We start from the raw sequence: 54,898 nt of genomic DNA on the forward strand, positions 1-54,898 counted from the left end.
GATCGGCTCGATCTGTCGAATGTTCAGCGCAGACGAATGCCGGAACTACCTCCGTCATGCAGGCTATGCGCCTACGTAAAGGTCCGCCGCTTTAGCACACCAGATGCCGCGGGGCAGCCGGCGACACCATCTGGGCCAGAGACAACAAGTAGAACAGCCACATCGCGAGCCGAGGCCACCGCTCCGTAGAGTGGCTCGCCTGCGTCACGCCGCGCCCGGATCAGCGCCCCAGCAGTCGCGCCAAGGCGAGCGGCAATGGCCAGCGGTTCATCGCGTAGACATGCAGCCACGGGGCCCCGTAGGCGATCAGCCGACGGGCATGTTCGACGGTGGCGACGGCGGACAGGTAAGGCATCAGCTCCGGCGTTTCCTCGCCTTTCGCGAACAGGCGGTCCAGCCAATCGGGCACGCCTGTCCCGTTCGCCACCGCAAAGGAGCGCACCCGCGTCCACCCTTCCAGCGGCATCACGCCGGGCACGATCGGCGCGTCGATGCCGTGGCGTCCGCAGGTCTCCAGGAACCTGCCATAAGCCGCGGGATCGAGGACGAACTGGCAGATCGCCGCCTTCGCCCCCGCGTCCAGCTTTTCTTTGAGATGCTCGATATCTCCGTCAAGCGTCTCGGCCTCGGGGTGCTTTTCGGGATAGGCGGCAACGGTGATTTCGAAATCGTGACGTGCGGCGAGCGCGGCCACGAGATCAGAAGCATGATCAAAACCCGCAGGTAGCGGCTCGGGCGCGTGTCTCGGTCGGTCGCCGCGGAGCGCGAGGATCCGCGTGATCCCCGCGCCCCACAAAGCGTCGGCGGCGCCCAGCGCCTCGTCCTTCGAGAGCCCGAGCGCGGTCAGATGCGCGGTCACCGGCCGGCCGCTGCGCCGGGCAACCTCGACGGCGGTGTCATGCGTGCCGGCGCGCGTGCTGCCGCCCGCGCCCATGGTGACCGAAAAGCCGGCCTCCGCAACAGGCGAAAGCCGGTCGACCGTGGTCCAGAGCGCCTCGCGAAGCTCCGCGCTGCGGGGCGGGAAAAGCTCGAAGCCCAGCGGAACGGCACCTTGCGAGACGAACAGGCGCTGCAGGAGCGCGTCCGTGGGTTCGTCGACGATCCGCGCACCCATTTCGCCGGCTCCCGGTCGATCAGCGCACATCGTCGCGGGCCTTGGCGCGGGCGCGTTCGCGTTCGCTCGGATGCGCCGAGGGGCGGAACGGGACGTCGACGACCTCGGCCTCGACCGGCTGGCCCGACGTTTCGGTATAGGCCTCGGGCAGCTCCACCTTCAGACGCGTGCCGGGCGCCGTCAGCTCATATGGGACGAAGCCCAATGCGATGTTGTGCCCCAGTTCGGGCGACCACCAGGGCGACGTCACATAGCCCACGCGCCCCTTGCCCGGCGCGGAGATCAACCAGAAATCCGGCGCGTAATCGGTGATCGGCGCCCCGCCCATGGCAAGCCCCACCATCTTGAGCTTGAACGGGTATCGTCCGGCTTCGATCTCGGCCCGGGCCCGTTCGAGAGCGGCGCGCCCAATATAGTCCGCCGCTTTCTCGCGCGGGACCTGATAGGCGAGATTCAGCTGGAAGGGAGAGGTCTCGGCATCCATGTCCTGCCCCCAGGACAGGATGCCCGCGGCGATCCGGCGGTGATGCGCAGGCGCGATCACCCGCAACCCGTAGCGCGCCCCGTGGCCACGCACGGCATACCAGACCGCCTCGGCATTCAGCGACGCGTCGCGGACGAAGATCTCATAGCCTTTCTCTCCGGAAAAGCCGGTCTGGCTGACCAGGACGGAACACCCGGCGATCTCGGTGTCGATCAGCCCGTAATAAGGCAGATCGTGGATCGCCTGTCCGAAGAGATCCGTCATGAAATCCTCGGAGAGCGGCCCCTGGATCTGCAACGGGGCGACGTCCAGTTCGTCGATCGCCACATCGTATCCCAGACCGACATTGACCCCCTGAAGCCAGAGCATCAGATCGCTATCGGACGCCGAGAACCAGAACTCGTCCTCGGCCAGCCGCAGGAGGACGGGGTCGTTGACGATGCCGCCCTGCGCGTTGCAGACGATGACGTAGCGGCCGCGCATCGGCGCGATCCTGATGACATCGCGGGTGACGACGCGGTTGACGAAGGCCTCGGCATCGGCGCCGCGCACACGGATCTGGCGCTCCACAGCGACGTCCCAGAGGGTCACACGGTTCACCAGCGCATCATATTCGGCCATTGCGCCGCCATCCTCGGGCCGGACGAAGCCGCGCGGATGGTACATGCGGTTGTAGACGGTGGCGCGCCAGCACCCGGCTTCGATCGACAGATGCCAGAACGGAGATTTCCGCACCCGGGTCGAGATCAGCATCTGCACCGGGGTCGGGCCGGATTGTCGGAGGTTGCGAGGCACAAGACGGTCGGACTGATCGACTTGAGGAACGTTGGGATGCGTTCGGTCTCGGGTCATCATCACGGAGCCTCCTCTTCGACTCAGTGACAGCTTGAAGACCGCGCAACCCTGGCGCAACCGAGGGTGTCCGGTCGGCGCTCATGGCCGATGCTGAAGGTATCACGGTTTCATGGAGGGTTGCGGAATAGAGAACTCTAGCGGCTCGAGTTGGCGCCTTTCGCGGCCGACGGAGGAGAGATGACGCCGCTGCACGCCGCGCCTGGGGGGCGGACTTCCCCTTTCCTGTCCTGCGCTCTTCGGCTTGGCGCAAGGTGGGCGGCCAGGCCCTCGACTGCCAGGCGGCCTCTGAGGCCGCAGCGAAGGCCGATGGGGCGGAGACGGGCGAGCAGTTCCAGCCCCCTATCCTGTTTCAGGCGCAGTCAAAATCCAAGATCGACCCCGACAGGCCGACGCCCGACCGCGTCGCGCTGTTCCTGACAGACGACAAGCGCATCCACCGCGACGAGATCACCATTCGCGTGACGGGACCCGCCGAGTTGGACCAGATCGACGACATCTCCGCCCCTCCTGGCCCGCGCGCTACGTCATCACGGTGCAGAAGCCGCGAGAGCGCTGGGACTGTCCCTTCACCTTCGATGCTCTTGCCAAGAGACTTGCCGAAATCTCGCCTGATCGTTCGTCGCCCCATGCGCGTTGACGTTTGACAACCCACGCTTGTCTTTGCGGGCTTCGGTGATGACGACCGAGATCCCCCACAAGCCCGTGATCAGCGGCGCAAGTGCGCTCCACATGCCAGGAAAATGGTCATAGCCACCGCCATCAAGCATTGCTTCGCGTACAGGGAAGATCAGGTAGTGGGTGGGTTCCCCAACGCGCTGTCCCAGAAGCACCGAAAGCGCATCGAAGAGCCCTTCGGATGGGCCAAGACCATCGCCGGCATGGCGCAGACCGTCTACCGCGGCCTCGAACGCGTCCGCTCCCGCTTCATCCTGGCGATGGCCGCCAGCAACCCCGCCCGGCTGCCACGGCTTCTCGCCGGGTAATGGCGACGAGGCAGAGCGGGCGGCTCGGACCACAGCGCAATGAGATCGAGCGCACCACCCAGACATCTGACGGACCGGAAAGCCGTCCCGCGAAGCCGACTTCTTCAGCAGCCTGTTAATTATACCCAAGGACGCCGAAGACTACACGGGTATCACGATCCAACGCAGGCCGATCCTAAGCCTCGCGAGACGCCCCAACCGAAGTCACACCATTCAGGCGAGAAGGCCCCTTTGGGTTCCGCCCGCCCACGCTTTAACCGAAGTAGAGGACAGGGCGCTGCGGCGGCTCTGGTACGATGCGCCGTCCTGGCAGCCCGGCCTGGCAGAACGGGGGATGCGCGCAATGCTTCGACTCCATGTCCGAACCTGCCACCATCGCCAGCCGATGCCACGCTGAAGAGCTATCCGTTGTTCGGAAGACCATGACATCGTCCAGGCCGAACGCAGGAGGCCCCTCGAATGTCGCGATAGCACGCAATACTCGTGGTCCGCTCGGGCCGTCGATATCGACGGACAGCGCCTTCGTACGAACGTTGAACGAAGCGGCTCCGTCCCACAGCAGCCCGAGGACGTCAGACTTGTCCAGCAACCGCAAGTCGACGCGGCCATTCCCTAACCCAAAGACCTGATCGTCCTGCACCAGTTTGCCGTCCGCCTCGAACTTCGTGATTATGGCATCTGAAGCGGTATCCGTGCGAAGAAACGCGAACAGGTCCGCCCCTGCCCCGCCGGTCATGCTATCAGCCCCCCCGCCGGAGGCGAGGATGCAGCCGACGCTTGGACACGGCCATGGCGGTCTCGGCACATGCCCGAGACTAGGTTCATCGCCGATGGCGGCCGCTGGCGAAGCGCAGCCAGCTTTCGAGATCCGAAGACGCGCTGGATCACTCCGGACGAGACGGTCGCGGCATCGACGGCCTGGCATGCGTGCGCGGCTTGATCGATCTCAAATTCAACCGTCAGAGAGCCCGTTACCCTTTGGGACGGCACGTCTGGTTCTGACCTTTGTGGGACCGTCGTCGAGGGATCCGGGCCAGTCCGGCTGGATGGGAGTTTATAAATGGTGCTGAAGCTGACTTGTTTGGCCTGCGGCCAGGGCAACCGGCTGCCGGAGAACCGCCTGAACGAAGGCCCGAAATGCGCCACCTGCGGGGCGCGTCTGATCTCCGACGGACCCGTGGAGGTGTCGCTCGACGTTCTGAAAAAGGCCGAGAGAACAGATGATCTGCCGCTCGTGGTCGATTTCTGGGCGGCTTGGTGCGGCCCGTGCCGCATGATGGCTCCGGAATTCGCCAAGGCGGCGAAGCAGCTCAAGGGGCGGGCCCGTTTCGTCAAACTCGACACCGAAGCCTATCCGGAATCGGGGAGCCGCTACGGCATCCGGGGCATCCCTCTGCTGGTAGCGTTTCGTCGAGGCCGCGAAATCGGACGCCGCGCCGGGGCCATGCCTTCAAGCGATATTATCGGTTGGCTCGGCGAAGACGCCAAGGTCTAGGAATGTGAAGGCCCGCCATGAGCAACGACCCCTACGACATCCTCGGCGTTTCGAAAGACGCCTCTCAGGACGAGATCAAAAAGGCCTATCGTCGGCTTGCCAAGTCGCTGCACCCGGACCTTCACCCCGACGACCCTGGAAAGCAGGCTGAATTCCAAGCGGTCTCTGCGGCCTACGATCTGCTGCGCGACGCGGAGAAGAGGCGGCGCTTCGATGCCGGTGAGATCGACGCGTCCGGGCAAGAACGGCCACAGCCGCATTATTACCACCACTACGCCAGCGAGAATGAGGGGCGGCGCTATGACGGCGGTCCGCGCTACGAGGGATTTTCCGGTGGGTTCGGTCGCGGCACCGAAGACATGTCCGACCTGTATTCGGAGCTCTTCGGGCGGCGCGCACGCGGCGGTGGCACGACCCACCAAGAGTTCCACCGCAGAGGCCCCGATCTGCGGTACCATCTCTCGGTCGATTTTCTCGACGCCGTCCGGGGCGCGAAGCGTACCGTCACCATGCCGGATGGCCGCTCCATCGAACTGACCGTCCCGGCCGGGGTCTCGGATGGCCAGGTTCTCCGGCTGCGCGGCAAGGGCGGGCCCGGAAATGGGGACGGGCCGCCGGGCGACGCGTTCGTGACGATCGCCGTCAAGCCGCATCCTGTCTTCAGTCGCGACGGGGACAATATCGAGATGGAGTTGCCCATCACGGTCGACGAGGCGGTGCTGGGCCACAAGGTCGATGTGCCGACAGTTTCCGGCCCCGTTTCCATGACGATCCCGGAGGGGGCGTCCTCGGGTCAGCGCTTGCGGCTCAAGGGAAAGGGCGTGCAGCGCCGCAACGGGTCCGGCGATCAGATGGTGCGGTTGAAGATCGTCCTGCCCAAGAAGATCGACGACGAAATGCGACGTCTTGCGGAGCGCTGGCGCAAGGCGTCGGATTTTGACCCACGTGCGGATCTCAGGAGGATGACATGAGCATTGACGAACGGGGCGTGGTGGCCCGCGTCGAGCGGGTCACACTGCGCGAATTGCGGTTCTGGGTCCGCGAGGGCTGGGTCCGTCCGGCCCATGCCAGTACGGGTCCGGTCTTCGACGAGATCGACATCGCGCGCGTGCGCCTGCTGTGCGATTTGCGAAAGGAGATGGCGGTTCCGAACGACGCGGTGCCAGTCGTGCTGACCCTCATCGACCATCTGCACAGGGTGCGGCGCGATCTGCGTCACCTCACCGAGGCGCTGGAGGAGCAGCCAGCGGAGATACGCGAGACCATGATCGCGAGCGTCCGCCGTCGGGCATCGGAAGGCGACACCATGCAGGAAGATGTCGGCACAGGTGCGGGCGCACAACAAAGCGGTTCGCCCTGACGCAGGACCCCGAGGCACGACGCAGAGCGTCAGCAGAGTCCTCCGCTGAATGACGCGTTGCCGGCCACGTCTTGCGCAGGGTGCGACGCGCGGCACCGTCCGGTTCCAAGAAAGTGGCAAGCCCTCATTGCCGCCAATCGGCGATGCCGGCTCACCTGTCCGCCAGCTTCGGAAACGCCGCGCGAGGTTAGCGTCCCGCCTCTGAAGGCTGGCTTCCTCCTAGAAAGAGGCGCCCAAGCCGCTCGGAGGGGCCAGAAATGCCCCCGAAGAAGCACAAGCCCGAAACGATCGCGACCAGGCTTCGGCAGGTCGCCATGTTGGTGTCGCACGCCCACTCAGCGGCCGAGATCCCCCGCTCGATCGCCCAGCCGCATGCGGTCCCGGTCCCGGTCGGGCAGGACCGACCTCTTGCCGCCTCCGCAGCGCCAGACATCGATGGAGAGGTTACCGTAGTCTCCACCACCTCGGTCAGCCTGACGAGATCGTCGCGTTGCCGTACCGCACGTTGTGCCCTCTACATGGCGACCACCGCATATCTCGTGCGGAGCGAATACATGATCCGGTTTGCGTTGTAGGGAGCGGACAGGTCGCTCGGAACCCGACGCGAGTGGTAAAAGATGCCCTCTTTCACGAACGTGTACGGGGCAGCTTTGATCTCCGGCATGATCTCCACCTCCAGCTCTCTGTAGAGAAATATGATTAGGATCAGTATCTTTAATCAGGAAAGTGGTGCCCGGGGCCCAAATCGTACCACCGGCAAGAGGCTTTTCAATTGGTCTGTCGATCCGCGCGCCCTGTTTCAGGATCGCTCAACCTGCAACCTAGCCGATTGAAAACTTTTACCTGCGCGCTTGGCAGATCGTTTCGACCCGTCTCACGCCGGAGCGTTCAAGCACGTCGCTCCTGCTACCCCAGCGATACCCAAGACGAAGTCACCCCTCTGCGGACTGGTCAGACCTAGTTTCTCTTCGTCTCGACCGATGCTCCCTGCGTGAGGCGGAAGATCAGGCGGATTTGGGTTCATTCAGAGAAGATGAGGTCTGGGCAGCGCTCGGGCTGCCCAGACCATGCCTGCGATCAGGCGATCAGATCGAAACGGTCCGCTTCCATGACCTTGGTCCAGGCGGCCACGAAGTCGCGAACGAACTTCTCGCCGTTGTCGTCCTGGGCATAGACCTCCGCATAGGCGCGCAGGATGGAGTTGGAGCCGAAGACGAGGTCCGCGCTCGTCGCCGTCCACTTCACCGCGCCGGTCTTGCGGTCGCGGATTTCGTAGATGTCGTCCGCGGCGGGCACCCATTCATAGGCCATGTCGGTCAGGTTGACGAAGAAGTCGTTCGTCAACCGGCCTTCCCGGTCGGTGAAGACGCCGTGCTTGTTGCCACCGTAATTGGCGCCCAGCACCCGCATGCCGCCGACGAGAACCGTCATTTCCGCGGCGGTCAGCCCCAGAAGCTGCGCCTTGTCGAGCATCAGCTCTTCGGGCGCGACGGCGTATTTCTCCTTCTGGAAGTTGCGGAACCCGCAAGCGAGCGGCTCCAGCACCGAGAAGCTGTCGGCATCCGTCATCTCGTCGGTGGCATCACCCCGGCCCGGTGCGAAGGGCACCTCGACGTCATGGCCCGCCGCCTCGATCGCCTTTTCGAGGCCGACATTGCCGGCCAGAACGATCACATCGGCGATCGACGCGCCAGTCTCCGCCGCGATCGGCTCCAGGATGCCAAGCACCTTGGCCAGACGCTCCGGCTCGTTGCCGACCCAGTCCTTCTGTGGCGCCAGACGGATGCGCGCGCCATTGGCACCGCCCCGCTTGTCGGAGCCGCGGAAGGTCCGCGCGCTGTCCCAGGCGGTCGCGATCATCTCAGCGGCGGTGAGGCCGCTGTCGGCGATCTTCGACTTGACCGCGGCAACGTCGTAGCCGGTCGGACCGGCCGGGATCGGATCCTGCCAGATCAGGTCTTCCGCAGGCACGTCGGGGCCGTAGTAATTGGCCTTCGGACCCATGTCGCGGTGGGTCAGCTTGAACCAGGCGCGCCCGAAGCAATCCGCGAAATACTCCGGATCGGCGCGGAATTTCTGGCAGATCTCGTTGTAGATCGGATCGACCTTCATCGCCATGTCGGCGTCCGTCATCATCGGCATGCGGCGCACGGACGGGTCGGTCGGGTCGACCGGCATCTCGTCCTCGGGCATCCCAATAGGCTTCCACTGATTGGCGCCTGCGGGGGATTTGGTCAGTTCCCACTCATAGCCGAAGAGATAGTCGAAATAGCCCATGTCCCACTGGGTCGGGTGCTTCGTCCAGGCGCCCTCGATGCCGGAGGTGAAGGCGTTCGTGGCCTTGCCCTCCATACCGGGGTTGGCCCAGCCGAACCCCTGGGCGTGCACCGGGCAGCCCTCGGGCTCGGCGCCGATATGCGCGTGGTCGCCGCCGCCATGCGCCTTCCCGACGGTGTGGCCGCCGCAGGTCAGAGCCGCGGTTTCCTCGTCGTTCATCGCCATCCGCGCAAAGGTCTCACGGACATGCAGCGCGGTGCGGGCCGGGTCGGGGTTGCCGTTCACGCCTTCGGGGTTGACATAGATGAGGCCCATGTGGACCGCGGCGAGCGGGTTGAAGAGCGTGGAGGTATCGTCGAGGTCGCCATAGCGGTTCTCCGACGGGGCGAGCCATTCGTTCTCGGCGCCCCAGTTCACGTCCGTCTCCGGCCCCCAGATGTCCTCGCGCCCGAAGCCGAACCCGAAGGTTTTCAGCCCCATCGACTCATAGGCCATGTTGCCTGCCAGGATGATGAGGTCCGCCCAGGAGAGCGCGTTGCCGTATTTCTTCTTCACGGGCCACAGAAGCCGCCGCGCCTTGTCCAGGCTCGCGTTGTCCGGCCAGGAATTGAGAGGGGCGAAGCGGATGTTGCCGGAGCCCGCGCCGCCGCGGCCGTCGCCCATCCGGTAGGAGCCCGCCGAGTGCCACGCGAGGCGAATCATCAAGCCGCCGTAATGGCCCCAGTCCGCCGGCCACCACTCCTGGCTGTCGGTCAGGAGCGCTTTCACGTCCTCCTTCACGGCGTCGAAATCGAGCGCCTTGACCGCCTCGCGGTGGTCGTAGTCGGGATCCATCGGGTTGGTGCGGGCGCCGTGCTGGTGCAGGATGTCGAGGTTCAGCGTCCGCGGCCACCACTTGGTGACGCTGTTGCCGATCTCGGTGTTCCCACCATGCATGACGGGGCAGCCGACTGGGGTGACGTTGTTGCCGTCCATGGGTCTCTCCCTTGATGTAAAGCGTCGTCGGGCGCACGGCCCAACCTAGAATTGTTCTAACAAGCCGACTTCATTATCTCCAATTGGATGTCCTGAAGACTGTGATAAGCAAGCCTTATGAACGGCATTACCCTGAAACAGCTCCGCTACTTCGAAACCCTGGCCCGGCATCAGCATTTCGGACGTGCGGCAGAGGCCTGTGCGATATCCCAACCGGCCTTGTCGATGCAGATCAAGCAATTGGAGGAGATGTTCCATGCCCCCCTCGTGGAACGGGGCGCTCGGCACATACGGCTGACCTCTCTGGGAGAGCGATTGCTGCGCAAGGCGCGGGAGATCCTGCTCGCGGTCGAGGAACTCGACGATCTCGCCCGGGTCGGGCGCGGGCCGTTGGCGGGGCGGCTCCGGCTTGGGGTGATCCCGACCGTCGCGCCGTATCTCCTGCCCGCGATCATCTCCGCCCTGTCATCCCGATTCCCCGACCTCGACCTCGAATTGCGAGAGGCCGTGACCCGCTCGCTCATCCACGATCTGCAGGAAGGCCGGCTCGATATTGCCGTGGTCGCCTTGCCCGTGTCGGAGCCGACACTGACGGAGTTTGCCCTGTTCGAGGAGGATTTCGTTCTGGTCCGCCCGGCTGATGACGCAGGCAAACCGATCCCGACCCCACGGACACTGCAGACGATGAAACTCCTCCTGCTCGAAGAGGGGCACTGTTTTCGCGACCAGGCCCTGACGTTTTGCCAAATCTCCGAAAGCCGCCCGCGTCAGCTGATGGAAGGCAACTCGCTATCCACCCTCGTGCAGATGGTCGGGGCCGGCATAGGTCTGACGCTGATCCCCGAGATGGCCGTCGAGCTGGAAACGCGCTCGGCGAAGGTCGCGATCGACCGGTTCCCCGCGCCACGGCCCTCCCGCAAGATCGGCATGATCTGGCGGACAAGCAACCCGCTGTCGGACCAGCTTATGCAGATCGGGGCAATCATACGTGCGGTCGGCAGACCCGAGGCTGGGATCGTGAAAGTCAGAGACGCCAAGCCATCCCGGCCGTCTGGTTTGACCCCGCTGATAAGCTGAGAAGCCGCGCCGACAGGGAGGCGTGGCCGAAAGAAATCCTTCAGTGACACCGCCGTCGGTACGGACCTGACGACGAAGGGGCCATTCGGAATGGCGCGATGGCGGCCGCCCTCAATGGCGTAACGTGGTTCTGGCCGGCGCTCTGGACTTCGAAGCGAGTGAGAATTTCGAGATCACTGTCGAGGTCTCGGACGGCGCTCTGACCGCGCTGCAGACATTCACCATCGAAGTCGAGGACGTGAACGAGGCGCCCCCCAAGGCGGGCCTGCTGACCTTCTCGTGAGGGCCCTGACGCGGCTGCCCCTCGGAGACCTTCAAGGGCCTCTGGGGGGCTCTCAGCGGGCCTCCGAGGGGGCGAACCGCAGGGCAGCCGTGAGGGCGTCCCGAGCAATTCGCAGCTTGGCCTCGTCGCCGCCATAGACCCTGTTGCCCAAGCTGCCTTGAGCATGGCCAAGGATGCGGTTGGCCGTGGTGTCGTCCACCCGTGCCTCGGATAGCCAATCCTTCATGTTGTGCCGCAGCGAGTGGTTCACGTGACGGCGGTTCTTCGTGATCGTGCGAAGGTGCTTCATCAGCGCGGCTGAGGCCGCATCTCCGCCCCTCTGGGAGGCATACTTGGGGAACAAGGCGGGACTAGCCCCGGCCAGCTTCACGGCCTCCCTAGCAGCGCTCAGAGCGTCCCCAATGAGGGGCACGGAACGGATGGAGACCTTCGTCTTCACCCGGCGGTCTTCATGCCATTGGACGCGGATGTGTGGCACATCAGCCACAAGGTCCACATCCTGCACCCGCAGGCCTGCCACCTCAGAGACCCGGCAGCCGGTGCCCTCCAAGAGCCGCCAGATGTGGCCGAGGGCAGGGTCTCTTGCGCTGGTCTGCAGCCGCTTCCGCATCGCCAGTATCACCGACGCCGGGAGCGGGTCGCGCTTGCTGCTGTCCGTTTCCGGCCGAGCGTCAGCCCCCGCAATCTCCAGGTTCTCGAAAGGGTTGGAGACCTTGCCCTGTAGATCGAACTCGGTGATGGCGACGGCGATCATGGTGCGGACCATCGTCAACTCCCGCGCGACCGACGAGGGGAGGCGAAGAGACCCATCGGCCTTCGGTGTCGCCAGCATCGCGTCCCGGAGCTTGCGGGCGTGTTCGCGGCGCAGATCAATGAGCGCCAAGTCTTCCAGCTTGCCGAGGGTCTTCTCAATGCAGGCTGAGACCCGCTTCAGCCGGTCATAGTTGTTGCCCTTCTCGACGCCCCGCAGACGCTCCTGAAGGTAGATGTTCCGGGCGTCACGAAGGGTGACCTCGGGCTCCTTGGCCTTAGGCGCCATCACCGCCTTGACCAGCATCGGGTCGGCCGCCTGCTGCTGCAGGCTCTCGGCCAGCACCTCCCGCCGGTCGTCCTCCCCATCCGGCCCCTCGAAGCCCCGCACCTCGGCTTGCATCTGATCGGCCTCGACCACGGACGCCCGCCACCGCTCCAGCGGCGACATCCGCTCGCGCCCCCTGGCCTGCCGCACCACCTTTTCGAAGGCTGCCAGCATCCGCTCCCGTTCGGTGACCAGAGCATGCCCCTCACGCGCCTTCATGGGCACCTGAAAGAACTCCTCTCCAAGCAGCGGCTGCACGTCCTTCGGGAAGCGTCTGCGGAAGCGCAGCCGCCCGCCACCCAGCTTGTCGATATACTTCAGCTTCATCGTCACAGTCATAGCCCATGTGTCCCCGATGTGACCCGAGAAGTGTCCCATCGGCGACTGCAAGTGGCTCAAACTGTTGGAGATAAACATCTTCCCGCCAAGGAAGTGGTGCCCGGGGGCGGAATCGAACCACCGACACGAGGATTTTCAATCCACTGCTCTACCCCTGAGCTACCCAGGCACGGGTGCGGCGGACGAAACTCCGTCGCGGGGTGGGGGCGAAATAAGACAGCCGGCGGGGACTGTCCAGACCCGAAATCGTCATCCGTCGTCTGTGTCGCGATCTCGCGACGGCTCGGCCTCTTCCGCGTCCTCCGGGGCGTCGGACGGGATCGCATATCCTCCGGTCAGCCAGCGCCCGAGATCGATATCGGCGCAGCGGCGCGAGCAGAATGGGCGGTAGGCCGGGTCGGCGGCTTTCTCGCAGACGGGACAGCTCACAGGAGCTCCTCCAAAGGGATGCGTTCGCGCCGGCGGGTCAGTTCGAAATGCCCCAAGGGGGTCCAGCCGATCAGCGAGGTCTCCACGGGATCGTCGCGGAAGGCCGCCCGCAGAGCGGCCTCGAATCCACGGCGGTCCTTCTTGGGCATCGGGGCCAGATCCAGCACGATCTGGCCGCCCAGGCCCCGGAGGCGCAGTTGGCGCGGCAACTCCTTCACCATTGCGAGATTGGCCCGCAACCCGCCGGCGCCCGTCTCGGGCGTGTTGACGTCGACGGCGACAAGGGCACGGGTCGGCTCGATCCAGACCGTCACGGGGCCGAGCGTGACCCGGGGCGAGCGAAGCGCGTCGAGATGGTCGAGGACGATGCCCCAGTCCTCGACCACCGGCGCTTTTGGCCACTCGCGCCAAGCCTGCATCTGCGCGTCGGGCCCGTCGAGCAGATGCTCGGGGCCAGATCCACGATCCTGCAGGACGGATTGGGCGACGGCCCAGGTTTCGTCGATATCGGCCTCGATATCGTCCGGGTCGGCCAGGGCGGCGGCGCTGCGCAGGATCAGGCCAATGCGGCCACGGGTCTCGGGCAGGCGGTCATGGGCGATCTCAAGCAGCCGCTCCCGCGTGTCCTCATCCTTGACCGAGCGGGCGACGTTCACCCCTGGAGCGTCCGGGGTCACGATGCAGAGCTGCGACTTGAACAGAACGCGGTCTGTCACCGGCACGGCCTTGCCCGGCTCGGCATGGCCGCTGACCTGGACCAGGATTTCCTGACCCGGCTTCAGGCCCTTAGCGTTGCGGTGCCAGCCCGACAGCCCGTCGGGCAGCTTAACGAACATGCCCCCCTGCCCCTTCACCGGACGGTCGCAGACGGCGCGATAGACGGCGCCGGGCCGCGGGCCGTCGCCCTTGGGGTCGATCAGCAGGTCGTGCAGACGCCCGTCGCGCAGCCACGCCGCCGCGGGGCGGCCGTCATGCAGGCCCAGGACGATCTGATCCGTGCTCATTTCCAGATCTCCAATCCGGCCTGTTGCAGCAGTGTGGCAGTCTCGTGCAGGGGCAGACCGACGATGCCGGAATGGCTGCCCTCGATCCAAGCCACGAAGGCCGCGGCCGGGCCCTGGATCGCGTAGGCGCCGGCCTTGCCCTTCCAGTCGCCGGTGGCGAGATAGCCCGCGATCTCCCGCTCGGACAGACGCTTGAGCCGGACCGAGGAAACGGAGGTGCGGTGCCAGGCCGCGCTCCCCCGGCGGACGGCGATGCAGGTGATTACCTTGTGGCGGCGCCCCGACAGAAGGCGCAGGAACGCGGCGGCTTCCTCGGGATCGGCGGCCTTTCCCAGAATGCGGCGCCCCACGGCGACGGTGGTGTCGGCGCAGAGCACGATGTCCTCGGAATCCGCTTCGACCGCGGCCAGCTTCGCCGCCGTGATCCGCTCGCAATAGCGACGCGGCAACTCGCCCGGAAGCGGCGTTTCGTCGATCTCGGGAGGGCGCACGGCGTCCGGAGTGAGGCCGAGCTGCGCGAGCAGCTCCGACCGGCGCGGCGAGCCGGATCCGAGAATCAACATGAGCGTGCCCCCCGAGGCGGGCGGTTACTTGAAGCGGTAGTTGATGCGGCCCTTGGTCAGATCGTAGGGCGTCATCTCCACCTGCACCTTGTCGCCGGCGAGGACGCGGATGCGATTCTTGCGCATCTTGCCTGCCGTATGCGCGATGATCTCATGGCCGTTCTCGAGCTCGACCCGGAATGTCGCATTCGGCAGGAGTTCCTTCACGACGCCGGGAAATTCGAGAAGTTCTTCCTTGGCCATGGTCTCTCCTGGATAGGCGCCGCAATGCGCGGCGGATGCGCGTAGATGGGCGCAAAAAGCGAGAGTTTCAAGGCCGAATCCGCCGCACCGCGGCAGCGGCCTCGGCGCGATGGGCATGACCGCGCACCGCACCGGAGTTGCGCAGGCGGGCGACCGCCCCGGGATCGACCTTCGCGCGGACCCAGCCAGGCGCGTCCCAGGCGCCTTCGACGACCACGCCCGTGGCCGGGAAACCCAGATCCGGCGGCGCGTAAAGCGCCGCGCGACCGTGATTCTCATCGACGGCCGGGGACCAGGGGCACGCGCCGACGGTCGGCGCATGGACGGCGACGCATTGCCCTTCCAAAGCACGCGCCATGGCGCCGACGCGCACACGCGCCCAGCCCGACGCCGCATCGGTGCAGGAGGGCACCAGCAGCAGATCGACGCCCGCAGTGATCAGCGCCTCGCCCAGCGCGGCGAACTCCGCGTCGTAGCAGATTAGGACGCCCACGGTGAACGGCCCCAGACGGAACGTGCGCAACGGGTCGCCCGGACGCAGATCCCAGTCGCGCTCGAACAGCGTCATGATCTGCTTGTCCTGGTAGCCCAGCGTCCCCTGCGGCCCGTGCAGCCAGGCCCGGTTGACCGGGCGCGGCCCGCCCGCGTCCCAGGGGCCCGAGGGGGCGAGGATATGGCAGGCGTGACGGCGCGCCAGATCGGCCCAGACCTCCTGCGCGGCGGGGCCGTGGCGGGCAGCGGCATGGAGGCTCGCCTCCAGGTCGGCGGCCGTAGCGGCGCCGTCGAGATGGGCGAGCTCCATCGCGCCGTATTCCGGGAAGACGAGCAGGTCGGCCCGCGCGTCCTCGACCCAGGCGGCGGCCTTCGCGGCCCAGGCGTCGAAGGACGTCACCGGGTCCATGGGATAGGCGGCAGCGGCGACCCTCATGGCTGGCGCTCGGCGCGCCGCGTCACGACCGGCGGCGGGGTCCGCGACGCGACCGCCCCGGTCACAGGTCGCGGCCCCAGAATTGCAGCGGCTTCTCCGTCTCGTCCGGCGCGCCCAGGTCGCGCCAGGAGAACCGCGCGATCCTCCCCGGCAGGGGCGCATAGCCGCGCCCGCGCCAAAACAGGTCGTGGCTGCGGGCCGCTTCGGGACGGGCGGGATGGTCGCGCGGACGGATCACGGAACAGAACACCGCCCGCCCCCGCCCGAGCCTGCGCGCCTCCGCTTCCCTGGCGTCGAAGAAGCGATGCCCGAGGCCGCGGCCCCGATAGGCCGGGAGCAGGACCGATTCGGCCAAGTAGTAGATCCCGGTCAGATCCTCCCCCGCGAAAGCGGCGGCGAAGTCTTCGGCATGGTGCTCCATCGGCGCAGCCGTCGCCGCGCCGATCATCTCGTCCCCGTCGAAGGCGCCGACGACGAGGGCCCCGGGGGCCTGGTAGGCGCGCAGGTAGTTCCGTTCATAGGCCATGTCGCCATCGTAGAGATAGGGCCAGTCGCGGAACACCGCGACCCGAAGGGCGGCCAGGGCGTCGAGATAGGGCGCGATCTCGTCGCCCCTGAGAAGAGCAATCGCCGGGGTGCGCATGCCGGCAGCCTTAGCCGCTTCACACGCGCCGAGAAAGCGTCTCGTTCGCGAACCCGGCCGTCAGGAGAATATCGCCTTTGTCTGTCGGCGCATATCGGCTATCGTTTCGCCCAAACCGGTGTGTAAAGGGTCGTCCATGAAAGCCTGTCTTACCGCCGCGATCGCCCTTAGCCTGTCCGTCCTTCCCGCGAGCGCGGCGACCTTGTTCGAGCAACTTACGGGCCCCGGAGCGAGCTCCGTCGTCAATCAGGAATTCGCTGACCTTCCGACCTATTCCTCCTATATCGTGGACGACGTCACCTTCGCGACCGACGTCGTGATCCAGAGCATGACCTCCTTCTTCTCTAGCGAGGCGCCGGAGAGCAGCGGGATGGCCGTGCTGAATATCTTCGATGGCGACACTCTGACGGCCGCCGACGATCCCTCCGGTGGCGGCGATTTCGGTATCTCATCGACTCCCGTGACATATGCCGTCAGGACGGACGCGAACGCGACCGATGTCACGGCCTCTGGCCTCTCCATTGCCCTGTCGGCGGGCACCTACTGGATCGGCCTGACGCCCATCGAAGAGTATGGCACCTTCGGTCAGATCTTCCTCAGGGACGCGGGTGCCAACGGAAACGGCACCCCCGCGGCCTTTCGGAACCCAGGGGGCGGTTTCGGCGGAGGAACGGATTGGACGACCCCGTCGGCCATCGGACAAAGACTCGGCAACGCCGCCTTCCGGATCGAGGGAACCGCGGTGATGTCGGCCATCCCGCTTCCGTCTTCCTTGCTGCTTCTGGCGTCGGGCGTGATTGGTGCAGGCGTCTATGGACGTCGGCGCGGCCGCAAGGCCCGCCTCAGCTAGGGAACCGGGCGCGCAGCCGCTCGCGTATCTGATCCCGTGTCGCCCTATAGCTCGCCAGCTTCGCCTCCCGCGTCTCGCCCAGGCCCGTGGGGTCCATGATCGGCCAGTATTCGACGTCGATATGGGCGTGACGGGCCAGTTCCTGCGCCATCCGCTGCGATGCGGGCGAGAGCGCGACGATCAGGTCGAAGCCCTCCAGGTCGTCGCCCCATTCCTGCATCTCCTGGAAGGACCGGGTGCGGTGGCGCGACAACTCCACCCCGATCTCCTCGCAGACGGCGATGGTGAAGCCATCGATCTCCAGGTCGTTCTTCACCCCTGCGGACTGAACATAAATCTCATGCCCGTGCATCTGCTTCATCAGCCCCTCGGCCATGGGCGAGCGCACGGCATTGTGGTCGCAGCAAAACAGCACCGACTGCGGGAGACGGGCCAAGCCCTCAGCCCCCGAAATGCAGCACGCAGATCAGCGTGAAGAGGCGCCGGGCGGTGTCCACGTCGATCTCGGCCTTCCCCTCCAGCCGTTCTTGCAGGATACGGGCCCCCTCGTTGTGGATACCGCGGCGCGCCATGTCGATCGCCTCGATCTGGGACGGGGGCAGCTTTTTGACGGCGTCGAAATAGGCCGCGCAGATCTGCCAGTAATCCTTCACCACCTGGCGGAAGGGGCCGAGCGACAGGTGGAACGCGCCGGCCGGTCCCGCCTCGGTCGAAATCTCGAAGACGAGGCGGCGTTCGCGAATCGCGAGGTGCAGATCGTAGGGCCCCTCGGGCGCGCCCTCGGCCAGAAGCGCGAAGGAATTGTCCTCGAGGAGATCGAAAATGGCGACGGCGCGCTCCTGTTCGATCTCGGGGGTAGGCGTGGGCAGGCCGCGGTCGTCGATCTGAATGTTGGCGATGCGGGAGGTCATGGGCGGCCTTCGAGACTGCGGAGAGGGTCCGAAAGATGTGGCACGCGCAGGCCCTGGCCGCAACGCCGGCGGATCCGACCGCCGGAACGCAGGGCGGCGAACTGAAAGTCCCGACACCCGTCGGCGGGCGCGGAGACGCGCGCCCCACCGCTCACGGCCGGTTGAGCCGATCCAGCCGGGCTTGGACGGAGAGGCCATGGGCCTCCAGGCTCTCAGACCCGGCCAGGGTGACGGCTGCGGGACCGATGGCGCGCAGGCTCTCGGGCGTCATCCGAGCCAGGGTCGTGCGCTTGAGGAAGTCCATCACCGACAGGCCCGACGAAAAGCGGGCGGACCGCGCCGTGGGCAGCACGTGATTGGGGCCGCCGATATAGTCGCCGATGGCCTCGGGCGTCCACTGCCCCAGGAAGATGGCGCCGGCATGGGTGATCCGCTCCGCCAGAGCATCGGGCTCGGCCACGGCCAGTTCCAAGTGCTCCGGCGCGATGCGATTCGACAGCGTGGCGGCCTCGGTCAGATCGCGCACGGTGACGACCGCGCCGAAATCGCGCCAGGAGGCGCCGGCGATGGCACGGCGCTCCAGCGTCTCCAGCCGCGCGTCGACGGCGGCGGCCACGGCCCGGCCGAAGACGGCATCGTCGGTGATCAGGATCGACTGGGCGCTCTCGTCGTGCTCGGCCTGGCTCAGCAGATCGACGGCGATCCAGTCGGGGTCGTTCTCGGCATCGGCGATGACCAGGATCTCGGACGGACCCGCGATCATGTCGATCCCCACGCGACCGAAGACCCGCCGCTTGGCGGCCGCGACATAAGCGTTGCCGGGGCCGGTGATCTTGTCGACCGAGGCGATCGTCTCGGTCCCGTAGGCCATCGCGGCCACGGCCTGAGCGCCGCCGATCCGATAGACCTCGTCCACGCCCGACAGCTGCGCGGCCAGAAGAACCAGCGGGTTCAGCACCCCATCCGGCGCGGGGACGCACATCACCAGCCGCCGGACCCCCGCGACCCGCGCGGGCACCGCGTTCATCAGCACGCTGGACGGGTAGCTGGCGAGCCCGCCGGGGACGTAAAGCCCCGCCGCGTCCACCGCCCCCCAGCGCCACCCCAAGGTCGCGCCCGCCTCGTCGGTCCATCGCGCGTCCTCGGGCATCTGGCGGGCGTGGTAGGCCCGGATGCGGTCGGCGGCCAGGGTCAGCGCGTCGCGCTCGGCCTCCGGCACGCGCGCCACGGCCTCTTCGATCTCGTCCTCCGTCACCCGCATGCGGTCGGGGGTCAGTTCAAGCCGGTCGAACCGGGCGGTCAGCTCGGTCACCGCTGCGTCCCCGCGGGCGCGGACATCGGCGATGATCGCGGCGACGGCCTCGTCGACATCGGGCGCGTCCTCCCGCTTCATCGTCAGCAGGGCCTGGAAACGGGTCTCGAAATCGGCGTCGGTCGTGGCGAGGAACTGCGGCATCGGAAGCGCTCCGGATCTTGGGTCGGCGCTGCCTACCCTGCAGGCAGAGGGGGAACCAGCCCCCTAACGAGACAGCCGTCGCGTCATCAGCACGTCGTCCTCGGAACGCTCGCCCAGCCGCACCGCATCCTCCCGCCGGGCGATTTCGGCGAAGTCGTGGCGCCGGTAGAAGGCGCGCGCGCGCCCGTTGGACGCCGCCACCCAGAGATCGAGCCAGATCACGCCCGCCTCTTTCGCGCGCGCGGCGAGCGCTTCCATCAGCGTATTCGCGGCCTCGGTCCCGCGCCGCCCCTCGGTCACGAAGAACGGCCCGATATCGGCGCGGTGGCGCAGCCGGTCGAGTTGCCAGAGATGCAGGCCGGAAAAGCCGATCAGCCCGTCATCGAACAGGCCGTGGAGATGGCCGCGCGACACGCTCTCGACTGCTTGCGCCTGTGTCATCTCGCCCACTTCGCGGGGCGAGAGCAGAAAGGCCGCAGGATGCGTGCGCGTGCCCTCGGCCATCAGAGCATGCCACGCGGCGGCATCCTCGGCCCCTAGCGGCCGGACGATCATGTGCCGTGATCGGGGGCGCGGCCCGAAACCGCCGCATGCGGCCGCGTGACGTCGTGCAGCGTCACGTCCAGACAGTCGCAATGCGCCTCGACGACACCATCGCCCGCGAAGGTCAGGCGCAGAACGCCCGCCACCTCCCCCTCTTTCCCGGAGGGCACCCACTCCATCATGAGCAGCGACAGGATCGTGTCGGCATCCCCCGGCACGACTCCCTGGCCGCGCACGCCCGCCACGTCCGAGACGGTGAGCAGGCTCCGCACCCGCTCGGGCGTGGCCACGCCATTTTCCCAGCGGAACCGGTTCAGCAGCAGCGCAAGCTGCCGCGACCGCGCGACATAGCGCATGTCGGACCCGGGCAGCACCGCGTCCTGGCACAGCGCCGAGACGACCTGGAGATCCTCGGCATCCGTCGCCCAGAGCCGCATCGGCCGTCCCGCCGCATCGTGAAATCGGGCATCGGTCATTCTTCGGGCTTTCCTTCGTCTCTGCGATCGTCCTGGCCCTGCGATGTGTCCTCCGGCTTTTCTTCGGCCGCGCGGGCCCGAGCCTGGGCCTTGCGACGGCCCATATTGGCCTTCAGCGCCGCCTTGAGGCGGTCTTCGCGGGTTTTGGGAGCGGAGCGTGTCATCCCTCCCGGAAATAGCCTCGCCGCCCGAGCGGGTCCAGCCGGGCCGCCACATCTAAGGGGGTTGCGCCCTCTGGCAGATGGAGCTAATCGGCGCCCCGTGTTCCGGCGGTCACCGAATGCGGTCGACCATTGGATCTTTGGACCGGGAAACCGGGACGAGACGGTTGCTGTGGTAGCTCAGTGGTAGAGCACACCCTTGGTAAGGGTGAGGTCGAGAGTTCAATCCTCTCTCACAGCACCATCTCCCGGCCCCGAACCCGGATCTTAGGGCAGCATTTTCTGCAAGAGACGCGCCTGAGGCGAACGTCTCGAAGTCAGCTTCACGAATCGCTGAACGCAGCCTGAAAGACGCAGCCGTCTCCGGGCATCACCGGCGGTCTGGTGCACATCGTCCGGGCGACGTTCCAGGCGGCCAGGACCTTGGGCACATAAGCCCGTGTCTCGCTATAGGGTGGAACCCCGGCATAGCGGCGTACCGCGCCCTCCCCGGCGTTATAGCCCGCGAGCGCCAGGACCGGGTCGTTGCCGAACTCGCCCATGAGCCAGTCGAGATAGGCGACGCCCCCGCGGATATTCTGAACCGGGTCGTTGGCGTTGGTCACACCGAACCGCGCGGCCGTGGCCGGGATAAGCTGCATCAGCCCCTGGGCACCGGCATGGCTCAGCGCGTCGGCGCGGCCCGCCGACTCGACCGAAATCAGCGCCAGGACGAGAGCGGGCGAGACCCGCGTACCGACCGAGTGGCGCAGGATCGTGTCGCCATGGGCTTTGGCAATGCTTTGCAGATGGCGCAGCGACGGCGCCGAGATGCCACTGCCGCGCGGTGGGCGGGCGGCCAGACGCGCCGCCTGAAGAAAACGCCCGTTGCGAACGCCGATATCCGGGGAAACGGCCGTCCAGAACCAGTCCTGATGGGTGCTGTGAGGCGCTTTGCCGGCGCGAGTCTGATCGGTGGCGGCGGCGGCGAGCGCCACATCCGCGGTCTGAGCCCGGGGCGACCGCGGGGCAGCGACGGGTGCCGCGGGCCGGTCGGGACGGTCGGCGCGGGTGATCTGCACGTCGATTCGCCGGGTAGCGCCGGCGCTGGGCGGCTTGACGCGCTTGAACGTGAACTCCCCGGCCAGGGCCGGCGCGACCGGCGGAGCCGCCGCGAGCAGGCAGGCCAACAGGAACGGCCCGAAGGTCTTGCTGAAAGGCATCATCTGTCCACCCGATTTTTCCTTCCTTCTTGTCACGGGGGCCGGGCGGCTGTCAGCCTGGACTCCGATCTAGGCATCGCCGGTGTGACATTCCCGGCCCTGCGCGCGACTCAGCCACCCGCGCAGCTCCGCAGAGCGCCGCCCTGCCCGGCATTGTTTCGAAAAATCCGTTAATTCTCCGTAAAATGCCGATTGTCCCCAATTCGCGCCAAATTGGACAAGATTTTGCCTCATTCGACCGTCAGGAAGATGTCATCGGGCAGCGCGGCCCTGGCAGACGGTCCGCCGCAGCGATCAACAACACGCACCGAGACACTCGGGCAAGGAACGGTGACGATCGAGCAGTCCCCACATGTCCGTTGGCAGGCGGACGTGGCAAAAAAGAGGGAAGGCGTCACTCGAACTCCTATGATCCTTTGGATCGAGGGACGAAGGGCCGTGCTGGCAGGCACGGCCCTTTTCGTTGCGAATACGCCCGTTGCCCCGCTGTGCCACATCTCCCGTGCAGGACTCACCTTTTCGGTCGCGGCACAGGTCGCCGCACAGATTGTCGCAAAGAACGTGAACAGTTCCCTTGAAAGTCCGCGTCCGCGTCGCATTCCCGCCGCGATTAACCTTAACAACGGGGTCATCGAAAGGGTCAGCAGCCCGACGATGTGAAACCGAGTTCCAATCTAAGGACCGAACCTATGCTGAAAGCTATCAAGACCTTCGCGAACGACGAATCCGGTGCCGTGACGGTCGACTGGGTCGTGCTGACCGCCGCCCTGGTGGGCCTGGGCCTGGCCGTCATGGCCGTCATCTCCAGCGGCCTGGAGAACCTGTCGGGCGACATCAACAACGTCCTCCAGTCCGACATCGTCACCAACGGCTTCCGCTGATACGGCGAAGTTGATCCGTCCGGGCATGAGCCCGGGGCGGCAATGACGGGGCGCCTCGCGAATCGCGGGGCGCCCCTTCGCGTTAACGGGATCGTCACCGATTCTCCCCTAGAACGCATCGCCTTGTGTCAGGGCCCCGGCTGCGCGGGCTTCATGGTCTCTCCCCTACGGGTCCACGAAACCGCCGCATTCAGCCGCCAAACGCGAAACGATGGCGCCGCGCCACCGCGGCCCGAGCAGAACTAGGGATATGTCACGATGCGATTGATTTTCGGCCTCGCCCTGCTTGTCGGCCTCGCGCTGGCCGGCTTCGCGGTTCACACCGCTCAGTCACGGTTCCAGCAATACCAAAGCGCGCTCGCCGCAACGAAGGAATCGATCATCGAGACGAAGTCCGTCTTCGTCGTGCGCCAGCCGCTCAAATACGGTGACGAGCTGCGACCGATGCATGTCGTCGAAGTCGAGTGGCCCGCGAGCCACATGCCAACCGGCACTTTCGCATCGATGGAGGAGATCTTCCCGGCCGATGGAGGCCCGCGCACCGTGCTCCGTCGGATCGAGCGGAACGAGCCGCTCCTGGCCTCCAAGGTGACCGAGCCGGGCCAGGAGGCGGGGCTGGCCGCAACGCTGACGCCAGGCATGCGGGCCTTCACGCTCAGCGTGGACGTCAACTCGGGCGTGTCGGGCTTTCTGCGACCGGGCGACCGCGTCGATATCTACTGGACCGGCGGCGGCGGCGGCGGCAGCGACGGTGGCGTCACCAAGCTGATCGAGGCCAATGTCCAACTGATCGCCATCGACCAGCAGACGGACGAGCAGCGCAACGACCCCACCATCGCCCGCAACGTCACCATCGAGGCCCTGCCTCCGGTCGTCGCCAAGCTGGTCCAGGCCCAGGCGACCGGCCGCCTGACCCTGACCCTCGTCGGCGTCCAGGACGAGAGCGAGTCGCAGCCCGCCGAGGCCACCCTGCGCGAGGTGCTGGGCGCCGGAGAGCAAGTCGCCAACAAGGTCTGCACCACCCGCCAGCGCCGCGGCGCCGAGGTGGTCCTGGTCCCGATCCCCTGCCCCGACGAGGGCTGAGCCCGCAACGCCCCCACCCACCAGATCCGAAATCGAAGGGCGCCCCGCCGATCCGGCCGGGGCGCCCTTGCGTCTTTGCTATGCGCGCAGGGACTGGCGGCGCCATATCCAGAAGCCGAACCCCGGCAGATTGTGACCGGAATGCGTCCAGCTGTGACCGGGACGCACCCCAACACAGTCAAAAATACCTTAATCGTTGCAATGAAAGGCACAGACGGCATGCTGGCGAGCGATGCGGACGCCAAGAGCCGCACCCGAAAGCAGTGATCCTAGAGAGGCAGGACACATGATAGTCAGAACCACCATCCGGGCAGTCATGCTCGGCGCAATGCTTGCGGGCGCGCCGATCGCGACCGCAGCCCTGGCCGACACCCTCAGGATAGCGGAAGGCCGCGCGCAATCCTCCCTGAAGGTTTCGATCAACCGCGCGATCGTGTTGGAATCGGAGGTCCCCTTTGCGGAGCTCTCCGTCGCCAACCCGCTCATTGCCGATATCGCGACCCTGTCGGAGCGCACCGTCTACGTGCTGGGCAAGGCCCCCGGACGCACGACGCTGACCCTGCTGGGCCCCGATGGCCGGCTGATCACCAATGTCGACGTGCAGGTCACGCCCGACGTGGCCGAGTTCAAGGAGCGCTTGCAGGAACTGCTCCCCGACGAGCGGATCGAAGTCCGCACCGCCAATGACGGCCTCGTGCTGTCGGGCACGGTGTCGTCGAGCCAGAAGCTGGACCAGGCCCTGGAGATCGCGAACCGCTATGCCCCCGAGGCCGTGCTCAACCTGATGAACGTGGGCGGCATCCAGCAGGTGCAGCTCAAGGTTCGCTTCGCGGAGATGTCGCGTAACCTCTCCAAGCAGATCGGCGCGCAGCTGGGGATCACCGGCGGCGATGACGGCGACAACTTCACCGGCAACACCGGCCAGATCGCGGGCTCCACGGGCTCGCTGCAGCTGAATTTCGGCAGCAACTCCCTGAACTTCAACGTGCTCTTGCAGGCGTTGGAAGAGAAAGGCGTCGTCCGGACCCTGTCGGAGCCGAATCTGACCGCCCTCTCGGGCCAGTCGGCCAACTTCCTGGCGGGCGGGGAATTCCCGATCCCCTCGATCGACCAGGAGGGCAATGTCGGCGTCGATTTCAAGCCGTTCGGCGTCAACCTGACCTTCACGCCCACCGTCGTGGACGACGACATCATCAACCTTCAGCTCGCCTCCGAGGTGTCGTCGGTCGACTTCGACAATGCCGTCTCGATCTCTGGCGGCCTGGTGCCGGGCACTTCCTCGCGCCGCGCCCAGACCACGGTCGAGCTGCGCGACGGGCAGTCCTTCGCCATCGCGGGCATCTTGCAGGACGACTTCCAGGACAACATCGACCAGGTGCCCTTCCTGGGTGAGCTGCCGGTTCTGGGCGCGCTGTTCCGCTCCGCCAGCTATCGCCGGCAGCAGACCGAACTGGTCATCATCGTGACCGCCCATCTGGTGACGCCCACCCGCGGCGAGGCCCTGGCCCTGCCCACCGACCGGATCCGCCCGCCCACCGAGAACGAGCTGTTCCTCTACGGCCGGGTTGCCGGCACCCCGTCCGACGGCGCCCGCGCCTCGACCCGCGGCGACGCGGCGGCGCAGGACTTCTCGGGCAGCTACGGCTACGTCCTGGAGTGATTGAGATGAAGATGCATAACAAATCCCGCCGCTTCGTGCTGACCGGGCTGGGGCTCTCGGCCTTGGGCGCCTGCACGGGAACGCGCTTCAACGACGTGGCCGGCGCCTCGGTCGATGAGGGGGGCTTCGGCAGCGCGACCATGCGCAACATGGTCGCCATGTCCTCGGGCGACGCCGTCAACGTGCTCGGCAGCCGCTTCGCCGACTCGGTGCCGACGACGATCAACTTCGAGTTCAACTCCGCACAGCTCGGCCCCGAGGCGCGTCGTATCCTCGACCAGCAGGCCGACTTCATGCGCCAGTTCCCCGAGGTTCGTTTCTCGGTCTACGGGCACACGGACGCGGTCGGCTCGAACGCCTATAACCAAGGGCTGGGCCGGCGGCGCGCGGAAGCGGCGGTGCAATACCTCAGCCAGCGCGGCGTCTCGCGCTCGCGGCTCGATGCGCTGGTCAGCTTCGGCGAAACGCGCCTGCTGGTTTCGACGCAAGGACGCGAGCGCGCCAACCGCAGGACCGTGACCGAGGTCGCCGGTTTCGTGAAAGGCAACGATCTCGTCCTCGACGGCAAATACGCCCAGATCGTCTATCGGAGCTACGTGGCCTCCGCTGGCGACACCGCGAGCTGAGACCGCCCCTTACTCAAACGTGAACGCGCCCCGCAGGCCCAGGCCTGCGGGGCGCTTCATTTTGGGGCGGCCGCGAAACCATCACGGGATCAGACGGATTTTACCCTCTGTCTTTCCGGTAATTTCACCTCTTGCGTCCAAATATCGCCGGAATTCGGCGTCATCCGAAGATTAACGGAAGGCATCCGCCATGTTGGCGTGATGACCCGGAAAGCGCCTCCCTGATTCTGCGGGGCGGATGGAAGGAAACGGTGAAAACATGGCAAGCAACCTAGCCCACCTGCCAGAACCCGAACCGCTGCGCGCGATCACGATTTCGAGGGACGTGCAGGATTTCGATCTGTTGATCGAGGATATGGAAGCAGAACTCGGCGAAGGCTGGGGGGATCTGAGCTTTGTCGAGGCACAGGACTTCCTGCGCCAGGACGAGGCCCGGGAACTGGAATTCGTGGTCATCGCCGCGAACGAGGTCGACGAGGAACGGCTCAGCCAGGTGATGGACGTCATCCGGGACGCCAAGCGCGCCGGCCTCGCGGTGATCCTCGTCGCCGAGGGAATCAGCCCCGTCTCGATGCACGAGCTTCTGCGCTCCGGCGCGGACGACTTCGCACCCTACCCCTTGCCCGAGCAGGCCCTGGCCGAGGCCATCGCGCGGATCCGCGCGCCCGGCCGCGGCGATGTGGGCGACGTGCTCAAGCGCGCGGGCGCGGACATGGTCGAATCGAAGGCGCTCCCCTCGCCCGGCGCCCATGTCGGCACCGGCGCCGCCACGCTGACCGCGGTGCCCGCGGCCACGACCGGCGGCGGCGGCTTTGTCAGCACGCCCGGCGAGGGCGCGCTTTTCGCGCTGCAATCGACCTCGGGCGGCAACGGGGCCACGACAATCGCCGTGAACCTAGCCTGGGAATGGGCCAACATCTCCAAGCACGAGGCGCCGAAGGTCTGCCTCATCGACCTTGGGCTGCAATTCGGCTCGGTCGCGACCTATCTCGACCTGCCGCGCAAGGCCACGATCTACGACGTGCTGACAGATGTAGGCTCGATGGACGAGCAAGGCTTCAAGCAGGCGCTGCTGCCCTTCAAGGACAAGCTGCACGTCTTCACGGCCCCGCAGGAGGTGCTCCCCCTCGACGTGGTCGGCCCGGAGGAAATCGCCACCCTTCTCAGATTCGCGCGACAGGCCTTCGACGTCGTCATCGTCGACATGCCCAACGCGCTGACCCCCTGGACCGAAGAGGTGCTGACCAGCGCGGACCTGTTCTTCCTCGTCTGCGAGCTGGAGATGCGGTCGGCGCAGAACACGCTTCGCTTCCAGCGGCTGCTGCAATCCGAGGGGATCGCGATGGACCGGCTTGGCTACCTGCTCAACCGCGGCCCGGGCAAGCTGGACATGGGCGGGCGGGCGCGCATCGACAAGTTCGCCTCCAGTCTGGACGTCAAGTTCAACGCGATCCTGCCCGATGGCGGCAAGCAGGTCACCGAGGTCAACGACCAGGCCGAGCCGCTGCGCGAACTGGCCGCCTCCAATGCGCTGACCAAAGAGATAGCGAAGCTCGCCAAGGAGCTGCACGCCGCCCGCCAGGCGATCGAGGGCGGCCGCGAAGTGAAGAAGAAAAAGTCGATCTTCGGCCTGTCATTCGGCTGACCTCAGGAGTTTGACGATGTTCTCGCGTTACAAGAAGCCCCAGATCCAAGGCGCCAAGCCCATCGGCGCCATCCCCGACGCCCCTACCCCCGAAGCGGCCGCCACGGCGCCCGCTGCGAAACAGACCGCATCCACGCGAAAGCCCACCCCAGCCGCGATCCCCGTCCCGGCCGACAAGGACATCAAGCGACGCGAGCGGATCGAGGAACTCAAGACCGAGATGCATCACAGGTTGCTCGACAACCTGAACCTCGCCGCGGTCGAAAAGGCCGATCCGAATGCGCTGCGCTCCGAGATCGTGTCGATCACGACCGAGGAACTGGCGGAAATGGGCGTGGTGCTGGGCCGCGAAGACCGTCAGACCCTCAACGAGGAACTGTTCGACGAGGTCACGGGCCTCGGGCCGCTGGAGCCGCTCCTGAAGGATGACAGCGTCAACGACATCCTCGTGAACGGCCCGCACAACATCTACATCGAACGCAACGGAAAGCTGCAGAAGTCCGACATCCGCTTCAAGGACGAACGGCATCTGCTGCGCATCATCGACAAGATCGTCTCGGCCGTTGGCCGACGCGTCGATGAATCCAACCCTTACGTGGACGCCCGCCTCAAAGACGGCTCCCGCTTCAACGCGATGGTCCCGCCGGTCGCGGTCGACGGGTCGCTGGTCTCGATCCGGAAGTTCAAGAAGGAAAAGCTGGGCGTCGACGACCTCGTCCGCTTCGGCGCCTTTACCGAAGAAATGGCGACCTATCTCCAGGCCGCTGGCGCCTGCCGTCTCAACATCATCGTCTCGGGCGGAACCGGCTCCGGTAAGACGACCACGCTCAACGCGCTTTCCTCCTTCATCGGCCACAGCGAACGTGTGCTGACCATCGAGGACACGGCGGAACTTCAGCTGCAACAGGACCATGTCGGCCGGATGGAGAGCCGCCCGCCCAACGTGGAGGGCAAGGGCGCCGTCACCCAGCGCGACTGTCTGAGGAACGCACTGCGAATGCGCCCCGACCGCATCATCGTCGGCGAGACGCGCGGCGAGGAGGTCATCGACATGCTGCAGGCCATGAACACGGGCCATGACGGGTCGATGACGACGATCCACGCCAACTCCGCCCGCGACGCGGTCTCGCGCCTTGAGAACATGATCGCGATGGCGGGGATCGAGATGCCGATCAAGGCCGTGCGCGCACAGATCGCCAGCGCCGTGAACCTGATCGTGCAGGCGTCACGCCTGCAGGACGGCTCCCGCCGGATGGTCTCGATCTCCGAGGTGACGGGGATGGAGGGCGAGGTGATCACCATGCAGGAGATCTTCCGCTACGAGCGGCTGGGCCTCGAGCCCGACGGCACCATCATCGGCCGCTTCACCGCCACCGGCATCCGCAGCCACTATGCCGACCGCTTCAAGGCCTGGGGCTACGACCTGCCCAGCTCAATCTACGAACCCGCCGGAGGCCGCTGAGTCATGGAACTGTCTATTGAGCCGCTGATCTACCTGGCGATCTTCGGAAGCATCTATCTGATTATCGGCGCGATCTACATGCTGGTGTTCGGCAAGTCGATCAAGCTGAACAACCGCGTCAATCGCCGCCTCGAGCTGATGGAAAAGGGCGCGACCCGCGACGAGGTGATGGCGCAGCTCCGCAAGGAGATGAGCCAGCACGAGAGCGCGAAGAACATCCCGCTCTATTCCCTCCTGGCCGAGAAGGCGCAGAAGGCGAACCTGGCCTTCACGCCCGGCATGCTGATCGGTGTGATGGTTCTGATCTGTTTCGTGGCTTTCGGCCTGCTTACCCTCCTCACCGATTCCGCGTTCCCGATCCGTCTGTTGGTCTCGGTCGCCTTCGGCGTGGGCGGCGTCTACTTCTGGGTCAACAAACAGGCCAAGAAGCGCCTCGACATGCTGGAAGAGCAGCTGCCCGACGCGATCGAACTGATCGTGCGGTCGCTCCGGGTCGGTCACCCCCTCTCCTCGGCGATCGGCATCGTCGCCAAGGAGGTCGCGGATCCGATGGGCTCCGAGATGGGCTTTATCGCCGACGAGGCCGCCTATGGCCGCGACATCCCCGAGGCGCTGCGCGCCCTGGCGGAGCGGACCGAATTGCAGGATCTTCGCTTCCTCGCGGTGGCCGTCGCCATCCAGCAGAAGTCCGGCGGAAACCTGGCCGAGATCCTCGAAGGGCTGAGCCGCGTCGTCCGCGCCCGCTTCAAACTCTTCCGCAAGGTCAAGGCGATCACGGCCGAGGCGCGCTGGTCGGGCATGTTCCTGTCGGCCTTCCCGATCCTGGCCCTGGTCGGCATCAACGTCATGAAGCCCGACTACTACACTGACGTAAAAGACACGGCCTACTTCATTCCCGCCGCCGCAGTTGTCTGCGTGTTCCTGATCGTGAACATCTTCTTCATGCGCGCCATGGTCAACATCAAGGTCTGAGGAGCGAGCCCAATGGACTACATGCAGATCTTCGACTCTGTGGTCGCCGGCCTCCTGGGCCCCGACGGGATGATCTACATCGCGGGGATCGCCGGGATCCTGTTGATCTTGCTGGCCCTTCCCATGGTCATGGTCAAGAAGGTCGAGCCCCTCGACCGGATCGCGCAGGAGCGCAAGGCCTCCACCATGGAGCTTCTGGGCGAGGAGACCCTCAACCGCCACGGGCAGCGCAACGAGCATCTGGCCAAATACGCCAAGTATCTCGACCCCGAGGACGAAGAGGAGATGTCCAAGACGCGCCTGATGCTGACGCGCGCGGGCTATGGCCACAAGGACGCGGTGCGCACGCTGACGGCATCGCAATTCCTGCTGGGCCTGGGCCTGCTGACGCTGGGCGCGATCTATACCTTCGTGCTGACCAGCGGCCACAGCCCGTTCAACATCTTCCTCTACACGGTTCTGCCCGGCGCGCTGGGCTACCTGGCTCCGAAATACTGGCTTCAGAAGCGGGTCGAAAAGCGCAAGCAGGAGATCCAGGACGGCTTCCCCGACGCCCTGGACCTGCTCCTGGTCTGCGTCGAGGCGGGGCAGTCGCTGGACCAATCGATCATCCGCATGGCGACCGAGATCGAGCCTTCCTACCCCGCGCTTTCCAGCGAGTTCATCTTGGTCGCGCAGGAGATGAAGGCCGGCAAGGACAAGGGCGACGTGCTGCGCAGCATGGCCGAGCGGTGCGACCTGTCCGACATCACCTCCTTTGTCACCGTGCTGATCCAGTCGGCCAGCTTCGGCACCTCGATCGCCGACGCGCTCCGGGTCTATGCCGACGAGATGCGCGACAAGCGCGTCATGCGCGCCGAGGAAAAGGCCAACGTCCTGCCCACCAAGCTGACCGTCGGAACGATGATGTTCTGTGTGCCGCCGCTGCTGATCATCCTGATCGGCCCCTCGATCCATGGCATCGCCAAGACGCTGGGCGGCGGCGGTGGAGTCGGGTTCTGATGCGCGCCTTGGGCCCTCTCGCGCTGGTGGCGCTGGCAGTGGGCTGCACCCCCACGGATACCTCCGTGGGCCGCGGCGCCGCCGACCTGCCGCTGGTCGCGCCGGGTGTGGCCCTGGGCGAGACTGGAGTCGACCCCCTGATCGTGGGCGACCGCCTGCTAGCCGCCGGAGAGGCGGAACTGGCGCTGGATGCGTATCTGCGCGCCGCCGCCCAGCGCGGCATGACCCAGGGCGTCTTGCTCTCGCTCGCATCCGCCAATATCGAACTCGGCCGGCTCGGCCAGGCCGAAAAGCTGTTGCGCGACGTGCTCGAGGACGACCCTGACAACGCCGGCGCCCTGAACAATCTCGGCGTCGTCCTCTTGGAACAGGGCGAGTATGGCGAGGCGCATCGGGTCTTGCGTGCGGCCTTCGCGCTACAGCCGACTCCTGAAATTAGGGACAATCTGCGAGTTGCCGGGACAAAACTGGCCTCCAGGACATACCCTGACGCGCAGAATGATAACGCCTTCAAGCTGACCGAGCGCGGGAACGGGGTGGTCACCCTGTCCGCGCCCAGGCCGTAATAAGAATGCGAAGGCATCGAGCAGAGAAGGACGCATGACATGCGCCACCGCCTAGCCGTGGCCCTCCTGTGCGGGGGCACTCTCGTCTTGTCCGGATGCAACAGCATGAGCGACGCCGACGTCGCCCGGGCCGTCGCCGACGCCGAGGCCGCCGAGGCCGACAGCATCCGCGAAATCATGCTGACCGTGGCCGAGCCGCGGGAAGCCATCGAGTATTTCAACCGCCGCATCGCGGTCGAGCCCGACCTGATCGAGCCCAAGCGCGGCCTCGCCCGCAGCTTGGCGCGCGGCGGCCGCGCGTCCGAGGCCGTGATCGCCTGGCGCAAGGTGATCGATCACCCCGAGGCCAGCCATGAAGACCACGTCATGCTGGCCGACGCCCTGATCCGCACCTCGGACTGGGCCGAGGCGAAGGCCGTGCTCGACAGCGTGCCCCCCACCCACGAGACCTTCGACCGCTACCGGCTGGAGGCCATGGTGGCCGATGCCAACCAGCAATGGGACCGCGCCGACAGCTTTTACGAGACCGCGGTCGATCTAACGGCCAAGCCCGCGGGCGTGCTCAACAACTGGGGCTTCTCCAAGCTGACCCGTGGCGACACCCGCGCGGCCGAACGGCTGTTCATCGAAGCGATCACCTATAACGAGGATCTCTTCACCGCGAAGAACAATCTCGTTCTCGCTCGGGCCAAGACCCGCAACTACGCCCTGCCCATCGTGCCCATGACCCAGGAGGAGCGCGCGCAACTTCTGCACACGGCCGGGCTCGCGGCGGTCAAGCAGGGGGACACCGATATCGGCCGCACCCTTTTGCAGGACGCCATCGACACCCATCCCCGCCATTTCGAGCCCGCCGCCCGCGCGCTCGAAGCGCTGGGCTGACCGACCAGGAGACGCCATGTTCGCCGAGCTCGCCATCACCCCGCTTCAGGCCCTCGTCTTCGGGATCCTGACCCTGCCCGTGACGGTCTGGGTCATCTATACCGACGTCACCGAGATGAAGATCAAGAACCTGGCGGTGCTGGCGATGCTGGCGGTCTTCGCGGTGGCGGGCCTCTTTCTGATGCCGCTTGCGGAGTATGGCTGGCGCTGGACGCATTTCGGCATCGTGCTGGTCGTGGGCTACCTGCTCTCGGCCACGCTGGGCTTCGGCGCGGGCGACATGAAATACATGGCCGCCGTCGCGCCCTTCGTGCCTGTGGGCGACGCGATGCCGCTGGCGATGCTGTTCGTCGCCTTCTCGATCCTTCTGCTGGTTCTGTTCTTCGGCGCGCGCCGCTCCAATGCCCTGCGGGCGGGGGCGCCGGACTGGATCTGGCTGAACGATCAGGCCCACGGCAAGGCCCACAAGCTCAAGACCCCGTTCGGCGTGGCCCTGGCCCCGACGGTCAGCACCTATTTCTTCCTCGGCGCCATCGCCTGATCTCAACCGGAGGATGCTCCCATGAACATGCAGGTCGATCCCGCCGCCGTCGACACCGGCGTCCCGGCCCCCAAGCAGCCCCGCAGCCTGCAGGAGACCGGGCTGAGCGGTGTGACGCTGCGCGACGTGCTGCTCAAGACGATGTTCCGCAAATCGGTCGAGACCGTGCGCGAGGTGGCCGCCGCGATCCGCCTGACGACCGGTCTCACCCAGCAGTTGATCGACCAGGCCCGAGAGGCGGGCCTGCTGCAAGCGACCGGCACGCTCCATGCCGGCTCCTCGGGCGAGATGGGCTTTCAGCTGACCGACCAGGGCAAGGCCCGTGCCCTCGATGCGCTGGCCCAATCCGAGTATTACGGGGCGATGCCCGTGCCGCTGGCCGAGTATTCCAAGCAGGTCAAGCTTCAGTCCGTGAAGAACGTCGCGCTGACCCGCGCGCTCCTGTCCAACTCGATGGGCCATCTGATCCTGCCCGAAGGCCTGCTGGATCAACTTGGACCCGCCGTCGGGTCCGGCCGGTCGGTGCTGCTCTACGGCCCGCCGGGCAACGGCAAGTCGTCCATCGCCGAAGGCATCCGCGCCGCCCTGGGAGACACGATCTGGATCCCACACGCCATCGAGTATTCGGGCCAGATCATCACCGTCTTCGACCCGATCGTGCACACGCCCGTCGTCGAGGAGGACGATCCCAACGCCCTGCGCAAAGTCAACCGCCGCATCGACGAGCGCTACATGCTCTGCAAGCGGCCCACGGTGATGACCGGCGGCGAGCTCACGCTCGACATGCTAGACCTGAAATACAACGTGACGGCCAAGACCTATCAGGCGTCGCTCCAACTCAAATCCTCCGGTGGCGTCTTCATCGTCGACGACCTCGGCCGTCAGGTCGAACCGCCGCAGAAGATCATCAACCGCTGGATCGTTCCGATGGAAATGGGCTACGACATCCTCGCCCTGCAATCGGGCGAGAAGTTCGAGGTGCCGTTCGACACGCTCGTCGTCTTCTCCACCAACTTCCACCCCAACAAGATCTTCGACCAGGCAGCGCTCCGCCGGATCTTCTTCAAGGTGCTGATCGACGGGCCGTCCCAGTCGCAATTCCTCCAGATCTTCGCGATGGTGGCTAAAAAGAAGAAGTTCGAGCTCGACGAGGCCTCCCTCGTCCACCTGCTCAAGAACAAGTATCCCGAGATCGACAACGTCTACGCCAATTTCCACGGCCAGTTCCTGATCGACCAGATGATCGCGGCCTGCGACTTCGAGGGGCTGCCCTATCGCATGACGCCCGAGCTGGTGGACCGCGCCTGGGCCAACCTCTTTGTCGCCGAAAGCGACATCGCCCACTGACACAAGGGCGCGCCGGCAAGGCGCGGCCCCTCCGAAGAGCGGAAGACCCCGGATCGTGCCCGCCTCCACCGCCCGCGCGCGGCGTCCGCGCCTCCCGACAAGGCTGATATGGCCCGCGGCAGGTTGCGCGGCGGCCCTCATCGCGGCCATTTTCTGGTTTCAGACTGCGGCGACCGACCACCCTTTCTCCGGCGCGACAGACCCGGCGGCGGCTCCGCCCGCCGCGCCGGAGTCCCTGCGGGCCAGTTTCGACGCGCTCTGCGCCGAAACCGCCTGCGACGCGGACGCGCTGACCCGTCTGGTCCAGAGCACCGCAGCCGCGATGACGCCGGACGAACTCGACGCGGCTCTGGCGGCGCAGGACGCGCTTATCGAGAGACTATCCCGAAGGCAGGCTGCCGCAACTCGCGACCCATCCGCCCTGCTTTCGCTGCAACTGGCGGCCGAAACGCAGATCGCCGAGACCTATCGTGCCGCCCGCTTCGCCCGTCAGCCTGGGGCCTGAGCCCGCTCTCAGATCGACGCGCCAGCACCTTCAGTCGCCCCGAGGCGCGACGCATCGACGGCTTGACCTTTCCCATCTCATGGAAACCGCCCCACAGGCACCTGGGATAGAAATTTCACGAATCTCGCCCGCGGCAGGCCACAGAGCCGCCCCTTTTCGGGATCACGAAGAGGTCAGGGACCTTCCCATGACCCGCAACACGAGAGTTCGAGAACCATGTTGATCAAAAACTTCCTCAAAGACGAATCCGGCGCCGTCACGGTCGACTGGGTTGTCCTCACCGCCGCTCTGGTCGGCCTGGGCCTCGCCGTGATGGCGGTGATTTCGTCCGGCCTTGAGAACCTGTCCGGCGACATTGAGACCCAGATGTCCGATGGCTCTATCATTCGCACCGCCTTCGTTGGCAGCATTGCCGACGCGCGCGACGCGGCCTGTACGGGTATCGTCTACTGCGACGACACGCTTTCCGCCGCCGCGCTTGCGGATCTCGGCTCGACCGACATGGCCGCCATCGCCAATGTCGACTATGGCTCGCAGTACCTGACCGACAGCGGCCTGACCTTCGGTGGCGCCGATGGCACGACCCTGGGCACCGCCGGGACCGACACCGATGGCAATCCGACCTTCACAGCGGCCGACCAGACCACCATCGACGAGTATAACGCCGTCGTCGCGGCGTCCGACGCTCAGAATGCTCTGATCGACGCCGAGAAGGCCGCGCGCGCCAACTGATCCGCGCCGCACCTGGATTTCGAGAGGGCGCCTCCCGGGCGCCCTTTCTGCATCCGCTCCCAGGCTCTACCTCAGGGCTCATGAACCTGCCCGCGCCCCTCGCCGATTTCTTCGCCCGCCGTCATTGGACCCTGCACCCCCATCAGCAGGAGATGCTGGCGCGCAAGGACCTGCCCGCCCTCCTGCTCATCGCGCCCACAGGGGGCGGCAAGACGCTGGCGGGCTTCCTGCCGACCCTGGCCGAGATCGCCGAGCATGGCCATGAGGGCCTGCACACCCTCTACGTCTCCCCGCTCAAGGCATTGGCCAACGACATCCGCCGCAACCTCGCCACGCCGATCAAGGAAGCGGGATTGCCGATCCGGGTCGAGGACCGGACCGGCGACACCTCCCAGACGCGGCGCAAGCGGCAACGCGCGGACCCGCCGCACATCCTGCTGACGACGCCCGAATCGCTGGCGCTGATGATCTCCTACCCGGATGCGGCCCGCACCTTCGCCGGGCTGAAGCGGATCATCGTCGACGAGATCCACGCGCTCGCCGACAACAAACGCGGCGACCAGCTGATGCTCTGTCTCAGCCGTCTGCAGACGCTCGCCCCGGGCCTGCGCCGCGTCGGGCTGTCAGCCACGGTCGACGACCCCGCCGTCATCGCCCATTACCTCGCCCGTCACCCGGACCCCTGCCCCATCCTCCATGCCGATCCGGGCCCGCCGCCGGATATCGATATCCTCCGGATCGAGGACCCGCCGCCCTGGGCCGGCGCAGGTGGCCGCTACGCCATTCCCGCCGTGCTGGAGCAGGTCCGCCGCCACAACACGACGCTGATCTTCCACAACACCCGCGCCCAGGCCGAGATCTTTTTCCACCACCTCTGGCTCGCCAACGAGGACGCGCTGCCGATCGGCATCCATCACGGCGCGCTCTCCAAGGAGGCCCGCCTACGCGTCGAACAAGCCATGGTGGCGGGCGAGCTCAAGGCCATCGTCGCCACCGGCTCGCTCGATCTCGGGATCGATTGGGGCGATGTGGACCTCGTGATCCAGGTCGGCGCGCCCAAGAAGGTCAAGAACCTGGTGCAGCGGATCGGCCGGGCGAATCACCGCTACAACGCCCCCTCCAAAGCGCGGCTGGTCCCCGCCAACCGCTTCGAGGTGATCGAATGCGCCGCCGCGCTGGAGGCCGTCCGCGCGGGCGAACTCGACGGCGACCTGCGCCTCGACGGCCCCCGCGACGTGCTCTGCCAGCACATCGCCTGCGTCGCCTGCGCGGGCGATTTCAGCGCCGACACGCTCTTCGCCGAGGTGCGGTCGGTCGGCCCCTACTCCACCCTCCCCCGCGCGGCCTTCGACGATTGTCTCGATTTCGTGGCCACCGGCGGCTATGCGCTGCGCGCCTATGACCGCTACCAGCGCCTTCAGGAGCGGTCCCCCGGCGTCTGGGGCCTGCGCGACCCGCGCAGCGCGCGTCAGATCCGCATGAACCTCGGCACGATCGTCGATACCGATAAGCTGAAGGTCCGCTTCCGCGGCCGCGGCGGCCAGCCCCTGGGCGAGATTGAGGAGGGCTTCGCCGCGACGCTCACGCCGGGCGACACCTTCCTCATGGGCGGCCAGATCGTCCGCTACGAGGGGATGCGCGAGTTGACGGTCGAGGTCTCGCCCCGCCCCGACAAGGAGCCGCGGATCGCCACCTATGTCGGCTACAAATGGACGACCTCGGTGCAGCTCGCCCACCGCATCCAGCAGATGCTCCATGAGACGCGCTTCGACGCCCTGCCCGACCACACCCGCCACTGGCTGGAACTTCAGGCGCGCTACTCCACCCTCCCCGAGCCCGGCCGCCTGCTGGTGGAGCAGTTCCCCCGCGACGGACGCCACCACACCGTCGTCTACGGCTTCGCCGGGGTGAACGCCCACCAGACCCTCGCGCTCCTGATCACAAAAGGCATGGAAGAGCGTGGCCTCGACCCGCTGGGGTTCGTGTCGAACGATTATGCGACGCTGATCTGGGGGCTGAAGCCTGCAGGCGACATTCGCCCCCTGCTGACCCGGGTCGGCATCGCCGAAGCGCTGGACGGCTGGCTCAAGGGCAACGCGGTGATGAAGCGGACCTTCCGCAACGCCGCGATCATCGCTGGCCTGATCGACCGCAACTTCCCGGGCAAGCGCTCCACCGGACGGCAAGCGGCCTTCTCCAGCGACATCCTCTACGACACGCTGCGCCGCTACGACCCCGACCACCTGATGCTGCGCATCACCGAAGAAGAGGCGATGCGCGGGCATATCGACTTCGGCCGGCTGGAATTGCTGCTGGAAACGGTGGGCGACCGGGTCGACCAGGTCCGCCTCGACCGCGTCACCCCGCTCGCCGCGCCGCTCTTCCTGGAGCGCGGAATCATCCCCATCAAGGGCCGCGCAGAGGGTCGATTGCTGGAAGAAGAAGCGGCCAAGCTCATGGCCGAAGCGGGTCTCAGCCTCGACTGAAAGCGACCCTCCCTTCTTCCCTGGAAAAACATCCTGGGGGGAGTCGGCCTCAGGCCGACGGGGGGCAAAGCCCCCCTTGCCCCCGACGCCACCGCGTGATCCACCCGAACACATGCGGAACGCGCACGCCTTCACCTTCGCCGGAGAGCCTCTGACGGCGCGCGCCTCGGGCGCGCTGCACTGGCCCGCGCGGGACGTGCTGGTGGTCAGCGACCTTCACCTCGGCAAGGCGGAGCGCCGCGCCCGCCGCGGTGGCAGTCTACTGCCGCCCTACGAGACCGAGGACACGCTGGCGCGGCTTCAGAGCGACATTCTGGAGACGGGCGCCGCCCATGTCGTCTGCCTGGGCGACAGCTTCGACGATCTCGCGGCCGCCACGGGGCTCGCCCCGCGGCATCGCGACTGGATCCTTCGGCTAATGTCCGGGCGGGCCTGGACCTGGATCACCGGCAATCACGATCCCGCCCCGCCGGACCTTCCGGGCGACGCGACGGAGGCGCTGACGCTCGGCCTCATCACGCTGTGTCACATCGCCACCGACGCCGACCGTCCGGAGATCTCCGGGCACTACCATCCCAAGGCAGCGATCCGGGTGCGCGGGCGGGCGATCTCGCGGCCCTGCTTCCTGCGCGACGCGCGGCGGCTGATCCTGCCGGCCTATGGCACCTATACCGGCGGCCTGCGCTCTCGGGATGCGGCGTTGACGGCGCTGATGGCGCCCGACGCGCGCGCGATCCTGGCCGGGCAGCCGATGGTCGAAATCCCGATGCCGCGATGAGAGCCCTGCTGCTCCCGCTGGCGCTGGCCGCCTGCATCCCGACCGAGATCGTCGCTCCGCTTCTGCCCAGCTATCGCGACCCCTCGGTTCCGATCGCCTCCAAGGCCGATTTCGACCCCGCCCGCTTCGCCGGCCGCTGGTATGAGATCGCCCGCTTCCCCGTCCGCTTCCAGGAGGACTGCGCCGGGGCCATCGCCGAATACGGGCCGCCGGAGGACGGTGCGCTAAGCGTCCGCAACCTCTGCCTCGATGCCCAGGGCCGCGCGACGCAAGCCATCGAAGGCTCCGCCCGCCCGGTCGGCCCGGGCCGTCTGCGGGTCACGCTGGAAGGCGTGCCCTTCACCGCGCCCTACTGGGTTCTGTGGACGGATTACGGTTATCGCACCGCAGTGGTCGCCACCCCAGACGGGAGCGCCGGATGGATACTCAACCGTGAGGCGAGCTTGCCATCGGACAGGAGAGACGCCGCTCTCCAGGTCATGGAATTCAACGGTTTCGATACGCGCGAGCTTCTCTGGTCGCCGAAAAATTAAGTCACATTCAAAAAATCGAATCGGTCGAGCGAATCAGTATTTGACCAGTGATTCGCCGCTCTGCTAGTCAATCGGAACGGTCGGGCAGTGACCGGTTACAATGATAAGAATACCGGAACGATCGGGGTAGGAATGAGGGGTACGTGCGCCGCGGCGCAGGTCGTCATTATTCATCAGGTCCGGGTGGACGGCCAAACGCCGTCCACCCGTCACCCGTTTTCGGCCGGCCAATTCCTGCGTTGGAGCGGAGCGCCGTTACGCCTGGACGGGCCACAAGCCCGACTGCTGACCGGCGACCAAGAACTTGATGCCCATTGGCGCTCTCGTGTCCCGTTCGCCGCCGCGCGGCTGGCCCGCACCCGGGGCGAGACGCCCCGCCCCCGGGTGGAACCGTCCGAAAATGACGGCGTGCTCGTGCTCGGCGACGGGACGGAGCGCTGGACCGGAGAAGTCGTCCGCGCCGCTGATGGCACGCTGCTGCTGCTCTTCCAGGACGGGCTGCCGCCTGCCGAGCGAGACCTGATGATCCTGCGCGCGCCCGCGCCGCCCGTCCGCCGGCAGGCGACCGGGACCGTCTGCTTCACCCCTGGCACGCTGATCGAAACCGCCAAGGGGCCCCGTCCCGTCGAGACGCTCCATCCCGGTGACGTCGTCCTGACGCGGGACGATGGGCTCCAGCCGATCGAATGGATGGGCCTGCGCTGCCTCTCGGCGGTCAGCCTGACCGCCCGGCCGGACCTGCGCCCGATCCGACTGCGGGCGGGCGCCTTGGGCGGCGCGCGGCCCCAACCCGACCTGATCGTCAGCCCGGACCATCGGGTGATGCTGACCGGGCCGAAGGCCCGCGCGCTCTGGGGCGAGACCGAGGTGCTGGCACGGGCCGGCGATCTGGTGGATGACGGCCGTGTCCTGCGCGATCACAGCGCGCAGGATGTCACCTACATCCACATGCTCTTCGCCCGGCATCAGGTGATCCGCGCCAATGGCGTCGAGGTCGAGAGTTTCCATCCCGGCGATGCCGATCTGAGCCGCCTCAACGTCGCCGAGCGCCAGGAATTGCTGGAGATCGCACCGGGCGTCGATGCCGATCCCTCGGCCTATGGCGCCCATGCCCGCCGCTGCCTGAACGGCGCGGAACTGGCGCTGCTGCGCCATGACGGCGCGCCCGCCTATCTGAGCTGATCTGCGCTTGACAGCCGGCGGGACGCCTCGTATCCGCGGCGCTCCAATTGGTGTTGGTGGCCCCCGCGAGGGGATGCCTGTCGGCCGACCGGGACGTCCGGGACGCAAAGGACAACGCCCTCATTCAGAGGAGATCAGACGGTGACCAAACGCACCTCTGCCAAGTACAAGCTCGACCGCCGAATGGGCGAGAACATCTGGGGCCGCTCGAAGTCCCCGGTCAACCGCCGCGAATACGGCCCCGGCCAGCACGGCCAGCGCCGCAAAGGCAAGATGTCCGACTTCGGCCTCCAGCTGCGCGCCAAGCAGAAGCTGAAGGGCTATTACGGCGATCTGACCGAAAAGCAGTTCAAGCGCATCTTCGCCGAGGCCCAGCGGGTCAAGGGTGACACCGGCGAGAACCTCATCGGCCTGCTGGAGCGCCGCCTGGACGCCGTCGTCTACCGCGCCAAGTTCGTGCCGACCGTCTTCGCCGCCCGCCAGTTTGTGAACCACGGTCACGTCACGGTGAACGGCCAGCGCGTCAACATCCCCTCCTACCGGGTGAAGGAAGGCGACGTGATCGCGGTGCGCGACAAGTCCAAGCAACTCGCCTCCGTCCTGGAAGCGACCCAGATGGCCGAGCGCGACGTGCCGGACTACCTCGAAGCCGATCACTCCAAGCTGACCGCGACCTTCGTGCGCACCCCGGGTCTGGGCGACGTGCCCTACCCGGTCATGATGGAGCCGAACCTCGTCATCGAATACTACGCTCAGAACTGAGCCGGGCGCGGCGGGGTGAAACCCCGCCCTTCGCTTTCCAGGCGGGCCGTCCGAAGGGGCGGCCCGTTTCGCGTTCAGGCGCCCTGCGTGGCCGACCGTCTCACCAGCGCGCGCAAGGCCCGCCGCTGCGTGCCCAGCGTCCGCTCGAAAAGGGCCGCGAAGACCAGACAGATCGTGAGCGTCGCCAGCGCCAGGGCCGCGTCGCGCGCCAGCGTCTCGCCCATGCCGTCGAACCGCACCCGCAGCGCGTGAAGCACCGGCTGATGCACGACATAAAGCGAGAACGTTCCGCCCGCCGCCCAGCGCAGCCAGGGCCGGTCGCGCACCGCGCGATCCCGCAGGAGCGCGGCAACGCCCAACAGGTGCAGCGCCGTCAGCCCCGCCAGAATCAGCGCCCAGGGCGCGATGAAGCCGAAGCGGATCACGCGCATTCCCTCCGGACCGAGCAGGTGGAAGGCCCGTTCAGCCATCCGCGGCCCGAGGCCCAGCCAGAGCGACGGCGCGATCAGCAGGACAGGCCCCAGCGCCATCGCCCAAGCGCGCACGCCCTTCGGCAAGTCCCCAGCCTCCAGCCGCGACCAGACCCAGACGCCCAGCGCCCAGGCGGGCAGCAGCGCCAGCGCGCCCGGCCCCATCGCCACGAGACCGATCGCCAGCGCCACGATGCGGACGCGTCCCTCAAGAAACACGGCGCAGGCGAAGAGCGCGTAATAGGCCGCCTCATAGCTGAGCGACCAATAGGGCAGGTTTGACCCCATCAGTTCGCCGAAGGGCAGCCACTCCGACGAAAACGTCGCCCCGAGCAGCAAGGCGCGCGCGAGCCCGATCTCCTGATAGGCGATCTCGGCATAGTGCCAGGGCGCGGCCGCAACGCCCCAGCGATCCAGCAGCCATCCCAGCACCAGCGCCGGAAGGGCCACCGACCAGAGCCGGGTCAGACGGTCGAAGACGAAGCCCCGCCCCGTGACCCCCGACCGGCCTGCGGCCCGTGCGACGATGAGGCCGGACAGGACGAAGAAGACCACCACCGCGTCACGGCCGAGCTCCAGTCGAAGAAACCACTCCCAGCGCCCTCCCGTCAGCCGCGAATCGGAGAGATGGGTGAGAAAAACGGCAAGGGCCGCGCCGATCCGCAACGCCTCCAGATAGAGGGACAACCCGCGAGAAAGCGGGTCGCGCGGCGGAAGGTCAGAGACGGACATGCCCGCATCCTGGCCCGACCTACGGACATCAGTCCGGCGGGAACGGGGAGATTTCAGGGCCAGCCAGCCCCTCAGACAGCGATAAGGCGCCGCTGCACGTTTCCTTCCGCGTCCGACTGGCCTATGCCCCCGCTGTCCAAGCTCAGGAGGCCCGCGCAATGTCACAGACCCCCACCGGACCCATCCACGCCCGGATCGAAGGCGCCGTCGTGATGATCGGCTTCGGCTCCATCGGGCGCGGGACGCTCCCTCTTCTGGAACGGCATTTCGACTACGATCGCGACAAGTTCCTCGTGATCGAACCCGCCGAGAAGGGCTGCGAGGAGTTGCAGGCGCGGGGCATCGCCCACCGCCAGGTCGCGCTGACTCCCGACAATTACCGCGAGGTGCTGGGCGAGGTGCTGACGCCCGGCGCGGGGTTCTGTGTGAACCTGTCGGTGGACACGTCCAGCCTGGACCTGATGCGCTACTGCCGCGAGATCGGGGTTCCGTATATCGATACCGTCGTGGAACCCTGGGCCGGCTTCTATTTCGACACCGAGGACAACGCCGCGCGCACCAATTACGCGCTCCGCCAGGCCGTGCGCGACGAGAAGGCGGCCAATCCCGGCGGGACCACCGCCGTCTCCTGCTGCGGCGCGAATCCCGGCATGGTCAGCTGGTTCGTGAAGGCCGCGCTTCTGCGCCTGGCCGAGGATGTGGGCGCCGACACAAGCACGCCCACCAGCCGCGAAGGCTGGGCCAAGCTGATGCAGTCCCTCGGCGTCAAGGGCGTCCATATCGCCGAGCGCGACACCCAGGCCCGCGCCGCGCCGCGCCCACGCGACGTCTTCGTCAACACCTGGTCGGTCGAGGGCTTTATCGCCGAGGGATTCCAGCCGGCCGAATTGGGCTGGGGCACCCACGAGACCTGGTTCCCGGAGAACGGTCGTCGCCACGGCAGCGGCTGCCAATCGGCGATCTGGCTCAACCGCCCCGGGGCGATCACCCGCGTCCACACCTGGTGCCCCACGCCCGGCCCGCAATTCGGCTTCCTCGTCACCCATAACGAGGCGATTTCGATCTCCGACTACTACACGGTCGGCACCGGCTCCTGGCCCGAATACCGGCCGACCTGCCACTACGCCTACCACCCCTGCGATGACGCGGTGCTGTCGCTGCATGAGATGTTCGGCTCGGGTCGGGTGCAGGACACGCACCACATCCTGTCCGAGGACGAGATCGTGACCGGCATCGACGAACTCGGCGTGCTGCTCTTCGGACACGAGAAGAACGCGCTCTGGTACGGCTCGCGCCTGTCGAACGAAGAGACGAAGCGCCTCGCCCCCGACCAGAACGCGACCGGCTTGCAGGTCACGAGCGCGGTGCTGGCCGGCATGGTCTGGGCGCTGGAGAACCCGAACGCGGGCATCGTCGAGACCGACGAGATGGATCACGCCCGCTGCCTGGAAATCCAGACGCCCTATCTGGGTCCGGTCGAGGCGCATTACACCGACTGGACGCCGCTCCAGGACCGCTGGCAGCACTTCCCCGAGGATATCGACGAGCGCGATCCCTGGCTGTTCCGCAACGTGCTGGCGAGCTGAACGCGGCATCCGGGGTTTGATTTCGGGCGCGGGACGCGCAACGCTTGTCGTTGGGTCAATTTCGGCCCGGGCCCGAATCCAGACCTCGGAGAGACCGCCATGCCCCGCCCGCCGCTTCTCGCGCTTGCCGCCTGCCTTGCCCTGCCCGCCCAGGCTCAGACCTATGCGGACTGCGAGGGCCCGGGCTGGCAGGAGAAATCCGACGCGGCCTTCGCGGCCGATTGCGTCGCCATGGCCTTCGAGGGCGACCTGGCGCATCGCCAGCGTCTGGCCTGGCTGTTTTTCGCCCGCATCAACCAACCGATCCCCGCCAAGGCAGGGACAGGCATTGATGGCGGCGACTGGGTCCCGCAATGGCTGGGCTGGCCCACCGATCCCGACACTTTCGCCACGCGCCTTCCCTTTCCGTTCGACAACACGCCGCGCGCGACGATGAAGCCCTCGGTCGAGAAGAAGGCGCTGGAGGCCGGGCGCATCACCCGCGAGGACCCGGACGGCTCCAACGAAGAAGTGACGCGCAACCGGATCGCCTATGACTACCTGATCGAGGCCGGACTCACGACCAAGCGGGACGTGGACACCTTCTTCAAGGACAAAAATATGGTCGACATGCCCGTCGGCTCGGTCGAGCTGAAGGCCTCCTGGATGCGCCTGGAGCCGGACCAGCAGGCGCCGGACGGGGCGATCACCTACACCTTCACCGGCGGCACCTACTATTTCCGCGGGCTGCATATCATGGTGAAGATGCAGTCGCTGACGAACCCGGAGGATATCTTCTACTCGGAAGAGCCAAGCTGGTTCTGGACGACCTTTGAGTTCAACGGCGATCCGGGCGTGGACCATATCCGCGAGACCTTCATCACGCAGCGCGCGCCGCTCGACCTGGAGACCGAGATCAAGCCGATCCTGGCGGAGGCGGGGATCGCCGGGCTTGGATTCGAGAGCTATGCCCCCAACGGCACACAGATCCGCTTCACGGTCGACGGGGACGGGAGCGAGCCGGTCATCCTCGGCCACTCCCATATGGAAGACTTCGCCGGCGGCCCCAACACGGCCCAGCCTCAATATTGGACCCAGTTCGAGGCGAGCTGCCATAGCTGCCATGCCACCGCGTCCTACAACCCCAAGACGGGCCTGTTCTTTCCGTTCTCGGTCCCCAAGGGTGTCCTGAGCCGGACCTATAACAACGTCGATACGACGCAGCTGGCCCATTACCTGAGCCAGGGCTATCGGCCGCTCGACTTCATGTGGCCCATCGCGTTCCAGGCCCGCTGAGCGGCGGCCCGGACCAGCGAAGGAGAGTGGGCGGGGTCATAGGGGCCTGGTGTCCGCCGCCCAGGCCCGTTTTTGACAGTTATCTGTGCGCAGACGCTGGATAGACAGCGGGGCGCGACCGGCGTAGCGCGGTGCCATGCGTCTGTTTCCCCTCTCCCATGCTCAGGACCTGCCCGTCTGGCGCAGACCCGAAGCCCTCCTCGCGCTGATGGCCTTCGCGATGCCGGTCAGCTTCGCGACCTGGTCCGCCCTGCTCGACAACTTCACCATCCGCGAGGTGGGGTTCGACGGCTCCGATACGGGGCTTCTGCATTCCGTGCGGGAGATCCCGGGCTTCCTAGCGATCGGAGTGATCGCCGTGATCATGTTCGTGCGCGAGCAAGTCCTGGCGCTGACCGCGCTGATGCTGCTCGGCCTCGCCACCGCGCTCACGGCGCAGTTTCCGACCATGGGCGGGCTGCTGATCATCACGCTGCTCAGCTCGATCGGCTTCCATTATTACGAGACGGTGAACCAGTCATTGCAGCTGCAATGGCTCCCCGTCGACAAGGCGCCCCGGATGCTCGGCGTGCTGCTGTCGATTAGCGCGGCGGGAACGCTGGTCGCCTATGGCGCGGTGGTGCTGACTTGGCGCGCCTTCGACCTGAGCTTCGATCTGGTCTATTGGGTGGCGGGCGGCTTCACCGCTGCCGTGGCGGCCTTGGCCCTGCTGCTTTTCCCCCAGTTCGAGAGCCCGCACCCGCAGACCAAGAAATTCGTCCTACGCAAGCGCTACTGGCTCTATTACGCGATGCAGTTCATGTCGGGCGCTCGGCGGCAGATCTTCATCGTCTTCGCCTATTTCATGATGGTGGAGCGGTTCGACCTGCAGGTCGATCAGATGACGATGCTGCTGATGGTGACGATGGTCGTGAACATGACGACGGCCCCGCTGGTTGGCCGAGCGGTCGCGTATTTCGGCGAGCGGCGCGCGCTGATGGTCGAATATGGCGGGCTCTTCACGGTCTTCGTGCTCTATGCCGCGCTCTACGTCTATGACTGGGGGGTCTGGGCCGCCTGCGCCCTGTTCGTGGCCAATAACGTGTTCTTCTCGCTGGCGCTGGCCATCAAGACCTACTTCCAGAAGATCGCGACCCCATCCGACATCGCGCCCACCGCCGCGGTTGCCTTCACGATCAATCACATCGCAGCAGTCTTCCTGCCGGTCTCGCTGGGCTTGCTCTGGTTGGTCTCTCCGATGGCCGTCTTCGCGACAGCGGCCGCCATGGCGCTGATTTCGCTGGGCCTGTCGACCCTGGTCCCCCGCCATCCCAGAGAGGGCCACGAGACGGTGTTCATGCCGCGGTTGGCCGCGGCGGAATAGCCCGCCCCTTGGACGACGCCCGCGCGGTGTTTATCTTCTAGACCGAAGGAGATGCCCGATGTTCAACCTGCTGCGCCCCAGTGCCGAAAAGCTCCCCGCCGACGCCACACTGCCCGGCCGTCCGGACCCGATCCCGACTGCCGACACGCATCACGTGTACGGGACGCCTCTCTCGAACGAGGTCCCCGAGGGCATGGAAGAGGCGATGTTCGGCATGGGCTGCTTCTGGGGCGTGGAGCGGATGTTCTGGCAGGTGCCCGGCGTCCATATGACCCTGGTGGGCTATGCCGGGGGCGAGACCCCGAATCCGACCTATCAGGAGGTCTGCTCGGGCCGGACGAATCATAATGAGGTCGTCCGCGTGATCTACGATCCGAAGAAGGTGACCTACGAGGACTTGCTTCGCATCTTCTGGGAGGGGCACGATCCCACTCAGGGCATGCGCCAGGGCAACGACCGAGGCACGCAGTATCGTTCTGGAATCTATACCCATTCCGAGGCTCAGTGGAAGGCGGCCGAGGCCACGCGCCAGGCGATGGAGCCGCGTCTGCGTCAGGCGGGCTATGGCGCGATCACGACCGAGATCCTTCCGGCGCCAGCCTTCTTCCACGCCGAAGACTACCACCAGCAGTATCTCTCGAAGAACCCGGGGGGATATTGCGGCCTCGGCGGGACGGGGGTGTCCTGCCCGATCGGAACAGGCGTCTGAACGATTCTCGCACCAAACGGCGCCGGAGCGAGCCACTGACCGCCCTTGGGCAACATCCGATCGCCTCAGCCAGATCTGACCCAGGGCACACCCCTTCATCAAATATTTGATAACAATCAATTTTTCCGAGGCGCGCAGCAAACTCACGCGACCGCCCCACCCCCGGGTGGCGTTTACGCGTCAGACAGGCAACAGCACAAAAATAACAAGATTAGGGCTCAGAGGGGGCTAGCGAAAACCTTAACGGTTCGTTAGCAATAGTCATTGATACAGCGTATTCTGGTTTCCTTGGGTGCGCGTTGTGACTTCAAACGTATGAGGCTGTGCGAATGAAATTCAGGACCCTGCTGGCCACGATGGTAGCCGCGCTTGCGTTCTCCGGCGCGGCGAGCGCCGCAACGCTCAAAGTGACCGAAGGCAACCGTGCGCTTGTGAATGGAACCGTCGCAGTCGCCGACCCCGGCCCCGTCGGTGTGAATCTTGGCACCGTCGACGGCATCAACGTCGCCGAGAGCTATGGCGTACTGGTTGCCGGTCAGGACGGCTACACCTTCGTCTCGACCGCGCTGACGGCGAGCATTGATTTCGTCTTCGGTGGGATCCAGACCGTTGCCGGCAATCTGAACTCCGGCCTGATCACGTCGATCGACGCCGGCGACAACGAGGGCCCCAAGACCATTACGTTCAACCTCTACAGCGGCAACACGAACGGCGGCACGCTCCTGGACACGACCAGCCGCACGGGCGACGTGACGACCCTAGCCGATAATGGTGGTACGACCTCGATCTTCTCCGGTCTTGCCGCTGGCTCCTACTACTTCGAGATCCTCGGCAATGGCGACGGGCGCGCGACGACTTACGACATCACCTACACGGGTGTGGGCGAAGCGTCCCCGGTCCCGCTGCCGGCCTCGGCCCTTTTGCTGATCGGTGGGATCGCCGGTCTCGGCTTCGCCCGCCGCCGCAAGACGACCTGAGCATCCAACCAGCCTGACGACCGAAACGCGGTCGGCGAAAGCCGGCCGCGTTTTTCGTTGTGCGTGCCGGTCGTAACAATTCGTTGGGATCTGGAAACACCTGTGCAGGGATCGCCTTCCATCGTCGCGGACAACCGGGCGTCTGCCCGGCGCGAGGGGGGGAGCCGAGCATGACGACGACAGACCTGCGGACGATTCCGGATTTCCTGGATCGCAACGCGAGCCAATTCGCCGATGCCCCCGCCTACCGCGAGAAGGAATTCGGCATCTGGCAGGAATGGACCTGGTCGGATGCCAAGACCGAGATCGAGGAGATGGCCCTCGGCCTGATCGAGCTGGGCATCGAGATCGGCGAGCATGTGGCCGTGATCGGCCGCAACCGCCCGCAACTCTACATGGCCATGGTCTCCGCCCAATGTGCGGGCGCGATCCCGGTGCCGCTCTATGCCGATGCCGTGGGGGAAGAGATCGCCTATGTGCTCGGCCATTGCTCCGCCAAGTTCGTCATCGCCGGCGATCAGGAGCAGGTCGACAAGGTGATCGAGGTCCGTGACCGGATCGAGGGCCTGCGCCATGTCGTCTATCTCGACGGGCGGGGCCTTCGGAAATACGACCATTCGGCCATGTCCTCCCTGGCCGATATGCGGGCCCGCGGCGCCAAGGGAGACCGGGAGGAACTGGCCCGCCGCCGTGCCCAGCAAACCGGCGCCACCACCTGCGTCATGCTCTACACCTCCGGCACGACCGGGAAGCCCAAGGGCGTGGTGCTGAGCCATGACAACATCGTCAAGACCTCCCTCGCCTCCGCGGAGTTCGACGGCCTGCGCCAGACCGACGAGGTTCTGGCCTACCTGCCGATGGCCTGGGTCGGCGATTTCATCTTCTCCATCGGTCAGGCGATGGTGACGGGCTTCTGCGTGAACTGCCCCGAATCCGAGAACACGATCATGCAGGATCTGCGGGAGATCGGGCCGACCTATTACTTCGCGCCCCCTCGCGTCTTCGAGACGCAGCTCACCAACGTGATGATCCGGATGGAGGATGCCGGCGCCTTCAAGAAGAAGATGTTCAACCGCGCCATGGCCCATGCCAAGACGGTTGGGCCGAAGCTGCTTGACGGCGAGGAGGTACCCTTCTGGGACCGCCTCAAATACCGCCTGAACGAATTGCTCGTCTTCGGGCCGCTCAAGAACACGCTCGGCCTCAGCCGCGTCCGGGTCGGCTATACGGCGGGCGAGGCGATTGGACCCGAGCTGTTCGATTTCTACCGTTCCATCGGGATCAACCTGAAGCAGCTCTACGGCCAGACCGAGGCCTCGGTCTTCATCACCCAGCAGAAGGACGACGAGGTTCGCGCCGACACGGTCGGGACGCCCACCCCGGGCGTGGAGCTCAAGATCGCCGAGAGCGGCGAGGTCTTCTACCGCTCCCCCGGGACGTTCCAAGAATACTACCAGAACCCCGAATCGACGGCCTCGACCAAGGACGCGGAGGGCTGGGTGGCGACCGGCGACGCGGGCTTCATCGAGCCCGATACCGGCCATCTACGCATCATCGACCGGGCCAAGGACGTCGGAAAGATGGCCGACGGCGCGCTCTTCGCGCCCAAGTTCGTCGAGAACAAGCTGAAGTTCTTCCCCGAGATCTACGAGGCCGTCGTCTTTGGCAATGGCCGCGAACGCTGCGTGGCCTTCGTCAATATCGACCTGACCGCGGTCGGCAACTGGGCCGAGCGCAATAACATCGCCTATGCGTCCTATCAGGAACTGGCGCAGCATCCCCGCGTGATCGAGATCATCAAGGGCCATGTCGAGCAGGTGAACCGCTCGGTCGCCGAGGACGAGATGCTGGCGGGTTGCCAGATCCACCGCTTCCTGGTGCTGCACAAGCAACTCGACGCCGATGACGACGAGATGACCCGCACGCAGAAGGTCAAGCGCCGCACCATCGAGGCAAAGTATTCGGACCTGATCGATGGGCTCTATGGCGGCGCGGACGAGGTCTATACCGAGACCGAAGTCACCTATGAGGACGGCCGCAAGGGCAAGATCCGCGCCACGGTGAAGATGATCGACGCGAAGGTGGCGCCGGCCCACGCAAAGGTGCTGGAGGCGGCGGAGTGAGCTCTCCGCTCCCAGGATATCAGACAGTGCATGATGCGGATCTGCAGTTTTACGGACGCGACTCGTGGATCGCTCCCGGAGACGCCGAGGAGCTATCGATACTCCTCGTTCCAACCAATGATCCCCGGTCCGGTGCCTCTCCGGACGGCCTGGGCGAAGAGGGCGAGCGGTTCGAGACTGAGGGACATCCTGGGCCTCATCCGTTTCGCCCCCGCCCATCGATACCGCACCGGCCAGTCGCACGAGGCCGGATGAACGAAAGGTTCCCCATAGCCAGATCCCGTGCCAGATCGATTTCGAGAGACGCGCAGAACCGGCCCTCCAAGGGACGTAGGGCGGGGCTCACCCCGCCATCCCGACGCGGCGGGGTGACCCCCGCCCTACGGGGCCTCGCTGCCGCGCTGCTTCTCGCCACCCCCGCCAGCGCCGACCTCGCCACCGAATGGCGCGACCTGCAGGCGCGCTGCGGGGCGGCCATCGTTCGGGGCGCGGCGCTGGACTTGTCCGGGCTGCGGGAGCGAGCACCGGATTTTGCCTATAACCGCGACGTCACCGACGGTACCCGCCGCTATGTCGCCCCTGGCGCCGCCACGGTCGGCGGTCGCCTCGTGCCACGCAATTTCGAGGCGCCCGACGGCGCCCTCCGGATGCGCCTGATCGAGCACCGCACCCGCCCCGGCACCCGGGCCATCTGCGAGATCGTGCCGCGCCGCGCCTTGTCGCGGGAGGAGGCGGACACCCTGCTGGCCGCGTATCGCGAAATGAAGCGCGCGGCCCTCGAACAGGGCGGATGGCAAGAGACGCCGCTTCGCTCCGACGCAACGGTCACCCGAGAGGGAATGGTAACGACCGCGCCCAATGCGCGCGACTGCCCAGTCATCGCCCAGATCACGGTCCGCGCGGCGGAGGGCGATGTGCGATCGTCCGTGAGCGAGATGGCCGGAGCGCCCGATTGCGGCGGCCCGTCGCTGCTCGACCGTCCCGCCCCGCCCGCGCCAGAGGGAGAGGACATATGACGACCTGTAGGGCGGGCATCCTGCCCGCCATCCCCGACCAGATGCAGGCGGTGGGCATGGTGATGCCCACCCTACGGAGGCCCTGATGCTCGACGCTGAAAGCTACACCACGGCGGATGGCCGCACTATCGGCGGCACGGTCCTTGATCTGCGCAACATCACGCTCCGCTTCGGGGGTGTGGAAGCGATCAAGAATATCTCCTTCGACATCCGTGAGGGCGAGATCCGCGCGATCATCGGGCCAAACGGGGCCGGCAAGTCCTCAATGCTCAACGTGATCTCGGGCTTCTACGTCCCGCAGGAAGGCGAAGTCTGGTTCCGTGGCGCGCCCCGCCCGCCGATGAAGCCCTATCAGGTCGCCCAACAGGGCATCGCCCGGACCTTCCAGAACATCGCGCTGTTCGAGGGCATGTCGGTGCTCGACAACGTGATGACCGGGCGGCTGGGCATGATGTCGGACAACCTCTTCACCCAGGCGCTGTGGTGGACCGGCGCCGCGAAGGAAGAAGAAGAGAACCGCGCCGCCGCCGAGCGCGTCATCGACTTCCTGGAGATCCAGGCGATCCGCAAGACGCCGGTCGGTCGCCTGCCCTATGGCCTCAAGAAGCGGGTCGAACTGGCCCGGGCGCTCGCCGCCGAGCCGAAGCTTCTGCTGCTCGACGAGCCGATGGCGGGGATGAATGTCGAGGAAAAGGAGGACATGTCCCGCTTCATCCTCGACGTGAACGACGAGTTCGGGACGACCATCGCCCTGATCGAGCACGACATGGGCGTCGTCATGGACCTCTCGGACCGGGTCGTGGTGATGGATTACGGCCGCAAGATCGGGGATGGCACGCCGGACGAGGTGCGGTCGAACCAGGACGTGATCGACGCCTATCTCGGGGTCGCTCATGACTGAACTGCGTGCCCGGTCGAGAGCGCCGGGGGCTCTGCCCCCGGACCCCCGGAGTATTTCCGGCCGGAAGAAGAGGGCTTGGAGCGCCGAGGCCTCCCTCGTCGCTGAATCTGCGGCTCTTCTGAGCGGAGAGCTCAATACTGAAGCGGGGTCACGGCGCTTTGCGGCGATCCCGTGTCCGCCCTGTCGCGACCTGACCGAGCCCCGGCATCGGGGCCGGCGGCGCGGTCTTCCGCGACCCGCGGCGCTGGCCCGCGCCCAGCGCGCCCGCGAGGCCGCGCCCTCATCGAACACCGGCGGGCATTGGCCCACGGCAAGAACGAACGACGGCCCGCGCCCGGCTCTGGCCGGGGCCTGGGCTTTTTCGTCGAAGGAGATCTGAGATGCCCGACACGCTCATCTTCGGAATGGAGGTCGCGCTGAACGGCCTCATGGCCGGGGTCATGTATTCCCTCGTCGCCCTGGGTTTCGTGCTGATCTTCAAGGCATCCGGCATTTTCAACTACGCGCAGGGCGTGATGGCGCTTTTCGCCGCGATGACCCTGGTGGGCATCCAGAACGGCCAGGTGCCCTTCGCCCACCTGATCAACGCGATCTTCGGCACCGACATTCATTATTTCGGGTGGGAGTTGCCCGCCCTGCTCGCCATCGCGCTGACGGTCGTCGTCATGATCGCCTTCGCCTGGGCGGTGAACCGCTTCGTCTTCCGCCATCTCGTCAACCAGGAGCCGATCATCCTGTTCATGGCGACGATCGGCCTGGCCTTCTTCCTGGAAGGCGTCGCGGATCTGATGTGGGGCGCCGACATCAAGACGCTGGAAGTCGGCATCCCGCAGGGCATCAACGACTGGATCGACGGCACCACCTATGAGTGGTTCGGCTACGGCTTCTTCATCGACAACCTGGACATCACGGCCACGATCATCGCCGCCGTCCTGGTGGCCGCGCTGGTGGCCTTTTCGCAATACACCAAGCAGGGCCGGGCCCTGCGGGCCGTGGCCGACGACCATCAGGCGGCGCTGTCGGTGGGCATTTCGCTCAACTTCATCTGGGTGCTGGTCTGGTCGATCGCGGGCTTCGTCGCGCTGATCGCGGGGATCATGTGGGGCGCGAAGTCCGGCGTGCAGTTCTCGCTGTCGCTGATCGCGCTCAAGGCGCTGCCGGTGCTGATGCTGGGCGGCTTCACCTCGATCCCGGGCGCCATCGTGGGCGGGCTCATCATCGGCGTGGGTGAGAAGCTGTTCGAGTTCTGCTTCGGCACCGGCCAGTGCTTCGGGGGCGCGATCAACCTGGGCGGCGCGACCGAGAACTGGTTCGCCTATGTGCTGGCGCTGATCTTCCTGGTCTTCCGGCCGCAGGGCCTCTTTGGGGAGAAGATCATTGAGCGGGTGTAGGCCGATGCCCGAGCCTGGACCCGTGTCGCGCGGGAGCGCCCGCGTTCTCCGGTCCGTTCGATCCCTGTCCGGGGCCCCCGCCCCGCGCAACGGCTCGAAGACGGGCGACCATGTCGAGACGGGTCATCGTCGCGGGCGCGGGCTTGGTCGCGATCTCCCTGGCATGGGCAGGGGGGCTGGCTTGGCGCCCGCAGGACGGAGAGACGGCGCGGGTGGTGGTCGGCTTCGGCTGGGTGCATCTGTCGGGCGCGTTGGGTCTGGTCGCCGCATTGATGGGTGTGCTGGCGCGGATGCGGCGGAGGCGCCGTCCCCTGCTCTGACGACCGAGACTCCGGGCCGAGAGACGTCCGATGACTGGCCATGACTCGCGATCCTCGTCTCGCCTTCGCGCGCTCCACCGGCAGCCGGGTCTGGATGACCCATGCCGTCTGGGCCGTCGTGATGGGAGCGGCCTCGGTCTTTCTGTTCAGGCTGGGCGGACCGGTCTGGCCGCTTTTCGGATGCGTCACCCTGGCGGTCACCGGGGCGCGGGCATGGCAAGCCTGGACGCTGTGGCGCGCGTGAGGGGGCAGAGATGACCGCCCCGCTCCGCATGACCGGCCATTTCGCCGCCGCCGCGTTGCGCGTGATGCAGGCCGGGCCGGACGGCGCGGTGCTGCGGCGGCTCCGTCTGCGGGCGCAGGCAGGCGGGCAAGCTGTCGGTGCGGGCGGGCGGGCCGTGCCTCAGAACATCTCCCTGAAGAGAAAGACGAAGATGATCGCGAGGGCGACCAGGGCCAGCGCGCCCAGCGCCATGGCGCCGACTTCGGTAAGCGCCAGCAAGGTAGTGCCGCCGATCAGCGCACCCATGGCGACGATGAGGGTCAGCAGGCCGCGCCCGAAGGTTTCAAACGGGTTCCAAGACCGCGCGCGGTGCGTGACGTGGGACGCCGGGCGCAGCACACAGTCCTTGGCCGCCTCGAACTCGTCCTCGGTGAGTTC

At 66.4% G+C, this 54,898-nt stretch carries 58 protein-coding genes, 2 tRNA genes and 1 pseudogene (1 of these 61 cut by a window edge); 39 read left to right on the top strand and 22 right to left on the bottom strand.

All coding sequences use genetic code 11. From position 1 onward, the window contains the following. Window positions 1–220 precede the first annotated feature (220 nt). Window positions 221–1,114 carry a methylenetetrahydrofolate reductase gene (locus DTQ71_RS17490; RefSeq protein WP_170125483.1) on the bottom strand — a complete coding sequence of 298 codons (894 nt, stop codon included), beginning with the start codon at window positions 1,112–1,114 and terminating at the stop codon, window positions 221–223. Between the two features lie 19 nt (window positions 1,115–1,133). Continuing rightward, a complete protein-coding gene (locus tag DTQ71_RS17495; RefSeq protein ID WP_109565600.1) occupies window positions 1,134–2,453 on the bottom strand; it encodes a glycine cleavage T C-terminal barrel domain-containing protein in 1,320 nt (439 codons plus the stop codon). 812 nt (window positions 2,454–3,265) lie between these two features. On the opposite strand from DTQ71_RS17495, the pseudogene DTQ71_RS17505 reads away from it, so the two are divergent. Next, window positions 3,266–3,436, top strand: a pseudogene (locus DTQ71_RS17505) (transposase); the annotation flags it as partial. A gap of 253 nt (window positions 3,437–3,689) precedes the next feature. Here DTQ71_RS17505 and DTQ71_RS17510 read toward each other — a convergent pair. After that, window positions 3,690–4,172 (bottom strand): hypothetical protein, encoded by a 483-nt coding sequence (locus tag DTQ71_RS17510; RefSeq protein WP_109565602.1) that lies wholly within the window; start codon window positions 4,170–4,172, stop codon window positions 3,690–3,692. 324 nt (window positions 4,173–4,496) lie between these two features. On the opposite strand from DTQ71_RS17510, the gene trxC reads away from it, so the two are divergent. The 3 genes from trxC to DTQ71_RS17525 are packed head-to-tail and all read left to right on the top strand — an operon-like array spanning window position 4,497 to window position 6,291. Next, the gene (gene trxC, locus DTQ71_RS17515; RefSeq protein WP_109565603.1) at window positions 4,497–4,931 is read left to right on the top strand and encodes a thioredoxin TrxC; all 435 of its coding nucleotides are present in this window, start codon (window positions 4,497–4,499) and stop codon (window positions 4,929–4,931) included. A gap of 17 nt (window positions 4,932–4,948) precedes the next feature. Continuing rightward, window positions 4,949–5,902, top strand: a complete 954-nt coding sequence (locus tag DTQ71_RS17520; RefSeq protein WP_109565604.1) for a DnaJ C-terminal domain-containing protein — start codon at window positions 4,949–4,951, stop codon at window positions 5,900–5,902. Continuing rightward, the gene (locus DTQ71_RS17525) at window positions 5,899–6,291 is read left to right on the top strand and encodes a MerR family transcriptional regulator (RefSeq protein WP_109565605.1); all 393 of its coding nucleotides are present in this window, start codon (window positions 5,899–5,901) and stop codon (window positions 6,289–6,291) included. The genes DTQ71_RS17520 and DTQ71_RS17525 overlap by 4 nt, the downstream gene beginning before the upstream one ends. A 514-nt stretch (window positions 6,292–6,805) precedes the next feature. Here the strand turns inward: DTQ71_RS17525 and DTQ71_RS24960 are convergent. Beyond that, complete coding sequence (locus DTQ71_RS24960) at window positions 6,806–6,955, bottom strand: DUF6538 domain-containing protein (protein WP_407066414.1); 150 nt, start codon at window positions 6,953–6,955, stop codon at window positions 6,806–6,808. A gap of 413 nt (window positions 6,956–7,368) precedes the next feature. Further along, window positions 7,369–9,543 (bottom strand): catalase/peroxidase HPI, encoded by a 2,175-nt coding sequence (gene katG / locus DTQ71_RS17535; protein WP_109565607.1) that lies wholly within the window; start codon window positions 9,541–9,543, stop codon window positions 7,369–7,371. A gap of 117 nt (window positions 9,544–9,660) precedes the next feature. Between katG and DTQ71_RS17540 the strand changes: the two genes are divergently transcribed. Together DTQ71_RS17540 and DTQ71_RS23590 are read left to right on the top strand one after the other, a co-directional pair. Beyond that, complete coding sequence (locus DTQ71_RS17540) at window positions 9,661–10,620, top strand: hydrogen peroxide-inducible genes activator (protein ID WP_109565608.1); 960 nt, start codon at window positions 9,661–9,663, stop codon at window positions 10,618–10,620. 124 nt (window positions 10,621–10,744) lie between these two features. Beyond that, window positions 10,745–10,903: a cadherin repeat domain-containing protein gene (locus tag DTQ71_RS23590; protein WP_170125484.1), complete on the top strand. Its 159-nt coding sequence runs from the start codon at window positions 10,745–10,747 to the stop codon at window positions 10,901–10,903. Window positions 10,904–10,955: 52 nt separating this feature from the next. Here DTQ71_RS23590 and DTQ71_RS17545 read toward each other — a convergent pair whose 3' ends face one another. The 8 genes from DTQ71_RS17545 to DTQ71_RS17580 form a co-directional block, all read right to left on the bottom strand. Then, window positions 10,956–12,320 carry a tyrosine-type recombinase/integrase gene (locus DTQ71_RS17545; protein WP_146204887.1) on the bottom strand — a complete coding sequence of 455 codons (1,365 nt, stop codon included), beginning with the start codon at window positions 12,318–12,320 and terminating at the stop codon, window positions 10,956–10,958. Between the two features lie 94 nt (window positions 12,321–12,414). Further along, window positions 12,415–12,489 (bottom strand) — tRNA-Phe (locus DTQ71_RS17550). An 80-nt stretch (window positions 12,490–12,569) separates the two neighbouring features. After that, window positions 12,570–12,749: a DNA gyrase inhibitor YacG gene (locus tag DTQ71_RS17555; RefSeq protein WP_109565610.1), complete on the bottom strand. Its 180-nt coding sequence runs from the start codon at window positions 12,747–12,749 to the stop codon at window positions 12,570–12,572. After that, complete coding sequence (locus DTQ71_RS17560) at window positions 12,746–13,753, bottom strand: ribonuclease E/G (RefSeq protein WP_109565611.1); 1,008 nt, start codon at window positions 13,751–13,753, stop codon at window positions 12,746–12,748. The genes DTQ71_RS17555 and DTQ71_RS17560 overlap by 4 nt, the downstream gene beginning before the upstream one ends. Then, window positions 13,750–14,316 (bottom strand): Maf family protein, encoded by a 567-nt coding sequence (locus DTQ71_RS17565; protein ID WP_109565612.1) that lies wholly within the window; start codon window positions 14,314–14,316, stop codon window positions 13,750–13,752. The genes DTQ71_RS17560 and DTQ71_RS17565 overlap by 4 nt, the downstream gene beginning before the upstream one ends. 24 nt (window positions 14,317–14,340) lie before the next feature. Next, window positions 14,341–14,559, bottom strand: a complete 219-nt coding sequence (infA, locus tag DTQ71_RS17570; RefSeq protein ID WP_007205486.1) for a translation initiation factor IF-1 — start codon at window positions 14,557–14,559, stop codon at window positions 14,341–14,343. Between the two features lie 67 nt (window positions 14,560–14,626). Next, the gene (locus DTQ71_RS17575; RefSeq protein ID WP_109565613.1) at window positions 14,627–15,487 is read right to left on the bottom strand and encodes a carbon-nitrogen hydrolase family protein; all 861 of its coding nucleotides are present in this window, start codon (window positions 15,485–15,487) and stop codon (window positions 14,627–14,629) included. Between the two features lie 61 nt (window positions 15,488–15,548). Continuing rightward, a complete protein-coding gene (locus DTQ71_RS17580) occupies window positions 15,549–16,130 on the bottom strand; it encodes a GNAT family N-acetyltransferase (protein ID WP_109565614.1) in 582 nt (193 codons plus the stop codon). On the opposite strand from DTQ71_RS17580, the gene DTQ71_RS17585 reads away from it, so the two are divergent. After that, the gene (locus DTQ71_RS17585) at window positions 16,129–16,980 is read left to right on the top strand and encodes a PEP-CTERM sorting domain-containing protein (protein ID WP_146204888.1); all 852 of its coding nucleotides are present in this window, start codon (window positions 16,129–16,131) and stop codon (window positions 16,978–16,980) included. The genes DTQ71_RS17580 and DTQ71_RS17585 overlap by 2 nt on opposite strands. Here DTQ71_RS17585 and DTQ71_RS17590 read toward each other — a convergent pair. The 6 genes from DTQ71_RS17590 to DTQ71_RS23595 form a co-directional block, all read right to left on the bottom strand. After that, window positions 16,973–17,416 carry an arsenate-mycothiol transferase ArsC gene (locus tag DTQ71_RS17590; protein WP_109565616.1) on the bottom strand — a complete coding sequence of 148 codons (444 nt, stop codon included), beginning with the start codon at window positions 17,414–17,416 and terminating at the stop codon, window positions 16,973–16,975. The two genes, DTQ71_RS17585 and DTQ71_RS17590, sit on opposite strands and share 8 nt — an antisense overlap. A 4-nt stretch (window positions 17,417–17,420) precedes the next feature. After that, the gene (locus DTQ71_RS17595; protein ID WP_109565617.1) at window positions 17,421–17,891 is read right to left on the bottom strand and encodes a UPF0262 family protein; all 471 of its coding nucleotides are present in this window, start codon (window positions 17,889–17,891) and stop codon (window positions 17,421–17,423) included. Window positions 17,892–18,042: 151 nt separating this feature from the next. Next, window positions 18,043–19,347, bottom strand: coding sequence for a histidinol dehydrogenase (gene hisD, locus DTQ71_RS17600; RefSeq protein WP_109565618.1), 1,305 nt, complete (start codon window positions 19,345–19,347; stop codon window positions 18,043–18,045). Between the two features lie 63 nt (window positions 19,348–19,410). After that, window positions 19,411–19,902, bottom strand: a complete 492-nt coding sequence (locus DTQ71_RS17605) for a GNAT family N-acetyltransferase (RefSeq protein WP_109565619.1) — start codon at window positions 19,900–19,902, stop codon at window positions 19,411–19,413. Then, window positions 19,899–20,366 carry a DUF2948 family protein gene (locus tag DTQ71_RS17610; RefSeq protein WP_109565620.1) on the bottom strand — a complete coding sequence of 156 codons (468 nt, stop codon included), beginning with the start codon at window positions 20,364–20,366 and terminating at the stop codon, window positions 19,899–19,901. The genes DTQ71_RS17605 and DTQ71_RS17610 overlap by 4 nt, the downstream gene beginning before the upstream one ends. Beyond that, the gene (locus DTQ71_RS23595; RefSeq protein WP_170125485.1) at window positions 20,363–20,530 is read right to left on the bottom strand and encodes a hypothetical protein; all 168 of its coding nucleotides are present in this window, start codon (window positions 20,528–20,530) and stop codon (window positions 20,363–20,365) included. Before DTQ71_RS23595 ends, DTQ71_RS17610 begins: the two co-directional genes overlap by 4 nt. Before the next feature lie 166 nt (window positions 20,531–20,696). Here DTQ71_RS23595 and DTQ71_RS17615 point away from each other — a divergent pair. Then, window positions 20,697–20,771, top strand: a tRNA-Thr gene (locus tag DTQ71_RS17615). A 79-nt stretch (window positions 20,772–20,850) separates the two neighbouring features. Here the strand turns inward: DTQ71_RS17615 and DTQ71_RS17620 are convergent. After that, a complete protein-coding gene (locus DTQ71_RS17620; RefSeq protein WP_109565711.1) occupies window positions 20,851–21,729 on the bottom strand; it encodes a lytic transglycosylase domain-containing protein in 879 nt (292 codons plus the stop codon). 213 nt (window positions 21,730–21,942) lie between these two features. On the opposite strand from DTQ71_RS17620, the gene DTQ71_RS23225 reads away from it, so the two are divergent. The 20 genes from DTQ71_RS23225 (at window position 21,943) to rpsD (ending at window position 41,374) form a co-directional block, all read left to right on the top strand. Next, window positions 21,943–22,389: a hypothetical protein gene (locus DTQ71_RS23225; RefSeq protein WP_146204889.1), complete on the top strand. Its 447-nt coding sequence runs from the start codon at window positions 21,943–21,945 to the stop codon at window positions 22,387–22,389. Between the two features lie 29 nt (window positions 22,390–22,418). Next, window positions 22,419–22,610 (top strand): Flp family type IVb pilin, encoded by a 192-nt coding sequence (locus tag DTQ71_RS17625; RefSeq protein ID WP_109565621.1) that lies wholly within the window; start codon window positions 22,419–22,421, stop codon window positions 22,608–22,610. A gap of 258 nt (window positions 22,611–22,868) precedes the next feature. Beyond that, window positions 22,869–23,693, top strand: coding sequence for a Flp pilus assembly protein CpaB (gene cpaB, locus DTQ71_RS17630; RefSeq protein ID WP_109565622.1), 825 nt, complete (start codon window positions 22,869–22,871; stop codon window positions 23,691–23,693). 286 nt (window positions 23,694–23,979) lie between these two features. Further along, entirely contained in the window at window positions 23,980–25,353 is a 1,374-nt protein-coding gene (locus DTQ71_RS17635; RefSeq protein WP_109565623.1) for a type II and III secretion system protein family protein, read from the top strand. 5 nt (window positions 25,354–25,358) lie between these two features. Then, the gene (locus DTQ71_RS17640) at window positions 25,359–25,979 is read left to right on the top strand and encodes an OmpA family protein (protein WP_109565624.1); all 621 of its coding nucleotides are present in this window, start codon (window positions 25,359–25,361) and stop codon (window positions 25,977–25,979) included. Between the two features lie 259 nt (window positions 25,980–26,238). Continuing rightward, a complete protein-coding gene (locus DTQ71_RS17645; RefSeq protein ID WP_109565712.1) occupies window positions 26,239–27,624 on the top strand; it encodes a CpaE/TadZ family protein in 1,386 nt (461 codons plus the stop codon). A 16-nt stretch (window positions 27,625–27,640) separates the two neighbouring features. After that, complete coding sequence (locus tag DTQ71_RS17650; RefSeq protein WP_109565625.1) at window positions 27,641–29,086, top strand: TadA family conjugal transfer-associated ATPase; 1,446 nt, start codon at window positions 27,641–27,643, stop codon at window positions 29,084–29,086. Between the two features lie 3 nt (window positions 29,087–29,089). After that, window positions 29,090–30,058: a type II secretion system F family protein gene (locus DTQ71_RS17655; protein ID WP_109565626.1), complete on the top strand. Its 969-nt coding sequence runs from the start codon at window positions 29,090–29,092 to the stop codon at window positions 30,056–30,058. A gap of 12 nt (window positions 30,059–30,070) precedes the next feature. Beyond that, complete coding sequence (locus DTQ71_RS17660; protein WP_109565627.1) at window positions 30,071–31,060, top strand: type II secretion system F family protein; 990 nt, start codon at window positions 30,071–30,073, stop codon at window positions 31,058–31,060. Continuing rightward, window positions 31,060–31,626, top strand: coding sequence for a tetratricopeptide repeat protein (locus DTQ71_RS17665; RefSeq protein WP_109565628.1), 567 nt, complete (start codon window positions 31,060–31,062; stop codon window positions 31,624–31,626). The genes DTQ71_RS17660 and DTQ71_RS17665 overlap by 1 nt, the downstream gene beginning before the upstream one ends. 39 nt (window positions 31,627–31,665) lie before the next feature. After that, window positions 31,666–32,508, top strand: a complete 843-nt coding sequence (locus DTQ71_RS17670) for a tetratricopeptide repeat protein (RefSeq protein WP_109565629.1) — start codon at window positions 31,666–31,668, stop codon at window positions 32,506–32,508. 16 nt (window positions 32,509–32,524) lie between these two features. Beyond that, window positions 32,525–33,049, top strand: coding sequence for a prepilin peptidase (locus tag DTQ71_RS17675; protein WP_109565630.1), 525 nt, complete (start codon window positions 32,525–32,527; stop codon window positions 33,047–33,049). A 21-nt stretch (window positions 33,050–33,070) separates the two neighbouring features. Beyond that, on the top strand, window positions 33,071–34,396 hold the full coding sequence (locus DTQ71_RS17680; protein ID WP_172500069.1) for an ATPase: 1,326 nt from the start codon (window positions 33,071–33,073) through the stop codon (window positions 34,394–34,396). A 55-nt stretch (window positions 34,397–34,451) separates the two neighbouring features. Next, entirely contained in the window at window positions 34,452–34,901 is a 450-nt protein-coding gene (locus tag DTQ71_RS17685) for a hypothetical protein (protein WP_109565631.1), read from the top strand. A gap of 216 nt (window positions 34,902–35,117) precedes the next feature. Next, window positions 35,118–35,633, top strand: a complete 516-nt coding sequence (locus tag DTQ71_RS17690) for a Flp family type IVb pilin (RefSeq protein ID WP_109565632.1) — start codon at window positions 35,118–35,120, stop codon at window positions 35,631–35,633. An 80-nt stretch (window positions 35,634–35,713) separates the two neighbouring features. Then, a complete protein-coding gene (locus tag DTQ71_RS17695) occupies window positions 35,714–38,119 on the top strand; it encodes a ligase-associated DNA damage response DEXH box helicase (protein WP_109565633.1) in 2,406 nt (801 codons plus the stop codon). A gap of 112 nt (window positions 38,120–38,231) precedes the next feature. Further along, window positions 38,232–38,897 carry a ligase-associated DNA damage response endonuclease PdeM gene (pdeM, locus tag DTQ71_RS17700; protein ID WP_109565634.1) on the top strand — a complete coding sequence of 222 codons (666 nt, stop codon included), beginning with the start codon at window positions 38,232–38,234 and terminating at the stop codon, window positions 38,895–38,897. After that, entirely contained in the window at window positions 38,894–39,430 is a 537-nt protein-coding gene (locus DTQ71_RS17705) for a lipocalin family protein (RefSeq protein WP_109565635.1), read from the top strand. Before pdeM ends, DTQ71_RS17705 begins: the two co-directional genes overlap by 4 nt. Before the next feature lie 384 nt (window positions 39,431–39,814). Next, window positions 39,815–40,612: a Hint domain-containing protein gene (locus DTQ71_RS17710; RefSeq protein WP_109565636.1), complete on the top strand. Its 798-nt coding sequence runs from the start codon at window positions 39,815–39,817 to the stop codon at window positions 40,610–40,612. A 141-nt stretch (window positions 40,613–40,753) separates the two neighbouring features. After that, the gene (gene rpsD, locus DTQ71_RS17715; protein WP_109565637.1) at window positions 40,754–41,374 is read left to right on the top strand and encodes a 30S ribosomal protein S4; all 621 of its coding nucleotides are present in this window, start codon (window positions 40,754–40,756) and stop codon (window positions 41,372–41,374) included. A gap of 74 nt (window positions 41,375–41,448) precedes the next feature. Here rpsD and DTQ71_RS17720 read toward each other — a convergent pair whose 3' ends face one another. Continuing rightward, window positions 41,449–42,576, bottom strand: coding sequence for an acyltransferase family protein (locus DTQ71_RS17720; protein WP_109565638.1), 1,128 nt, complete (start codon window positions 42,574–42,576; stop codon window positions 41,449–41,451). A 158-nt stretch (window positions 42,577–42,734) separates the two neighbouring features. On the opposite strand from DTQ71_RS17720, the gene DTQ71_RS17725 reads away from it, so the two are divergent. From DTQ71_RS17725 to DTQ71_RS17775, 11 genes are all read left to right on the top strand, one after another. Next, window positions 42,735–44,162 (top strand): homospermidine synthase, encoded by a 1,428-nt coding sequence (locus DTQ71_RS17725; RefSeq protein ID WP_109565639.1) that lies wholly within the window; start codon window positions 42,735–42,737, stop codon window positions 44,160–44,162. Between the two features lie 99 nt (window positions 44,163–44,261). After that, window positions 44,262–45,437, top strand: a complete 1,176-nt coding sequence (locus DTQ71_RS17730) for a hypothetical protein (RefSeq protein WP_109565640.1) — start codon at window positions 44,262–44,264, stop codon at window positions 45,435–45,437. A 136-nt stretch (window positions 45,438–45,573) separates the two neighbouring features. Then, complete coding sequence (locus tag DTQ71_RS17735; RefSeq protein ID WP_109565641.1) at window positions 45,574–46,800, top strand: MFS transporter; 1,227 nt, start codon at window positions 45,574–45,576, stop codon at window positions 46,798–46,800. 58 nt (window positions 46,801–46,858) lie between these two features. Beyond that, window positions 46,859–47,509 (top strand): peptide-methionine (S)-S-oxide reductase MsrA, encoded by a 651-nt coding sequence (gene msrA / locus DTQ71_RS17740; protein ID WP_109565642.1) that lies wholly within the window; start codon window positions 46,859–46,861, stop codon window positions 47,507–47,509. 329 nt (window positions 47,510–47,838) lie between these two features. Continuing rightward, window positions 47,839–48,486, top strand: a complete 648-nt coding sequence (locus DTQ71_RS17745) for a VPLPA-CTERM sorting domain-containing protein (protein ID WP_109565643.1) — start codon at window positions 47,839–47,841, stop codon at window positions 48,484–48,486. 170 nt (window positions 48,487–48,656) lie between these two features. Continuing rightward, entirely contained in the window at window positions 48,657–50,609 is a 1,953-nt protein-coding gene (locus DTQ71_RS17750) for an AMP-binding protein (RefSeq protein ID WP_109565644.1), read from the top strand. Between the two features lie 368 nt (window positions 50,610–50,977). Next, window positions 50,978–51,625, top strand: coding sequence for a hypothetical protein (locus DTQ71_RS17755; RefSeq protein ID WP_109565645.1), 648 nt, complete (start codon window positions 50,978–50,980; stop codon window positions 51,623–51,625). 85 nt (window positions 51,626–51,710) lie between these two features. Continuing rightward, window positions 51,711–52,526: an ABC transporter ATP-binding protein gene (locus DTQ71_RS17760; RefSeq protein WP_109565646.1), complete on the top strand. Its 816-nt coding sequence runs from the start codon at window positions 51,711–51,713 to the stop codon at window positions 52,524–52,526. 380 nt (window positions 52,527–52,906) lie between these two features. Next, entirely contained in the window at window positions 52,907–53,917 is a 1,011-nt protein-coding gene (locus DTQ71_RS17765; protein ID WP_109565647.1) for a branched-chain amino acid ABC transporter permease, read from the top strand. Window positions 53,918–54,027: 110 nt separating this feature from the next. Then, complete coding sequence (locus tag DTQ71_RS17770; protein ID WP_109565648.1) at window positions 54,028–54,237, top strand: hypothetical protein; 210 nt, start codon at window positions 54,028–54,030, stop codon at window positions 54,235–54,237. Window positions 54,238–54,277: 40 nt separating this feature from the next. Further along, on the top strand, window positions 54,278–54,481 hold the full coding sequence (locus tag DTQ71_RS17775; RefSeq protein ID WP_109565649.1) for a hypothetical protein: 204 nt from the start codon (window positions 54,278–54,280) through the stop codon (window positions 54,479–54,481). A gap of 159 nt (window positions 54,482–54,640) precedes the next feature. Here DTQ71_RS17775 and DTQ71_RS17780 read toward each other — a convergent pair whose 3' ends face one another. Then, window positions 54,641–54,898, bottom strand: partial view of an SHOCT domain-containing protein gene (locus DTQ71_RS17780; protein WP_146204890.1) — the 3' portion only. It continues 174 nt past the right edge of the window; only the last 258 of its 432 coding nucleotides appear in the window; the start codon falls outside the window, past its right edge; it ends in the stop codon at window positions 54,641–54,643.

Source organism: Jannaschia seohaensis (assembly GCF_900116765.1).
In the GTDB taxonomy this organism is placed as follows: Bacteria; Pseudomonadota; Alphaproteobacteria; order Rhodobacterales; family Rhodobacteraceae; genus Jannaschia; species Jannaschia seohaensis.

Excerpts from the sequence above, each read along its gene's own strand:
- DTQ71_RS17490 (WP_170125483.1), bottom strand. The coding sequence starts at position 1,114 with ATGGGTGCGCGGATCGTCGACGAACCCACGGACGCGCTCCTGCAGCGC.
- DTQ71_RS17495 (WP_109565600.1), bottom strand. The coding sequence starts at position 2,453 with ATGATGACCCGAGACCGAACGCATCCCAACGTTCCTCAAGTCGATCAG.
- DTQ71_RS17510 (WP_109565602.1), bottom strand. The coding sequence starts at position 4,172 with ATGACCGGCGGGGCAGGGGCGGACCTGTTCGCGTTTCTTCGCACGGAT.
- trxC (WP_109565603.1), top strand. The coding sequence starts at position 4,497 with ATGGTGCTGAAGCTGACTTGTTTGGCCTGCGGCCAGGGCAACCGGCTG.
- DTQ71_RS17520 (WP_109565604.1), top strand. The coding sequence starts at position 4,949 with ATGAGCAACGACCCCTACGACATCCTCGGCGTTTCGAAAGACGCCTCT.
- DTQ71_RS17525 (WP_109565605.1), top strand. The coding sequence starts at position 5,899 with ATGAGCATTGACGAACGGGGCGTGGTGGCCCGCGTCGAGCGGGTCACA.
- DTQ71_RS24960 (WP_407066414.1), bottom strand. The coding sequence starts at position 6,955 with ATGCCGGAGATCAAAGCTGCCCCGTACACGTTCGTGAAAGAGGGCATC.
- katG (WP_109565607.1), bottom strand. The coding sequence starts at position 9,543 with ATGGACGGCAACAACGTCACCCCAGTCGGCTGCCCCGTCATGCATGGT.
- DTQ71_RS17540 (WP_109565608.1), top strand. The coding sequence starts at position 9,661 with ATGAACGGCATTACCCTGAAACAGCTCCGCTACTTCGAAACCCTGGCC.
- DTQ71_RS17545 (WP_146204887.1), bottom strand. The coding sequence starts at position 12,320 with ATGACTGTGACGATGAAGCTGAAGTATATCGACAAGCTGGGTGGCGGG.
- DTQ71_RS17560 (WP_109565611.1), bottom strand. The coding sequence starts at position 13,753 with ATGAGCACGGATCAGATCGTCCTGGGCCTGCATGACGGCCGCCCCGCG.
- DTQ71_RS17565 (WP_109565612.1), bottom strand. The coding sequence starts at position 14,316 with ATGTTGATTCTCGGATCCGGCTCGCCGCGCCGGTCGGAGCTGCTCGCG.
- infA (WP_007205486.1), bottom strand. The coding sequence starts at position 14,559 with ATGGCCAAGGAAGAACTTCTCGAATTTCCCGGCGTCGTGAAGGAACTC.
- DTQ71_RS17575 (WP_109565613.1), bottom strand. The coding sequence starts at position 15,487 with ATGAGGGTCGCCGCTGCCGCCTATCCCATGGACCCGGTGACGTCCTTC.
- DTQ71_RS17585 (WP_146204888.1), top strand. The coding sequence starts at position 16,129 with ATGCCGGCAGCCTTAGCCGCTTCACACGCGCCGAGAAAGCGTCTCGTT.
- DTQ71_RS17580 (WP_109565614.1), bottom strand. The coding sequence starts at position 16,130 with ATGCGCACCCCGGCGATTGCTCTTCTCAGGGGCGACGAGATCGCGCCC.
- DTQ71_RS17595 (WP_109565617.1), bottom strand. The coding sequence starts at position 17,891 with ATGACCTCCCGCATCGCCAACATTCAGATCGACGACCGCGGCCTGCCC.
- hisD (WP_109565618.1), bottom strand. The coding sequence starts at position 19,347 with ATGCCGCAGTTCCTCGCCACGACCGACGCCGATTTCGAGACCCGTTTC.
- DTQ71_RS17605 (WP_109565619.1), bottom strand. The coding sequence starts at position 19,902 with ATGATCGTCCGGCCGCTAGGGGCCGAGGATGCCGCCGCGTGGCATGCT.
- DTQ71_RS17610 (WP_109565620.1), bottom strand. The coding sequence starts at position 20,366 with ATGACCGATGCCCGATTTCACGATGCGGCGGGACGGCCGATGCGGCTC.
- DTQ71_RS23595 (WP_170125485.1), bottom strand. The coding sequence starts at position 20,530 with ATGACACGCTCCGCTCCCAAAACCCGCGAAGACCGCCTCAAGGCGGCG.
- DTQ71_RS17620 (WP_109565711.1), bottom strand. The coding sequence starts at position 21,729 with ATGCCTTTCAGCAAGACCTTCGGGCCGTTCCTGTTGGCCTGCCTGCTC.
- DTQ71_RS17625 (WP_109565621.1), top strand. The coding sequence starts at position 22,419 with ATGCTGAAAGCTATCAAGACCTTCGCGAACGACGAATCCGGTGCCGTG.
- cpaB (WP_109565622.1), top strand. The coding sequence starts at position 22,869 with ATGCGATTGATTTTCGGCCTCGCCCTGCTTGTCGGCCTCGCGCTGGCC.
- DTQ71_RS17635 (WP_109565623.1), top strand. The coding sequence starts at position 23,980 with ATGATAGTCAGAACCACCATCCGGGCAGTCATGCTCGGCGCAATGCTT.
- DTQ71_RS17640 (WP_109565624.1), top strand. The coding sequence starts at position 25,359 with ATGAAGATGCATAACAAATCCCGCCGCTTCGTGCTGACCGGGCTGGGG.
- DTQ71_RS17645 (WP_109565712.1), top strand. The coding sequence starts at position 26,239 with ATGGCAAGCAACCTAGCCCACCTGCCAGAACCCGAACCGCTGCGCGCG.
- DTQ71_RS17650 (WP_109565625.1), top strand. The coding sequence starts at position 27,641 with ATGTTCTCGCGTTACAAGAAGCCCCAGATCCAAGGCGCCAAGCCCATC.
- DTQ71_RS17655 (WP_109565626.1), top strand. The coding sequence starts at position 29,090 with ATGGAACTGTCTATTGAGCCGCTGATCTACCTGGCGATCTTCGGAAGC.
- DTQ71_RS17660 (WP_109565627.1), top strand. The coding sequence starts at position 30,071 with ATGGACTACATGCAGATCTTCGACTCTGTGGTCGCCGGCCTCCTGGGC.
- DTQ71_RS17665 (WP_109565628.1), top strand. The coding sequence starts at position 31,060 with ATGCGCGCCTTGGGCCCTCTCGCGCTGGTGGCGCTGGCAGTGGGCTGC.
- DTQ71_RS17670 (WP_109565629.1), top strand. The coding sequence starts at position 31,666 with ATGCGCCACCGCCTAGCCGTGGCCCTCCTGTGCGGGGGCACTCTCGTC.
- DTQ71_RS17675 (WP_109565630.1), top strand. The coding sequence starts at position 32,525 with ATGTTCGCCGAGCTCGCCATCACCCCGCTTCAGGCCCTCGTCTTCGGG.
- DTQ71_RS17680 (WP_172500069.1), top strand. The coding sequence starts at position 33,071 with ATGAACATGCAGGTCGATCCCGCCGCCGTCGACACCGGCGTCCCGGCC.
- DTQ71_RS17690 (WP_109565632.1), top strand. The coding sequence starts at position 35,118 with ATGTTGATCAAAAACTTCCTCAAAGACGAATCCGGCGCCGTCACGGTC.
- DTQ71_RS17695 (WP_109565633.1), top strand. The coding sequence starts at position 35,714 with ATGAACCTGCCCGCGCCCCTCGCCGATTTCTTCGCCCGCCGTCATTGG.
- pdeM (WP_109565634.1), top strand. The coding sequence starts at position 38,232 with ATGCGGAACGCGCACGCCTTCACCTTCGCCGGAGAGCCTCTGACGGCG.
- DTQ71_RS17705 (WP_109565635.1), top strand. The coding sequence starts at position 38,894 with ATGAGAGCCCTGCTGCTCCCGCTGGCGCTGGCCGCCTGCATCCCGACC.
- DTQ71_RS17720 (WP_109565638.1), bottom strand. The coding sequence starts at position 42,576 with ATGTCCGTCTCTGACCTTCCGCCGCGCGACCCGCTTTCTCGCGGGTTG.
- DTQ71_RS17725 (WP_109565639.1), top strand. The coding sequence starts at position 42,735 with ATGTCACAGACCCCCACCGGACCCATCCACGCCCGGATCGAAGGCGCC.
- DTQ71_RS17730 (WP_109565640.1), top strand. The coding sequence starts at position 44,262 with ATGCCCCGCCCGCCGCTTCTCGCGCTTGCCGCCTGCCTTGCCCTGCCC.
- DTQ71_RS17735 (WP_109565641.1), top strand. The coding sequence starts at position 45,574 with ATGCGTCTGTTTCCCCTCTCCCATGCTCAGGACCTGCCCGTCTGGCGC.
- msrA (WP_109565642.1), top strand. The coding sequence starts at position 46,859 with ATGTTCAACCTGCTGCGCCCCAGTGCCGAAAAGCTCCCCGCCGACGCC.
- DTQ71_RS17745 (WP_109565643.1), top strand. The coding sequence starts at position 47,839 with ATGAAATTCAGGACCCTGCTGGCCACGATGGTAGCCGCGCTTGCGTTC.
- DTQ71_RS17750 (WP_109565644.1), top strand. The coding sequence starts at position 48,657 with ATGACGACGACAGACCTGCGGACGATTCCGGATTTCCTGGATCGCAAC.
- DTQ71_RS17760 (WP_109565646.1), top strand. The coding sequence starts at position 51,711 with ATGCTCGACGCTGAAAGCTACACCACGGCGGATGGCCGCACTATCGGC.
- DTQ71_RS17765 (WP_109565647.1), top strand. The coding sequence starts at position 52,907 with ATGCCCGACACGCTCATCTTCGGAATGGAGGTCGCGCTGAACGGCCTC.
- DTQ71_RS17770 (WP_109565648.1), top strand. The coding sequence starts at position 54,028 with ATGTCGAGACGGGTCATCGTCGCGGGCGCGGGCTTGGTCGCGATCTCC.
- DTQ71_RS17775 (WP_109565649.1), top strand. The coding sequence starts at position 54,278 with ATGACTCGCGATCCTCGTCTCGCCTTCGCGCGCTCCACCGGCAGCCGG.